General features: G+C 68.6%; 58 protein-coding genes and 2 pseudogenes (1 of these 60 cut by a window edge). 31 read left to right on the plus strand and 29 right to left on the minus strand.

Annotated elements, in window-relative coordinates; translation table 11 throughout:
• Positions 1-252: pseudogene (locus DL990_RS09855) on the plus strand (HNH endonuclease); the annotation flags it as partial.
• A gap of 311 nt (positions 253-563) precedes the next feature.
• On the opposite strand, the gene DL990_RS09860 reads toward DL990_RS09855, so the two are convergent.
• Positions 564-932 carry a nuclear transport factor 2 family protein gene (locus DL990_RS09860; RefSeq protein ID WP_125798500.1) on the minus strand — a complete coding sequence of 123 codons (369 nt, stop codon included), beginning with the start codon at positions 930-932 and terminating at the stop codon, positions 564-566.
• A gap of 95 nt (positions 933-1,027) precedes the next feature.
• On the opposite strand from DL990_RS09860, the gene DL990_RS09865 reads away from it, so the two are divergent.
• Entirely contained in the window at positions 1,028-1,921 is an 894-nt protein-coding gene (locus DL990_RS09865) for an RNA polymerase subunit sigma-70 (RefSeq protein ID WP_125798501.1), read from the plus strand.
• 117 nt (positions 1,922-2,038) lie between these two features.
• Here the strand turns inward: DL990_RS09865 and DL990_RS41720 are convergent.
• The 6 genes and pseudogenes from DL990_RS41720 to DL990_RS09895 form a co-directional block, all read right to left on the minus strand.
• Positions 2,039-2,239 (minus strand): annotated as a pseudogene (locus DL990_RS41720) (histidine triad (HIT) protein); the annotation flags it as partial.
• 21 nt (positions 2,240-2,260) lie between these two features.
• Positions 2,261-3,232, minus strand: a complete 972-nt coding sequence (locus DL990_RS09875) for an acyl-CoA dehydrogenase family protein (protein ID WP_125798502.1) — start codon at positions 3,230-3,232, stop codon at positions 2,261-2,263.
• Positions 3,229-4,158 (minus strand): acyl-CoA dehydrogenase family protein, encoded by a 930-nt coding sequence (locus DL990_RS09880; RefSeq protein ID WP_125798503.1) that lies wholly within the window; start codon positions 4,156-4,158, stop codon positions 3,229-3,231. The genes DL990_RS09875 and DL990_RS09880 overlap by 4 nt, the downstream gene beginning before the upstream one ends.
• Entirely contained in the window at positions 4,155-5,288 is a 1,134-nt protein-coding gene (locus DL990_RS09885; protein WP_125780103.1) for an acyl-CoA dehydrogenase family protein, read from the minus strand. Before DL990_RS09885 ends, DL990_RS09880 begins: the two co-directional genes overlap by 4 nt.
• Positions 5,288-6,127: an enoyl-CoA hydratase gene (locus tag DL990_RS09890; protein ID WP_125798504.1), complete on the minus strand. Its 840-nt coding sequence runs from the start codon at positions 6,125-6,127 to the stop codon at positions 5,288-5,290. The genes DL990_RS09885 and DL990_RS09890 overlap by 1 nt, the downstream gene beginning before the upstream one ends.
• Positions 6,124-7,614 (minus strand): FadD3 family acyl-CoA ligase, encoded by a 1,491-nt coding sequence (locus tag DL990_RS09895; protein WP_125798505.1) that lies wholly within the window; start codon positions 7,612-7,614, stop codon positions 6,124-6,126. Before DL990_RS09895 ends, DL990_RS09890 begins: the two co-directional genes overlap by 4 nt.
• Positions 7,615-7,686: 72 nt before the next feature.
• Here DL990_RS09895 and DL990_RS09900 point away from each other — a divergent pair, with 72 nt between their 5' ends.
• The 4 genes from DL990_RS09900 to DL990_RS09915 are packed head-to-tail and all read left to right on the plus strand — an operon-like array spanning position 7,687 to position 11,326.
• Positions 7,687-8,805: an acyl-CoA dehydrogenase family protein gene (locus tag DL990_RS09900; protein WP_125798506.1), complete on the plus strand. Its 1,119-nt coding sequence runs from the start codon at positions 7,687-7,689 to the stop codon at positions 8,803-8,805.
• Positions 8,802-9,569, plus strand: a complete 768-nt coding sequence (locus DL990_RS09905) for an SDR family oxidoreductase (RefSeq protein ID WP_125798507.1) — start codon at positions 8,802-8,804, stop codon at positions 9,567-9,569. The genes DL990_RS09900 and DL990_RS09905 overlap by 4 nt, the downstream gene beginning before the upstream one ends.
• Positions 9,570-9,576: 7 nt before the next feature.
• A complete protein-coding gene (locus DL990_RS09910; RefSeq protein ID WP_125780113.1) occupies positions 9,577-10,182 on the plus strand; it encodes a TetR/AcrR family transcriptional regulator in 606 nt (201 codons plus the stop codon).
• Complete coding sequence (locus DL990_RS09915; protein WP_125798508.1) at positions 10,175-11,326, plus strand: acetyl-CoA C-acetyltransferase; 1,152 nt, start codon at positions 10,175-10,177, stop codon at positions 11,324-11,326. The genes DL990_RS09910 and DL990_RS09915 overlap by 8 nt, the downstream gene beginning before the upstream one ends.
• Here the strand turns inward: DL990_RS09915 and DL990_RS09920 are convergent.
• Positions 11,310-12,473: an MFS transporter gene (locus DL990_RS09920; RefSeq protein WP_370451292.1), complete on the minus strand. Its 1,164-nt coding sequence runs from the start codon at positions 12,471-12,473 to the stop codon at positions 11,310-11,312. The two genes, DL990_RS09915 and DL990_RS09920, sit on opposite strands and share 17 nt — an antisense overlap.
• Before the next feature lie 47 nt (positions 12,474-12,520).
• On the opposite strand from DL990_RS09920, the gene DL990_RS09925 reads away from it, so the two are divergent.
• Positions 12,521-12,973 carry a helix-turn-helix domain-containing protein gene (locus tag DL990_RS09925; RefSeq protein WP_125798509.1) on the plus strand — a complete coding sequence of 151 codons (453 nt, stop codon included), beginning with the start codon at positions 12,521-12,523 and terminating at the stop codon, positions 12,971-12,973.
• Between the two features lie 490 nt (positions 12,974-13,463).
• Here the strand turns inward: DL990_RS09925 and DL990_RS09930 are convergent, their stop codons facing one another.
• Genes DL990_RS09930 through DL990_RS09950 form a run of 5 tightly spaced genes read right to left on the minus strand, consistent with a single transcriptional unit; the run spans position 13,464 to position 16,947 of the window.
• Positions 13,464-14,786 carry an NAD(P)/FAD-dependent oxidoreductase gene (locus DL990_RS09930; RefSeq protein WP_125798510.1) on the minus strand — a complete coding sequence of 441 codons (1,323 nt, stop codon included), beginning with the start codon at positions 14,784-14,786 and terminating at the stop codon, positions 13,464-13,466.
• The gene (locus DL990_RS09935; RefSeq protein WP_005164337.1) at positions 14,779-15,015 is read right to left on the minus strand and encodes a ferredoxin; all 237 of its coding nucleotides are present in this window, start codon (positions 15,013-15,015) and stop codon (positions 14,779-14,781) included. The genes DL990_RS09930 and DL990_RS09935 overlap by 8 nt, the downstream gene beginning before the upstream one ends.
• Before the next feature lie 19 nt (positions 15,016-15,034).
• Positions 15,035-15,640: a ferric reductase-like transmembrane domain-containing protein gene (locus DL990_RS09940; protein WP_125780122.1), complete on the minus strand. Its 606-nt coding sequence runs from the start codon at positions 15,638-15,640 to the stop codon at positions 15,035-15,037.
• Positions 15,633-16,403, minus strand: coding sequence for a DUF4142 domain-containing protein (locus tag DL990_RS09945; RefSeq protein WP_125798511.1), 771 nt, complete (start codon positions 16,401-16,403; stop codon positions 15,633-15,635). Before DL990_RS09945 ends, DL990_RS09940 begins: the two co-directional genes overlap by 8 nt.
• Positions 16,387-16,947: a hypothetical protein gene (locus DL990_RS09950; RefSeq protein ID WP_125780126.1), complete on the minus strand. Its 561-nt coding sequence runs from the start codon at positions 16,945-16,947 to the stop codon at positions 16,387-16,389. Before DL990_RS09950 ends, DL990_RS09945 begins: the two co-directional genes overlap by 17 nt.
• A 258-nt stretch (positions 16,948-17,205) precedes the next feature.
• On the opposite strand from DL990_RS09950, the gene DL990_RS09955 reads away from it, so the two are divergent.
• The 4 genes from DL990_RS09955 (at position 17,206) to DL990_RS09970 (ending at position 20,962) form a co-directional block, all read left to right on the plus strand.
• A complete protein-coding gene (locus DL990_RS09955; protein WP_034317190.1) occupies positions 17,206-17,757 on the plus strand; it encodes a sigma-70 family RNA polymerase sigma factor in 552 nt (183 codons plus the stop codon).
• Complete coding sequence (locus DL990_RS09960; RefSeq protein ID WP_125780128.1) at positions 17,754-18,509, plus strand: anti-sigma factor; 756 nt, start codon at positions 17,754-17,756, stop codon at positions 18,507-18,509. The genes DL990_RS09955 and DL990_RS09960 overlap by 4 nt, the downstream gene beginning before the upstream one ends.
• A gap of 505 nt (positions 18,510-19,014) precedes the next feature.
• A complete protein-coding gene (locus DL990_RS09965; RefSeq protein ID WP_125798512.1) occupies positions 19,015-20,196 on the plus strand; it encodes a DUF1996 domain-containing protein in 1,182 nt (393 codons plus the stop codon).
• Positions 20,197-20,404: 208 nt separating this feature from the next.
• Positions 20,405-20,962 (plus strand): sugar O-acetyltransferase, encoded by a 558-nt coding sequence (locus DL990_RS09970; RefSeq protein ID WP_125780132.1) that lies wholly within the window; start codon positions 20,405-20,407, stop codon positions 20,960-20,962.
• Positions 20,963-21,023: 61 nt separating this feature from the next.
• Here DL990_RS09970 and DL990_RS09975 read toward each other — a convergent pair whose 3' ends face one another.
• Positions 21,024-21,491 carry an Lrp/AsnC family transcriptional regulator gene (locus DL990_RS09975; protein WP_199745424.1) on the minus strand — a complete coding sequence of 156 codons (468 nt, stop codon included), beginning with the start codon at positions 21,489-21,491 and terminating at the stop codon, positions 21,024-21,026.
• A 103-nt stretch (positions 21,492-21,594) separates the two neighbouring features.
• On the opposite strand from DL990_RS09975, the gene DL990_RS09980 reads away from it, so the two are divergent.
• Positions 21,595-22,071, plus strand: a complete 477-nt coding sequence (locus tag DL990_RS09980; RefSeq protein ID WP_125798513.1) for a DUF2000 domain-containing protein — start codon at positions 21,595-21,597, stop codon at positions 22,069-22,071.
• 22 nt (positions 22,072-22,093) lie between these two features.
• Here DL990_RS09980 and DL990_RS09985 read toward each other — a convergent pair whose 3' ends face one another.
• From DL990_RS09985 to DL990_RS10005, 5 genes are read right to left on the minus strand one after another with little or no spacing between them, the layout of a single operon-like run.
• Positions 22,094-22,885: an alpha/beta fold hydrolase gene (locus DL990_RS09985; protein WP_125798514.1), complete on the minus strand. Its 792-nt coding sequence runs from the start codon at positions 22,883-22,885 to the stop codon at positions 22,094-22,096.
• Between the two features lie 31 nt (positions 22,886-22,916).
• Complete coding sequence (locus DL990_RS09990) at positions 22,917-23,963, minus strand: nitronate monooxygenase family protein (RefSeq protein WP_125798515.1); 1,047 nt, start codon at positions 23,961-23,963, stop codon at positions 22,917-22,919.
• Positions 23,960-24,685, minus strand: coding sequence for a CoA-transferase subunit beta (locus tag DL990_RS09995; protein ID WP_125798516.1), 726 nt, complete (start codon positions 24,683-24,685; stop codon positions 23,960-23,962). The genes DL990_RS09990 and DL990_RS09995 overlap by 4 nt, the downstream gene beginning before the upstream one ends.
• Positions 24,682-25,542 carry a CoA transferase subunit A gene (locus DL990_RS10000; RefSeq protein WP_125798517.1) on the minus strand — a complete coding sequence of 287 codons (861 nt, stop codon included), beginning with the start codon at positions 25,540-25,542 and terminating at the stop codon, positions 24,682-24,684. The genes DL990_RS09995 and DL990_RS10000 overlap by 4 nt, the downstream gene beginning before the upstream one ends.
• Positions 25,542-26,291, minus strand: a complete 750-nt coding sequence (locus DL990_RS10005; protein ID WP_125780144.1) for an enoyl-CoA hydratase family protein — start codon at positions 26,289-26,291, stop codon at positions 25,542-25,544. Before DL990_RS10005 ends, DL990_RS10000 begins: the two co-directional genes overlap by 1 nt.
• A 91-nt stretch (positions 26,292-26,382) precedes the next feature.
• Between DL990_RS10005 and DL990_RS10010 the strand changes: the two genes are divergently transcribed.
• A complete protein-coding gene (locus tag DL990_RS10010; protein WP_125798518.1) occupies positions 26,383-27,180 on the plus strand; it encodes an SDR family oxidoreductase in 798 nt (265 codons plus the stop codon).
• Entirely contained in the window at positions 27,177-28,082 is a 906-nt protein-coding gene (locus DL990_RS10015; RefSeq protein ID WP_125798519.1) for an SDR family oxidoreductase, read from the plus strand. Before DL990_RS10010 ends, DL990_RS10015 begins: the two co-directional genes overlap by 4 nt.
• 91 nt (positions 28,083-28,173) lie before the next feature.
• Here DL990_RS10015 and DL990_RS10020 read toward each other — a convergent pair whose 3' ends face one another.
• Positions 28,174-29,043, minus strand: a complete 870-nt coding sequence (locus tag DL990_RS10020) for an N-acetyltransferase (RefSeq protein ID WP_125798520.1) — start codon at positions 29,041-29,043, stop codon at positions 28,174-28,176.
• Between the two features lie 66 nt (positions 29,044-29,109).
• Between DL990_RS10020 and DL990_RS10025 the strand changes: the two genes are divergently transcribed.
• On the plus strand, positions 29,110-29,955 hold the full coding sequence (locus DL990_RS10025; protein ID WP_125780152.1) for a hypothetical protein: 846 nt from the start codon (positions 29,110-29,112) through the stop codon (positions 29,953-29,955).
• A 40-nt stretch (positions 29,956-29,995) separates the two neighbouring features.
• Positions 29,996-30,481 carry a pyridoxamine 5'-phosphate oxidase family protein gene (locus tag DL990_RS10030; RefSeq protein WP_125798521.1) on the plus strand — a complete coding sequence of 162 codons (486 nt, stop codon included), beginning with the start codon at positions 29,996-29,998 and terminating at the stop codon, positions 30,479-30,481.
• A gap of 63 nt (positions 30,482-30,544) precedes the next feature.
• Here DL990_RS10030 and DL990_RS10035 read toward each other — a convergent pair whose 3' ends face one another.
• A complete protein-coding gene (locus tag DL990_RS10035) occupies positions 30,545-31,708 on the minus strand; it encodes a steroid 3-ketoacyl-CoA thiolase (protein ID WP_125798522.1) in 1,164 nt (387 codons plus the stop codon).
• Between the two features lie 243 nt (positions 31,709-31,951).
• Here DL990_RS10035 and DL990_RS10040 point away from each other — a divergent pair, with 243 nt between their 5' ends.
• The 3 genes from DL990_RS10040 to DL990_RS10050 are packed head-to-tail and all read left to right on the plus strand — an operon-like array spanning position 31,952 to position 35,065.
• On the plus strand, positions 31,952-33,178 hold the full coding sequence (locus tag DL990_RS10040) for a cytochrome P450 (protein ID WP_125780158.1): 1,227 nt from the start codon (positions 31,952-31,954) through the stop codon (positions 33,176-33,178).
• Between the two features lie 27 nt (positions 33,179-33,205).
• Positions 33,206-33,994, plus strand: coding sequence for a transglutaminase family protein (locus tag DL990_RS10045; protein WP_125798523.1), 789 nt, complete (start codon positions 33,206-33,208; stop codon positions 33,992-33,994).
• A gap of 48 nt (positions 33,995-34,042) precedes the next feature.
• Positions 34,043-35,065, plus strand: a complete 1,023-nt coding sequence (locus DL990_RS10050) for a YhjD/YihY/BrkB family envelope integrity protein (RefSeq protein WP_125780162.1) — start codon at positions 34,043-34,045, stop codon at positions 35,063-35,065.
• Positions 35,066-35,139: 74 nt separating this feature from the next.
• On the opposite strand, the gene DL990_RS10055 is transcribed toward DL990_RS10050, so the two are convergent.
• The 3 genes from DL990_RS10055 to DL990_RS10065 are packed head-to-tail and all read right to left on the minus strand — an operon-like array spanning position 35,140 to position 38,344.
• A complete protein-coding gene (locus tag DL990_RS10055) occupies positions 35,140-36,300 on the minus strand; it encodes a thiolase domain-containing protein (protein ID WP_125798524.1) in 1,161 nt (386 codons plus the stop codon).
• Entirely contained in the window at positions 36,297-37,352 is a 1,056-nt protein-coding gene (locus DL990_RS10060; RefSeq protein WP_125780166.1) for a thiolase domain-containing protein, read from the minus strand. Before DL990_RS10060 ends, DL990_RS10055 begins: the two co-directional genes overlap by 4 nt.
• A gap of 8 nt (positions 37,353-37,360) precedes the next feature.
• Positions 37,361-38,344, minus strand: coding sequence for a Zn-ribbon domain-containing OB-fold protein (locus DL990_RS10065; RefSeq protein WP_125798525.1), 984 nt, complete (start codon positions 38,342-38,344; stop codon positions 37,361-37,363).
• Between the two features lie 97 nt (positions 38,345-38,441).
• Between DL990_RS10065 and DL990_RS10070 the strand changes: the two genes are divergently transcribed.
• A complete protein-coding gene (locus tag DL990_RS10070) occupies positions 38,442-40,001 on the plus strand; it encodes an acyl-CoA synthetase (protein ID WP_125798526.1) in 1,560 nt (519 codons plus the stop codon).
• Between the two features lie 59 nt (positions 40,002-40,060).
• Here DL990_RS10070 and DL990_RS10075 read toward each other — a convergent pair whose 3' ends face one another.
• Positions 40,061-40,849 (minus strand): crotonase/enoyl-CoA hydratase family protein, encoded by a 789-nt coding sequence (locus DL990_RS10075; RefSeq protein WP_125780413.1) that lies wholly within the window; start codon positions 40,847-40,849, stop codon positions 40,061-40,063.
• Positions 40,850-40,907: 58 nt separating this feature from the next.
• Between DL990_RS10075 and DL990_RS10080 the strand changes: the two genes are divergently transcribed.
• Positions 40,908-42,524, plus strand: a complete 1,617-nt coding sequence (locus DL990_RS10080) for an acyl-CoA synthetase (protein ID WP_199746295.1) — start codon at positions 40,908-40,910, stop codon at positions 42,522-42,524.
• An 11-nt stretch (positions 42,525-42,535) separates the two neighbouring features.
• Positions 42,536-43,642 (plus strand): nitronate monooxygenase family protein, encoded by a 1,107-nt coding sequence (locus tag DL990_RS10085; RefSeq protein ID WP_125780173.1) that lies wholly within the window; start codon positions 42,536-42,538, stop codon positions 43,640-43,642.
• Positions 43,643-44,027: 385 nt separating this feature from the next.
• Here DL990_RS10085 and DL990_RS10090 read toward each other — a convergent pair whose 3' ends face one another.
• Both DL990_RS10090 and DL990_RS10095 read right to left on the minus strand, forming a co-directional pair.
• On the minus strand, positions 44,028-44,834 hold the full coding sequence (locus tag DL990_RS10090; RefSeq protein WP_125780175.1) for a trypsin-like serine protease: 807 nt from the start codon (positions 44,832-44,834) through the stop codon (positions 44,028-44,030).
• Positions 44,835-44,958: 124 nt separating this feature from the next.
• A complete protein-coding gene (locus DL990_RS10095; RefSeq protein WP_125798527.1) occupies positions 44,959-46,212 on the minus strand; it encodes an APC family permease in 1,254 nt (417 codons plus the stop codon).
• Positions 46,213-46,284: 72 nt separating this feature from the next.
• On the opposite strand from DL990_RS10095, the gene DL990_RS10100 reads away from it, so the two are divergent.
• The 9 genes from DL990_RS10100 to DL990_RS10140 all read left to right on the plus strand — a co-directional run bounded on the left by DL990_RS10100 (position 46,285) and on the right by DL990_RS10140 (position 53,846).
• Positions 46,285-47,061: a GntR family transcriptional regulator gene (locus DL990_RS10100; RefSeq protein WP_125780178.1), complete on the plus strand. Its 777-nt coding sequence runs from the start codon at positions 46,285-46,287 to the stop codon at positions 47,059-47,061.
• Positions 47,062-47,246: 185 nt separating this feature from the next.
• On the plus strand, positions 47,247-48,359 hold the full coding sequence (locus tag DL990_RS10105) for a TIGR03364 family FAD-dependent oxidoreductase (protein WP_125798528.1): 1,113 nt from the start codon (positions 47,247-47,249) through the stop codon (positions 48,357-48,359).
• Complete coding sequence (locus tag DL990_RS10110) at positions 48,353-49,039, plus strand: phosphonatase-like hydrolase (RefSeq protein WP_125798529.1); 687 nt, start codon at positions 48,353-48,355, stop codon at positions 49,037-49,039. Before DL990_RS10105 ends, DL990_RS10110 begins: the two co-directional genes overlap by 7 nt.
• 4 nt (positions 49,040-49,043) lie before the next feature.
• Positions 49,044-50,063, plus strand: a complete 1,020-nt coding sequence (locus DL990_RS10115; protein ID WP_125798530.1) for a 2-aminoethylphosphonate ABC transporter substrate-binding protein — start codon at positions 49,044-49,046, stop codon at positions 50,061-50,063.
• On the plus strand, positions 50,060-51,121 hold the full coding sequence (locus DL990_RS10120) for an ABC transporter ATP-binding protein (protein ID WP_125798531.1): 1,062 nt from the start codon (positions 50,060-50,062) through the stop codon (positions 51,119-51,121). Before DL990_RS10115 ends, DL990_RS10120 begins: the two co-directional genes overlap by 4 nt.
• The gene (locus DL990_RS10125) at positions 51,118-51,972 is read left to right on the plus strand and encodes a 2-aminoethylphosphonate ABC transporter permease subunit (protein ID WP_125798532.1); all 855 of its coding nucleotides are present in this window, start codon (positions 51,118-51,120) and stop codon (positions 51,970-51,972) included. The genes DL990_RS10120 and DL990_RS10125 overlap by 4 nt, the downstream gene beginning before the upstream one ends.
• Positions 51,950-52,747: an ABC transporter permease gene (locus DL990_RS10130; protein ID WP_125780190.1), complete on the plus strand. Its 798-nt coding sequence runs from the start codon at positions 51,950-51,952 to the stop codon at positions 52,745-52,747. Before DL990_RS10125 ends, DL990_RS10130 begins: the two co-directional genes overlap by 23 nt.
• Positions 52,748-52,798: 51 nt before the next feature.
• Complete coding sequence (locus DL990_RS10135) at positions 52,799-53,275, plus strand: hypothetical protein (RefSeq protein ID WP_125780192.1); 477 nt, start codon at positions 52,799-52,801, stop codon at positions 53,273-53,275.
• Between the two features lie 163 nt (positions 53,276-53,438).
• Positions 53,439-53,846: a hypothetical protein gene (locus tag DL990_RS10140; protein WP_125780194.1), complete on the plus strand. Its 408-nt coding sequence runs from the start codon at positions 53,439-53,441 to the stop codon at positions 53,844-53,846.
• Between the two features lie 64 nt (positions 53,847-53,910).
• On the opposite strand, the gene DL990_RS10145 is transcribed toward DL990_RS10140, so the two are convergent.
• Both DL990_RS10145 and DL990_RS10150 read right to left on the minus strand, forming a co-directional pair.
• Complete coding sequence (locus DL990_RS10145) at positions 53,911-55,569, minus strand: fumarate hydratase (RefSeq protein WP_125798533.1); 1,659 nt, start codon at positions 55,567-55,569, stop codon at positions 53,911-53,913.
• 393 nt (positions 55,570-55,962) lie between these two features.
• Positions 55,963-55,975 carry the 3' portion of a sigma-70 family RNA polymerase sigma factor gene (locus DL990_RS10150; protein WP_125780198.1) on the minus strand. 1,025 nt of this gene lie beyond the right edge of the window, so only the last 13 of its 1,038 coding nucleotides appear in the window; its start codon lies off the right edge, out of view; its stop codon occupies positions 55,963-55,965.

A 55,975-nucleotide genomic window follows, 5' to 3' on the forward strand; every position in this document is an offset into this window, starting at 1 on the left:
CACCGCTCCGCCGAATTCTCCGAAATCGACCACATCACCACCTGGGCCCGCAACGGCGGCACCGACCACCACAACTGCCACGCCACCTGCAAAATCCACAACCTCCTCAAAGAAGAACCCGGCTGGAGCGCCGAACCCACCGGCAACGGCGGCATGACCATCACCACCCCCACCGGCCGCACCTACACCACCACCCCCGAACCACTCCACCACCCACGACCCGAACCAGAAAACGACACCCCACCCTTCTGATCGGCACAGGTGTGCTCACAGGCCCCGGGATGAGCGATGAGTTGGCCGGGGGCCGGTTCCCGCATGCCCTGGGTCGCGCACACCAGTGTGGTCGTGCGGCACAGGTGGCTCACAGCTACTGGGATGCGCGACGAGCTGACCGGGGGCTGGTACCCGCATGCCCTGGGACACACACGCCAGTGCGGTAGCGAAGAGTGACTCGGGTTCTCGTGAGGGGGCGTGTGGGTCACCCGCGTAGCCCTTCACTACCCGTCGGCGCGCTCACCGGCCAAGCGCGCTCACCGGCCAAGCGCGCTTACCGACTCGGCCACTCACGACCCCGCGGCAGCCTCCCGTGCCGCATCGAAGGGAGCCCGGTCGAAGATGATCCGCAGCTCCACGATCTTCCCCTCCCGCACGGTCAGCAACTCGGCGCCGGGCGCGCTCGTCACCGGCAGGGTCTCCGTGTCGTACATCAGCAACGCGGTCGTTTCGTCCCCGAACGCCGAAAGCAGGGTCGAGCCGGTCAGGATCTCGGTGAACGGGCCCATGAACCCGCGGAACGCCGCCGCGCCGGAAAGGCGACCGGCGGGTGTGTGGCAGACGATGTCGTCGGCGACATGTGTCATCGCCTTCTCGAAGTCCTTGCCCGTCCACGCGCGGTGGTAGGAGAGCGCGACATCCAAGGCGGGACTGGTCATGATGGTTCCTTTCGTCGATCTTCACCTCGTCAGACACCACCTCCGCCCGGAACGGAACGGTGCGCCGCGAAAAAGGTCGTGACAGGATTGCGGCCGTGCGGGCAACGGAGGACTTTCGCGAGCTCACCGACACCTATCGGCATGAGCTGCACCTGCACTGTTACCGGATCCTCGGCTCCCTCACCGACGCCGAGGACGCCGTCCAGGAGACGCTCCTTGCCGCTTGGAAGGGTCTCGACGGCTTCGAGGGCCGCTCGTCGCTTCGCACCTGGCTGTACCGCATCGCCACCAACCGCTGCCTCAACCTCCTGCGGACCGCGGGCCGCCGTCGGCCACCCGAACCGGTGCCGCCGTTCGACCCGCCGGAGCCGAGCCGACGCGGTGAGGTGACCTGGTTGCAGCCGTATCCGGACGAACTCGCCGCCGGCGAGCCCGGCCCCGAAGCGCGCTACAGCACCAGGGAAGCGGTCGAACTCGCCTTCATCACCGGACTCCAGCTCCTCCCGCCGCGCCAGGCCGCCACACTCGTCCTGCGGGACGTCCTCTGCTTCTCCGCCGCTGAGGTCGCGAGCATGCTCGGCACCACCGAGACGGCGGTCAAGGGCATCCTCCAGCGCGCCCGCGCCTCGCTCGACAAGCATCGCGACGGCGCGGGCCACCGCCCTTCACCTCGGGAACGCGAGCTGACCAAGCGGTTCGCCGACGCCTTCACCGCGGGCGACCTCGACGGCGTCCTCAGCCTGCTCACCGACGACGCGTGGCTCGCCATGCCGCCGGCGCCGCACGAGTACCACGGTCTCGAAGCGATCGCCCGTTTCCTTCGCGTCACCATGGCCATTCCGGTGCGGGGGTTCACCATGACGCCGACGCGGGCGAACAACCAGCCCGCCTTCCTCTGTCGCCACGGCGAGACACCGGCAGGGCTGATGGTCCTCACCCTCGACGGTGACCGCATCCGGGCCATCACCCGGTTCCTGGCTCAGAAATAGCCCGCCAACCGGCCACCGCAAAGGACCATCGAGCCAGCCGACCTCCGCCGGCGTTCCCTGATGCCGCGCGAAAACGTGCTGATGGAAATGCGCGACACTTCGTCCGGCGATGGCGGAGAACACGTGTTCCGGAGCCAGCTCCGCCCGCAGGCCGCGAGCCGCGCACCAGGCCGCCCGCGACACCGCCGAGACCTCGTCTGCGGTCAGCTCATCGAGTGCCGCCACGTGCCGCCGGGTCTCGACGAACAGGTACCCGGGGAAGTCGCCGGGCCGGTGTGACACGACGACCAGATCGTCCGTCGAGACGACCGGTCCCACCAGTGGGCCCTCACCACCGGCTCACGATAACGGCGGTCGCACCCGTCCGAGGTGTTCGCCGGGAGCACCGAAAAGGTGCGCCGCGCCGTGTGCCCGCTTGAAATAACGGTGCGCCGGATGCTCCCAGGTGATCGCGATCCCGCCGTGCAGCTGGATCATCTCACCAGCCACGGTCGCCAGCGCTTCCGAGCAGTGCACCTTCGCCACCGCGGCCAGCCTGCTCGACTCCGGAGCCGCGTAGGCCGCCGAACGCGCCGTCTCGACCAGGACGTAGAGATCCGCCATCCGATGCTTCAGCGCCTGGAAGCCGCCGATCGGCCTGCTGAACTGGTGCCGCTGCTTGCTGTATTCCACCGTCAGCTCGAAAGCGCGTGCCGCGGCTCCGGCCTGTTCGGCGGCCAGGACGGCGCACGCGACGTCGCGCAGCGTGCCGAGGTCGACCGGGCCGATCAGCCGGGCGGGGGCGCGGTCGAAGGTCACCCTGGCCAGTCGCCGGGTTTCGTCCATCGCCGGAGTCCGGACACGACGGGCGTCGGAAACCTCGTACAGCGAGCCGTCGGCCACCACGAGGAGGATCTCGGCTTCGTCGCCGTGGAGGACGTAGTGCGCTTCCCCCTCCACCGCGGAGTCGACGACGCGGCAGGCCGGCTCGCTCCATGAGCCTTCGGCGCCGGTCCAGGCCACCGCGCCGACGACACCTTCGGCGAGGCGGGGGAGCAGCCGCTCGCAAGCTTCGTCGTCGCCGGTGGCCAGGACCGCGTGCACGGCGAGGATGGCCGAACCGAGGAACGGGACGTCGGCGAGGACCCTGCCCAGTTCTTCGGCGACCACCTGCAGTTCCGCCGTCCCGGCGCCGAGCCCGCCGAACCGTTCGGGGACGGCCAGCGCCGCCACGCCGATCTGTTCGCACAGTTCCGGCCAGGGATCCGCTTCCCGGTCCAGCAGTTTCCGCACGCTGTCCCGCAACGCGTCCTGCTCGGCGGTGAAGATCATGACAGCACCCGCTCCCGGTGGAACCGCGGCGTACCCCACACGCCGACCAGCGCGCGGACCCTGGTCAGCCGCAGGCCGAGCGCGTGTTCCGCGGTGTAGCCGATCGCGCCGTGCACCTGCAGCCCGGTCCGGGCGGCGAGATGCGCGGCGTCGCCGCACGCCACCTTGGCCGCGGAGATGTCACGCCGGTCCAGGGTGACGGCCGCACCGAACAGCAGCGGTTCGGCCAGCGCGAGCCCGGTCGCGACGTCGGCGAGCAGATGTTTGACCGCCTGGTAGCCGCCGATCTCACGGCCGTACTGCTTGCGTTGCGCGGCGTACGCGACGGAGGTGTCGAGCAGCCACCGCCCCGCGCCGAGCAGCTGCGCGGAGGTGGCGAGGACGCCCAGTTCGAACGCGCGCTCCGCGTCGAGTGCGGTACCCAGATCGTCGCCCGTCACCGGGGGGAACAGTCGTCGTGAACTATCCACAGAGGACAGAAGTGCGCCGGGGGTGAACGCGCGCAGCCTGCCGTTCTCGACGGCGAGGCGCGCGTCCGCGACGTCGGAATCCAAGGCATACGGCACATGCGGAGCGAAAGCCACCGACGCCAGCGTCTCACCGGACGCGACGGACGTCAGCAGTTCGTCGTCCAGCAAGGACGGCAGGACGGCCACGGTGTCGGTCCACGGCCCGGGAACACAGTGGTAGCCGAGTCGTTCGAAGCCCACGGCCAGATCCATCGGGGTGGCACCGAGCCCGTCGTACTTCTCGGGGACGGCCAGCGCGGTCACGCCGAGTTCCGCCAGCCGCCGCCAGATCTTGAGTCCGGGGCCGTGATCGCCCGCCGCCCAGGACCGGCCGGCCGAGTCGGTGTCCACACCGGACAGAAGATCGTGCAGGCTGCGGGAGAACTGCTCCTGCTCACCGGCGAGCGTGAACCTCATCGAGCCCCCTTCGGCAGGCCGAGCAGCCGTTCGGCGACGATGGACCGCTGGATCTGGTCGGTCCCGCCGTAGATCGGGCCCGCCAGCGAGAACAGCCAGCCGTCGCTCCACGGGCCCCGCAGCTCGGCGTCCGGGCCGAGGATGTCGAGCGCGGTTTCGTGCAGGGCGACGTCGAGATGCGACCAGAACAGCTTGTTGACACTCGACTCCGGGCCGAGCTCGGCACCGTCGGAAAGGCGGGTGACCGTGCCGAGGGTGTACAGCTGGTAGGCCCGCGCGCCGATCCACGCGTCGGCGACGCGATCCGCGGTGTGCGCGGGACGTCCGGCGTCGTGCCAGAGCGAGACCAGCCTGTCGGCCGCGGCGAGGAACCGGCCGGGGCTGCGCAAGGACAGGCCGCGTTCGTTGTTCGCCGTCGTCATCGCGACCCGCCAGCCCTCGCCCGGCGTGCCGATCACGTCCTCGTCGGGGACGAAGACGTCGTCGAAGAAGATCTCGGCGAACCCCGGTTCACCGTCCAGCTGGGGGATCGGCCGGACGGTGACGCCCTCGGCCCGCAGATCCACCATGAGATAGGTGAGCCCCTTGTGCCGCACCGAATCCGGATCGCTGCGGAAGAGCCCGAACGCCCGGTCGGCGAACGTGGCCCGCGAGCTCCACGTCTTCTGCCCGCTGACCCGCCAGCCGCCGTCACAGCGGGTGGCGGTGCTCCGGAGGGCGGCGATGTCGCTGCCCGCCTCGGGTTCCGACCAGGCCTGCGCCCAGACCTCCTCCGAGCGTGCCATCTTCGGCAGGACGCGGCGTTGCTGTTCTTCCGTGCCATGGGAGAACAGCGTGGGCGCGAGCATGAAGATGCCGTTCTGGTTGACCCGCAGCGGCGCGCCGGCCGCGTAGTACTCCTCTTCGAACAGCACCCACTCGAGGAGGCTCGCGTCCCGACCGCCGAATTCGCGCGGCCACGAGACGACCGACCACCGGGCATCGGTCAGTTCGGCTTCCCACGCGCGGTGCTGTGCGAATCCCTCGGCGGTGTCGAACGATTTCAGTGGCTCGGCGGGAACGTTCGCGGCGAGCCAGGCGCGGGCCTCGTCACGGAAGGCGAGCGTGCGCTCGTCGAGATCGAGATCCATCACGAGGACCTGTTCGCGTCTCGCATCGAGCGCGCGTCCTGCCCGCCCAAGGAGTCGCCGCCGGACAGCTCGGCGTTGTGCGCGTGCGCGAAGTGATGCAGCCCGAACACGGAGTCCATTCCGGACCGGAGACCCATCAGGTCCTCGGCCTGGTTCACGGCCTTCTTGGCGAGCGCGAGCCCCATCCTCGGCATCACCGCGATCTTCTCCGCCAGCGCCATCGTCTCGGTTTCGAGGTCGGCGCGCGGGACGACGCGGTTCAGCATGCCCCATTCCTTGGCCTGCTGCGCCGTGAAACGCTCACCGGTGAACAGCACCTCCTTGGCCGCGCGCGGGCCGAGGACCCACGGGTGCGCGAAGTACTCGACACCGGGAATCCCCATGCGTACCACGGGATCGGCGAAGAACGCGTCGTCGGAAGCGACGATCATGTCGCATACCCAGGCCAGCATGAGCGCGCCCGCGATGCACGCGCCCTGCACACTCGCGATCGTCGGCTTCGGGATCTCGCGCCACCGTCGGCACATGCCGAGATAGACCTCGGATTCGCGGGCGAACCGCTGGTCGCCGCCTTCCGCGCCGACGTGGTCCCACCACAGGACCGCCTTGCGCTCGAAGGAAACGTCCACGTCGCGTTCCGGCGTCCCGATGTCGTGCCCGGCGGAGAAATGCTTGCCCGCCCCGGCCAGCACGATCACCTTGACCTCGGGATCGTCTACGGCGCGGGCGAACGCGGCGTCGAGCGCGTAGGTCATCGCCGAGTTCTGCGCGTTCCGGTACTCCGGCCGGTTCATCGTGACGACGGCCACCGGCCCGCGTCGCTCGTACTCGACGGTCATCCGTTCTCCTCCCGCAACACGCGTTTCAGCACCTTCCCTGACAGGTTTCGCGGAAGTTCCGCCACGAAGTCGACAAATCGAGGGATCTTGTAGTTGGCCAATTCGCCCTCGCAGTGCGTCAGGACATCCTCTGTGGACAGTCCTGCTCCCGGGCTCAGCCGGACGAAGGCCTTGCCGACCTCGCCGAGCCGTTCGTCCGGCACGCCGACGACGGCGGCTTCCGCGACGCCGTCCAGGCGGCTCAGCACCTGCTCGATCTCGGCCGGGTAGACGTTGAACCCGCCGCAGACGTACATGTCCTTGATCCGGTCGACGATCCGCAGGTAGCCGCGTTCGTCGAGCACGCCGACATCGCCGGTGTGAAGCCAGCCGTCGGCGTCGACGGCCTTCGCGGTGGCGTCCGGATCGTCGAGATACCCGAGCATCACGTTCGGCCCGCGCAGCAGGACTTCGTCGTGCTCACCGAGTTTCACCTCGAAGCCCGCTGTCGCGCGGCCCGAGAAGTTCGCCACGAGATCGGCGTCGTCCTCGGGACGGGACATCGTGGCCACCACGGCTTCCGTCAGGCCGTACGCGGTGAGCACGGTGTCGAAGTTCAGGTCCTTCCGCATCCGCTCGACGAGTGTGACCGGCACGGTGGCGGCACCGGTGACGGCGAGCCGGAGGCTGGACAGATCGTGGTTCGCGCGTTCGGGCGCGTCCAGCAGGACCTGGTAGATCGTCGGCGCGCCGGGGAGCACCGTGACGCGCTCGGTTTCGACGAGGCGCAGGGTTTCCCGGACGTCGAAGGTGCGCTGCGGCAGGATCGCCGCGCCGCGCAGCACCGCGGCGAGGATCCCCGCCTTGTAACCGAAGCTGTGGAAGAACGGGTTGATCACGAGGTAGCGGTCTTCCTCCGTCAGACCGCCGCAATCGCCCCAGGCTTCGGCGACGCTCAGCGCCTGCCGGTGACTGCTCATCGCGCCCTTGCTGCGGCCGGTGGTCCCGGAGGTGAACAGGATGTCGCTGACGTCGTCCGGTTTCGCGGGACTGACGAGATCGCTGTCGAGACCGGCGAGGGCGTCCCATTCCGTGACGCCGTCGACGGGGTCTTCGACGCCCTCGACAGGGATGCGCAAGACGGTGCCGGGGCGGGAAGGGCCGAGATCCGCCAGCCGATCCGTGCCGAGGAAGGTGCCGGTGATCGCCAGCGCGGACACCCTCGCGCGCTGGAGAACGTCGATGGTCTCGCGGGCGGTGAAGCGGGTGTTGACCGGAATGAGTGTCGCCCCGGCGTACAGCGCGCCGAGCCCGGCGACGACCCAGTGCCACGTGTTGGGGGAGCAGATCGCGACCCGTTCGTGGCCTTCGAAGAACCGCGCCGCCTGACGCACCCGGCGGGCGAGTTCGGCATAGGTGAGGCGGACTTCGCCGTCGACCAACGCTTCGCGCCCGGCGAAGCGCTCCGCGGCCCTGTCGAGCGCCGCCGGAATGGTTCCTTCGACCATTGAAGTCTCCCTAGCAAGTGCTTGGTAGGGTAGCCTACGCAGCAGGCTCTGGTTTGGCTAGAGGAGGCAGGCGTGGCTCAGGACGGTTTCCGTGACCGTGTGCGCACCTGGCTGGCGGACAACCTGCCGCCGGAACTGCGCGGTTTGGGCGGTCCGGGGCGGGAGCACGAGGCCTTCGACGAACGAGTGGAATGGGAGCGGCGGCTCGCGGCGGCGGGCTGGACCTGCGTCGGCTGGCCGGTCGAGCACGGCGGCCAGGGCGCGACACTGGAACAGCAGGTCGTCTTCCACGAGGAGTACGCGCGAGCGGGCGCGCCGGCCAGGGTGAGCCACCTGGCCCAGGAACTCCTCGGTCCCACCTTGATCGCTTTCGGCACACCCGAGCAGCAAAAGAGGTTTCTGCCGCCGATCGTGGCCGTCGAGGAACTGTGGTGCCAGGGCTATTCCGAACCCGGCGCCGGTTCCGATCTCGCGGCCGTGTCGACCACCGCGACCCTCGAGGGCGACGAGTGGGTGCTGAACGGCCAGAAGGTGTGGACGTCTCTCGCGCACGTGGCCGACTGGTGTTTCGTGCTCGCCCGCACCGAACCCGGTTCGAAACGCCACAAAGGACTGTCCTATTTGCTCGTTCCGATGCGGCAGCCCGGGGTCGAGGTCCGCCCGATCCAGCAGCTCACCGGGACCTCCGAGTTCAACGAAGTCTTCTTCGACGGTGCCCGCACGGCGAAAGACCTCGTCGTCGGCGAACCCGGCGACGGCTGGCGGGTGGCCATGGGCACCCTCGCGTTCGAGCGCGGTGTCGCGACGCTCGGGCAGCAGGTCGGCTTCCGCCGGGAACTCGAAGAAATCACCAGGATCGCCCCGGACGACCCGGTGATCGCCGAACGGATCGACCGCGCCTGGGTCGGCCTGGAGGTCATGCGGGCGCAGGCGATCCGCACTCTCGGCGACTCGTCACCGGGGGTGGCCGAAGTGTCCAAACTGGTCTGGGCGAACTGGCACCGCGACCTTGGGGAGCTGGCGATGCTCGTCCGCGGCGCGCGGGGCATGCTCGCGGAAGACGGGCTCGACGCCTGGCAACGGCTCTTCCTCTTCACCCGCGCCGACACGATCTACGGCGGCTCCAACGAAATCCAGCGCAACGTCATCGCCGAGCGAGTGCTCGGCCTGCCACGGGAGGTGCGACCGTGATTCCGGTACCCAAGTACCCCGAGGGGGCGAACCTCCTGCGGGACAAGGTGGTCGTGGTGACGGCGGCGGCCGGCACCGGGATCGGTTCCGCGGTGGCGAAACGCGCGCTGGAGGAAGGTGCCCGCGTCGTGATCAGCGACTGGCACGAGCGGCGCCTCGGCGAGAAGGCGGCCGAACTCGGCGACGTCCACGCGATTCCCTGCGACGTCACGCGAGAAGAGCAGGTCCAGGCGCTCATCGATGGAGCCGCCGCGCACTACGGCCGGGTCGACGTACTCATCAACAACGCGGGTCTCGGCGGCACGAAGTCCCTTGTGGACATGGCGGACGAGGAATGGGCCCGCGTCATCGATGTGACCCTCAACGGCACCTTCCGCGCGACGAGGGCCGCGGTGAAGCGGTTCATCGCGCAGGGCGACGGCGGCGTGATCGTCAACAACGCGTCCGTGATCGGGTGGCGGGCGCAGGCCGGGCAGGCCCACTACGCCGCCGCGAAGGCGGGCGTCATGGCGCTCACCCGATGTGCGGCCGTCGACGTCGCCGAACACGGCATCCGGGTCAACGCCGTCGCGCCGAGCCTGGCCATGCATCCGTTCCTGGCCAAGGTGACCAGCGAGGAACTGCTCACCGAGCTCACCGCGCGCGAGGTCTCGGGGAGGGCGGCGGAACCGTGGGAGGTGGCGAATGTGATGGTGTTCCTCGCCAGTGAGTACTCGTCGTACCTCACCGGCGAGGTCGTGTCCGTGAGTTCCCAGCATGCGTGAGGTTCCGATGAAAGCCAGTCCAGGGTCCCGCCGGGCCGAACTGCTCGCACTGGCGGCGAAGCTGTTCGCCGAGCGCGGCTACGTCTCCACCACCGTGCGGGACATCGCGGACGCGGCCGGGATCCTGTCGGGCAGCCTCTACCACCATTTCGACTCGAAGGAGTCGATGGCCGACGAGATCCTGACCGGATTCCTCGACGAACTCTTCGGTGCCTACGCCGAGATCGTCGCGGAAGGGAAAGGGCCGCGGGAAACACTCGAAGCCGTCGTCGTGGCGTCGTTCGAATCCATTCACCGGCGGCCCGCCGAGGTGGCGATCTACCAGTCCGAGGCGAAGCATCTGATGCAATTGCCTCGCTTCGACTACCTCACCGACCGCAACACCGAATTCCGCAAGCTGTGGAACGGGATCCTCACCGACGGCATCGCGGCAGGCGTGTTCCGCGAGGACCTCGACGTCGAACTCACCTACCGGTTCATCCGCGACACCGTCTGGGTGGCGGTGCGCTGGTACAACCCCGGCGGCACGCTGAGCGCGGACGACGTCGCGCAGCAGTACCTCGGGATCCTTCTGGACGGCATCGCGACCAAGACAAGGAGACGCCGTGGCTGAGGCATATGTGCTGGACGCGGTCCGGACACCGGTCGGCAAGCGCGGGGGAGCCCTCAGCGGTGTCCATTCCGCAGACCTCGGCGCCCACGTCATCCAGGCCGTCGTCGAACGAGCGGGTGTCGAGGCCGATCTGGTCGACGACGTCATCCTCGGCTGTTGCGACACGCTCGGGCCGCAGTCCGGGAACATCGCGCGGACGGCGTGGCTCGCGGCGGGCTTCGGGCATCACGTGCCGGGCGTGACGATCGACCGGCAGTGCGGTTCGAGCCAGCAGGCCGTGCACTTCGCCGCGCAGGCGGTGCTGTCCGGGACGATGGATCTCGTGCTCGCCGGCGGCGTGCAGAACATGAGCGCCATCCCGATCGGCGCGGCGATGCTGGCGGGGCGCGAGTACGGCTTCGAAGACCCGTTCTCCGGCTCGAAGGGCTGGCAGGAGCGGTACGGCAGCGTCGAGGTTTCGCAGTTCCGCAGCGCCGACATGATCGCCGAACACTGGGACCTGACCCGTGAAGCGATGGAGGAGTACGCCTTCCGCAGTCATCGGCGGGCGATCGCGGCCATCGACGAAGGCCGGTTCGCCGCCGAGATCACGCCGTTCGCCGGTGCCGCCCTGGACGAGGGGCCCAGGCGCGACACCACGTTGGAACGGATGGCCGGGCTGAAACCGCTGAGCGAGGGATCCCGCATCACCGCGGCCGTGGCCAGCCAGATCTCGGACGGTGCCAGCGCGACGCTCATCGCTTCGGAGAAGTTCGTCGAGGAACACGGCCTCACCCCGCGCGCCAGGATCCACCATCTGTCCGTGCGGGCGGCCGATCCGGTGTGGATGCTGACCGGGCCCATCCCGGCGACCGCGCACGCGCTGCGGAAAACCGGGCTGAGCATCGACGACATCGACCTGTTCGAGGTCAACGAGGCGTTCGCGAGTGTCGTCCTGGCGTGGATCGAGGAGACGGGCGCCGATCCGGATCGCGTCAACGTCAACGGCGGCGGCATCGCGCTCGGTCATCCCATCGGGGCGACCGGCACGAAACTGTTCGCGACCCTGCTGCACGAACTCGAACGGCGAGGCGGGCGCTATGGGCTACAGACGATGTGTGAAGGCGGCGGGACGGCGAACGTGACGATCATCGAACGCCTTTGACGCTCCACACGCCGAGTGCCAAGGCGCTGAAACCCGCGCCCAGCAGGCAAACTCCGGTCCAGCCCGCGACGGCGTAGACGGCCGTCGAACTGATGGCCCCGACGCCGCTGCCGACCGAGTAGAAGATCATGTACCCGCCGATCAGCCTGCTCCCGGCGTCCGGGCGCAACGGGTAGATCAGGGTCTGGCTCGAGACGTGCACCGCTTGGACGGCGAGGTCGAGCAGGATCGCGCCCGCGACCAAAGCCCACAGCGACGCGCGGGTGAAACCCAGCGGCACCCACGACAGCAGGAGCAGCCCGAGCGCGAACCCGGTCGTCCACTGCGCCCGGCCGCGGTCCGCGAGCCGACCCGCGGGTGCCGCCGCCAGCGCGCCCGCCGCCCCGGCGAGCCCGAAAGCGCCGATGGCGGTGTGCGACAGGCCGTCGTCGCTGAGCGGCAACGCGACCGAACTCCACAAGGTGCCGAACGCGGCGAAGATCAGCAGCGCGAGTGCGCCGCGCGTCCGGAAGACGGGTTCTTCGGCGAAAAGCGACAACGTGGACCGCAGTAGCCGCCCGTAGTTCATGGCGTTTCCCGGAGCCGTGGCGGGAAGTACCCGGTACAGAACGATCGCGATCACCACGGTCACGCCCGCGGACACGACGTACACCGCGCGCCAGCCGGCGAGGTCGGCCAGCGTGCCGGACACCGTGCGCGCGAGCAGGATCCCGAGGACGACGCCGGTCGTCACGAGTCCGACCACGCGTCCGCGTTCGGCTGGCCCGGCCAGCGACGCCGCGAACGCGACCAGGAGCTGCGTGACCACCGCGAGCACACCGATCGCCGCCATCCCGGCGAGCAGCACCACACCGTTCGCGGCGGTCGCGGCGACCAGTTCGGCGATCGCCAGCAGCGTCAGCAGCCCGACGACGAGCCGCCGCCGGTCGAGCAGGTCGCCGAGCGGGACCAGCAGGAACAGGCCCAGCCCGTAGCCGTCCTGGGTGAGCGTGACGATCCCGCCGACGGTCGACGCGGCGATACCGAGATCCGCGCCCATGGTGACGAGCAACGGCTGGGCGAAGTAGATCGTGGCGACGGCCGTCCCGGCGGCCACGGCGAACAACAGGACGACCCCGCGGTGCACGAACTCTCCAAGTGGTTTCAACTTGCTACCACTCGGACGCTAGAGCATCACGGTTGTAAGATGCAACCATGGTGAAGCGGACGACGTTCGACGAAGCTTCGTGCCCGGTGGCGCGCTCGGTCGACACGATCGGCGACTGGTGGTCACTCCTGATCGTGCGCGACGCCTTCGACGGCGTCCGCCGCTTCGGTGAGTTCCAGCGCAGCCTGGGTGTCGCGAAGAACATCCTGTCCGCGCGGCTGCGGGCGCTCGTCGGGCACGGGGTACTCGACGTGGTCCCGGCCTCCGACGGGAGCACCTACCGCGAATACGTCCTGACGCCGAAGGGACGCGACCTGTTCCCGGTGATCGTCGCGCTGCGGCAATGGGGAGAGGCGCACTTCTTCGCCGAAGGGGAACCGCGGTCGGAACTGGTGGACCGCGACGGCGGACGCCCGCTGCGGGGACTCGAGGTCCGGGCGTCAAACGGACGTGTCGTCGGGCCGGAGGACACCGTGGTCGTGAAGGCGCCGGCCTCGTGAGTAGCCGGATCCCGCATGCTTGAAGACGAAACTCGCGTGATCAGAGACGTAACTCGCGTGTGCAGACGCGTAACTCCCGTGATCGGACACCGCCCACGCGAGTTACGCCTCCAGACACGCGAGTTACGCCTCCAAGCACGCGAGTTGCGCCTCCGATCACGCGGGAAAAGCGGTGTTGCGAAAGTGGCTTTCGCAACGCGTTCCGCCGTGGGCGGCTCGACGCGAGGGAGCGTCCCTGGAGCGATGCGGGCGGGAGCCCGTGTCCACCGCATGGATCGGGGCCCTCCCAGGTGAGTCATGCCTGGAAGGGCCCCGACCGGATAAGGGGAGCCCGGAGGGCGGGGTTCCGACGGAGCCCGAATCACCGTCGGTCCCGGTTCCTCCCGGCGTCCCCAAAGGGGGTGGCGGTGGGCGCGGAGGCCCGGCGACCCACCGCCACCTGAGGGACCGCGGCCGCCGCGCGCGGCCCCGGTCCGATCGCGATCCCGGGTCACCCGGCGGGAACGCGAGCCCAGGGCATCCTTTCCGGCGTGGGAACGGCTTCGGTCGGGGTTTCGGACAGGAAGTCCCGCTCGAACGGGGCCAGGATGTCCTCCCCGATCGGCGTCGCCGCGAACGAAGGAACGGCGGGGGCGGGGGACACCGGCTGGGGCACCGGCAGCCGCCGGTCGAGTTCGGCGGTCCAGTGGATCATCGCCTTCGGCCGGTCCCAGCCCACCGCGCCGATGAGCCTTCCGTCGCGGACGAAACCGGTGACCCCGTCGGAGAGTTCGATCGTGTCCTTGCCCAGCGACGGCATCCCGACGGTCTGCAACCGCGCGTCGTACAGGGAAGACCAGGCGCGGGGGAGCGGCGTGTACGGCCGGGCGTTGCCGCGGCCCAGCATCAGGCTTTCCGCCGCCGCGCGGCCGGATTCGACGCCGTTCATCCAGTGCTCGACCCGCCGGGGCGTCTCGTCGATGCGCAGGTTCGGCCATTTCGCGACGTCTCCGGCGACCACGACGTCCTCCGCCCCGACGGCGAACAGGGTCGATTCGCACAGGACGCCGTCGTCGATGGTCAGTTCCGAACCACGCAGCCAGTCCACGGCGGGCACGCTGCCGATCGAGAGCACCACGCAGCTGGCCACCAGGAACTGGTTGTTGGTCAGGTGCAGCCCGACCGTCTCCTTGGTGCTGATCCAGTTCCGCACCTCGGTGTTCATCGCCAGCTTGGCGCGATGGTGCTGATGTTCCTTGGTGAGCGCCGACGCGATCCGCTCCCCGAAGCGGTGCAAAGGCGCCTTCGCGTGACCGATGAGCGTGACGTCCCGGCCCATGTACCGCATCGACGCGGCGAACTCGTTCCCGATCAGGCCGCTGCCGATCACCACGACGGATTTGTTGCTGTTCCCCAACGCCCGTCGTACGGCGAGTGAGTCCTCCACCGTGCGCAGCACCCGCACCCGGGGGTCGTGGCGCGGCGAGCCGGGCAGATGCCGGGGGTAGACGCCGGTCGCGACGATCAGGCCGTCGTACCAGAGGGATTCCCCGCCCGGCAGGTGCACCGTGCGTTCCTTCGTGTCGAGCCAGGTCGCGCGGGTGCCGAGCCGCCAGTGGACATCCAGGTCGAGGTACGGCTCCAGGCTCGCGGCCACCGGTTTCACCCCGCCGGTGATGAGTTCCTTCGACACCATCGGCCGGTGGTACGGCTTGCGCGGCTCGTCGCCGACCAGCACGATCTCGCCGTCGAAACCGAGTTCCCGCAACCGTTCCGCGGAGCGGAGACCGGCGACGCCGGCACCGACGATGACGATCCGATCTCCGTCACTCATCGTCGTACGCCCCTTCTCCCTTGACTCTGATGGCTTGTTTCGGGCAGAGCCGGGCGGCGGAGATGGCCTGGTCCAACCCGTCCCGGTCGACCATCCGGCGGATGCGGAGCTTGCCGTCCGGTCCGATCTTGAAGGTGGCGGGTGCTTCCATCTCACAGAAGCCGAAGATCTCGCACCGCTCGTTGTCGACGCTGACGCGAGTGCCGCGCCGTACGCTTCCGAAGATCATTTTTCGTTTCTCCAAGTCGTCAGACCAGTTCTTCGACCAGGCCCAGCCGTTCCAGGTACCGGGTGGGCGTGAACCGCAGCGCGGTCAGCACCACCACGGGGACCAGCAGCGTGATCCCGCCGAACCACAGGAGGCCGAGGTGCCCGTTGGCCATGGCACCGAAGAAGGCGTGCAGCGCGGTGATCGCGACCGCCGGATAGGCGAGCCGGTGGATCCACAGGAAGCGCCGGTAGGAGCTGAACCGGCTGATCCCGCCGGTCAGCGCGACGGCGATCATGACCTCGAGCCCGAGGACGCCGAGTTCGTGCCGCGCCAGCGTGCCCGGCAGGAGCGGGATGGTGATCTGCGCGAGCGTGAAGCCGTCGGGCAGGAACAGGAACGACATCGCGTGCACGACGCCGAACGACAGCGTCAGGATGCCGAGCACCATATGGGAGTTGCGCAGCGCCTTCCGTCCGGTCAGCGACTTGATCCAGCCGGTCGCGGTGAACACGCCCCAGCACAGGGTGAGGCACATGAAGCCGTACGAGATCCGGGCGGAGGTCTGCGCCATGCCCTTGATGCCGGAGTCGGTGTCCGTTCTCTGGGTCAGGACGATCACCACCTCGGACCACTGGTCATACATTGATCTCTCCTGGGGCACTGGGAACCGGTTCCGGTTCGGCGGCGGCCGCGCGTTTGCGGGTCCGGGTGTTCTTGCTGCGCAGCGTCCGGAGGGCGTAGAACAGCCCGCCGCCGAGCACCACGGCGAGCAGCAGGCCGAGGGCGAAGTCGCCGAAGCCGACGTCCATCGCGCTGTTGGCCGAATTCGACTGCGGCACCGGGGCCTCCGGCAGCAGCGACTGGTCGACGACACCGGTGCTCTCCAGCAGGGTCATATGCCGCAGCACCGCCTGGTTGGCCGTGGTGGCGTAGTCACGGACGACGTCGTTGCGGGTTCCGGCCCTGACCTGGGCGATGACGGGGAACAGCACCCCGTGCGCGTACCGGAGCCGGTTCGCGAAGATCCGGTCGAACTCGCTGTCGTCGCGGGCGGCCTTCATCTCGCCGAGCCACGCGGACTGCTGATCCGACGGTTCGCGCGGGAGGGCGATGCCGAAACGGTCGGCGATGGCGTGCGTCGCGGTGTCGAGCCTGCCGTGGTCGATCATCAGCGTGCGGCCGACCTCGCGGGTCCGCTTGCTCTTCCCGCGTTCCTGCGCCCACATCCCAGCGGGCATTTCCCACAGGCCGGCCAGTTTGACGTTGACGATCAGGTTCTTGTCCGCCGCGGAGAGTTCTTGGGCGTGCGCGTCGCCGATGGGGCCGAGCAAGGTCGCCGCGGCCGTCGTCACCAGGACGAGCACCACGCGCAAGAACCCGCGAGGGGCGTCAGATGCCGAGGTCATCGGCCTGCCAGGTGTCCGCGGTGAGCAGCACTTTCGTCCCGTCCGGCTTGGCGGGGAACCACGCGTCGTCGACACCCTGCCCGCCGGTGTTGCCGGGCATCGCGTCGTCGGCGTTGCGATAGAGCGGCCAGCCCGCGAGCGTGACCTGCTTGCTGCCGTCGTCCCTGGTCACGGTGCCGACGAGGGCCCGATCGATCCCGGTCACCACGAGGTCGCCGTCCGCTTTGGCGGGAATCCAGGTCCGAGAACAGGTTTCGGTGCAATTCGATCGGGGCGGGTCGACCGAGTCCTTGTCGTAGCGGTAGAGCGTGAAGCCGTTGGTGTCGGTGACGATCGGTCCGAGGTCGAACAGGATCGCCGCGGCGACACCGGGCGCCGCTTCGGCAGCGGGGTCGGGCATTCCCGGGATTTCCGCCGCTCCGGCGGCCGGGGCCGTACCCGGAGAGCCGTTCGGTCCCGCGGTACCGGTGGTGCAGGCCGCGGTCAGCGTGATCGCGGCCAAGGTGAGGGTCAGAGGTATGACCGAGCGTGACACGGGGTTCACGGAAATCCTCCTGTCGGGGCAGAGGAGAACGCCATCACCGCGGGGAGATGGTGTGCAGGCAGGTTCAGGTCCACTGTGGACGGTCATGATCCACAGTGGATTCGGCGGTGCGGGGGACAGCGCCGGGTCGGGGGTCTTCGGTAGGGGATACGGTCACGAGTCGGAAACGGTTCAAAAAACTTTCCCGTCCTCGGAGAACGGGGCCCGAACGGTTTTGGCACTGGACTTATCGCCCTCGCGCACACAAAGATGTGCCGCGTGGGACGCCACTCTCGGATACTGCAGCCAATAGTCGATCATGAACCCGCGTCGAACGGGCATGACGACCTCATCAGGGCGTTGTACCAGGAGTTCGGATCGAGCCTGATGGCGTTCGTGCTGAAGCTGACCGGCCACGATCGCCAGTGGGCCGAGGACGTGGTCCAGGAGACGCTCATCAAGGCGTGGCGCAACGCCGGCAAACTCGACCGGCAGCCGGAAATGCTGCGTGCCTGGCTCTTCACCGTGGCCAGGCGCATCGTCATCGACGGCTGGCGGAGCCGGAGCGCCCGCCCTCAAGAGGTGGAGGAACTGGAGTCGGATTCGATCGGAGTGCCGGACGAATCGGAGAAGACGCTCGCGGCCATGATCGTTTACGAGGCCCTGCGCAATCTTTCCCCGGAGCAACGTGAAGCCGTCCAGCAGACCTACTTGCGTGACCGCACCGTGAACGAGGTCGCGGCGACGCTGGGGGTTCCGCCGGGTACGGTGAAATCGCGGATCCATCACGCTGTGCGCGCGTTGCGCAGGGCGCTGCAGGAGCGGGGGTGAGCGAGGTGTCCGGAGCCGTCCACACGGACATCGCCGCCTACGTGCTCGGCGTCCTCGGCGAGGAGGATCACGCGAGGTTCGAGGCACATCTGCTGGAGTGTCCCGAGTGTCAGGTCGAATTGGTGGAGATGTACCACCTGCCCGACATCCTGGACATGGTCAAGAAGAGCTGGCCGGATCCGCCCGTGAAGGGTCCGGGGCCGCGCGTGCTGCGGATGCTGCTCGCGGACGCCGCCAAGGCCGGCCGGCGGCGCAAGGTCATCCGGCTCGCGACGGCCGCCGCCGTACTCGTGCTCGTCGTCGGCGGCCCGCTCACCGTTTTGTCGCTCACCGACCGTGAACCGGTCATCACGCAGGCCGCTCCCACCGTTGTCACATCGGTGGTGCCTGCTCCCTCCGCCTCCCGGGAACGGGACGCGGGCCCGGACGGCGGTGCCGCCCCGTTCGGCTGGTCCGAAGCGGGCAACGCGGTCGCCGCGGAGGTCACGGTGCAGGAGAAGGAGTGGGGCAGCGCCGTCGAACTCGAACTGCGCGGCCTCATCGGCCCGATGGTCTGCCAGCTTTTCGCCTACTCCCACGGCGGAGAGGCGTACGTCGTCAACAACTGGAGCGTGCCGTCCAAGGGATACGGCGTCCCCGGTTCCCCGGATCCCCTCGTCATCACCGGTTCGACGGCGTTGCAGAAGGCCGACATCGAACGCTTCGAGGTGCACAAGCAGGACGGCACCGTGCTGGCCATCGTGCGCCGCTAGCCTTATTGAGAGGTAAGGCAAAGGTGGTGGGAGCCGGGTTGCCTAGGAGCCTTGCGCGCTCTTGACCGTCCACAAGGGACGCCAGTTGGGCAACGGTGTCCATTTTGTACCCTCCTGTGAAACCGTGCTTATGGTCATCAATCGGACATTTCGTCACGTGAAGTTGTCCCTTGTGGACACTCAAGGCGCGGTCGGCTCCTGTGGTCGGTCCAGGGCCACGTCACGAAGGCCTCCTGTCCATCTTGAACCAGCGAAGAAGCCCTTCGTCGGAGGCTTGATCACGCCGCCTTTGCCTGCCTCTTAATATAACGGAAAGATAACGGCGAGATCGCTTTTTGAACCGCCTCCCGGCTGGAGCCGTATCTCCCAGTAGCCGGATGTCCCTCGGCGGGCGAACGGAAGGTTCGCCGCGAATTCGCCGAATCCGCGTATTCGACAAACGCGTGGCTCATGCCTGGGCGCGATTAATTCGCGTGCCCGGAAACGTAATGAGGTGAGCAAGTCAATGGCACGAAATCAAGGGCGCCATCGCATCGCCCGCAGGACCAAGATCGCGACCGCGTTGGTCGGCCTGTCGATCGCGGTCGGTGGGCTGGTGGTGTCCACCACGACCGGCGACTCCGACAGCGCCGCCGCGGACGAGGTGGACAAGTCGCAGTTCGTGGACATCACCCAGGTCCGGCCGAACGTCGACAAGCCGGAGCCGGGCCGGAACGCCTCCACGGGTTCGTTCACCGTCGACTGCGGCAAGAACGAGAACGGGCATTTCAATCCCGACAACTTCATCGCGCAGCCGGGTGTCCGCAATGGCGCCCAGCATCTGCACGATTACGTCGGAAACCTTTCCACGAACGCGGATTCGGACAACGACAGCCTGCTGGGCGCCGGCACCACCTGCGAGAACGGTGACGAGTCGACGTACTTCTGGCCGGTGGTGCGGATCGACACCGCGGAGGAAGCCGAAGGGCAACAGAACCAGAACGGCCGGGACCAGAACCGCGACGGAGACCGGAACCGGCAGCGGAACCAGGACGACGACCAGCAGAACCAGAACCGGAACAACGACCAGAACCAGCAGGACCAGCAGAATCAGCAGGACCAGCAGAACGAGGCTCAACTGGAAGAGCCGAACGCGGACAACGAACTCGCCGGCAACGACGGGGAGATCCAGCGTCCCGCGGTCGTCGACATCACCTTCAAGGGCAATGCCCAGGAGAAGGTGCAGGAGATGCCGAAGTTCCTTCGCATCCTTTACGGTGACGCGAAAGTCACCACCAATGGTCCCGCCAACGCGCGGGAGAGCTGGACCTGCACCGGTTTCGAGAACAGGGTGATCAAGCAGTACCCGATCTGCCCCGAGGGCAGCGACGTCAAGCGGGTGCACACCTTCCCGAGCTGTCTCGACGGCAACAACATCGACAGTGAGAATCACCGAGACCACATCAAGTACCCGGACGAGAACGGCGAATGCGCGAACGGCCTCACCGCCGTCCCGGAGCTCACGATCTCACTGACCTACGAGATCCCCCGGCAGATCCAGGTCAACGGCCAGTACAAAGTGGACTCGTTCCCCGAAGAGGACCACAACCCGTTCTCCGATCACGACGATTTCGCGAACGTGATGTCGGACCAGATCATGGACCGGCTCGTCGACTGCGTCAACGAAGGCCGCAAGTGCCGCGAATGACGCACTGAAACGGAAGCAGGAACCTGCGAAGAGAAAGGAAGATACTCCGGCCCGGCGGGTCCCCCCTTACACCTCACCCACCCGCCGGGCCGGCCCTCCCTGGAAACGGATCGACACAACTGAAGAACGCTCCGCAAGCGTTCATCCGCCCTGTCGGCGGCTTCCCGAGGGAGGCTCGCCGGCGGGGCACTTTCGGTAGGTTGGCGGTATGGGTGAGCAAAAGGACCGCATGCTGCGCGGCGAGCTGTACCGGGACAACGACCCTGAACTGGTGTCGGACCGCAGGCGTGCGCAGTCGCTCGTCGACCGGTTCAACGGCACGGGCGCGGAAGAGGCCGGTGAGCGGGACACGATTCTGCGTGAGTTGCTTGGCAAACTCGGCGAAGGCTCCTGGATCATGCCGCGGTTCCAGTGCGACTACGGCTATCTCATCGAGATCGGCGCCAACAGTTTCCTCAACTACGACGCCATCCTGCTCGACTGCGCGCCGATCAAGATCGGCTCGGACTGCTCGATCGGCCCGCGCTGCCAGCTGCTGACCGCGTTGCATCCGATGGAGGATCACGAGCTGCGGCGAGCTCGCTGGGAATCGGCCGCGCCGATCACCATCGGGGACAACGTCTGGTTCGGCGGCGGCGTCATCGTCTGCGCCGGGGTCACCATCGGCGACGACACCGTGGTGGGCGCGGGAAGTGTGGTCACCCGCGACCTGCCGTCGAAGGTGTTCGCGGCGGGCAATCCGGCCCGGGTCATCCGCGAGCTCTGAATATCTGCTGGTGGACCCGCGTCCGCGATCGCGTCGCAGCTCCGCCGACAGGCTTCGAGGTCTACCGATCCACCGGCGTGATCCGGGTGCGCCGGCTGTGCTCGAACACCATGGAGGTGCGCACGTCGGCCACCTCGGGGCGTTCGGTCAGCTTGTCGATCACGAAGGCATAGAGGCTGTCGTTGTCCGGGACCGCGACGTGCAGGATGAAGTCCTCGGTCCCGGTGGTCACGTAGAGCCCGACGAGGTCGGGCAGGGCGTTGACCCAGTTCCGGAAGCCTTCGATGTTCCGTCGCGAGGGCGGGCGCACCCGCACCGCGATGAGCGCCTGCACTCCGCGGCCGATCGATGGCAGGTCCACGTCCAGCAGCGCGCCGCGGATCACGCCGCGTTCCCGTAGCCCGCGGGTGCGGTCCAGCGCGGTGGTCGGCGAAACGCCCACCGCGGCGGCCACTTCGCGGTTGGTCTTCCGTGCGTCCGACTGCAATTGCGCCAGGATCGCCTTATCAAGTTCGTCCAATCGCGCCATCTCGACCCTTCTGCCGTATTAAATACGAACACGATGGACTGTACTCGTATGTCCTCCTAGCTTAGCCTTGTTCATCCGTTGATGTGAGCAGGAGACCAGCTGAATGTCCGAGTACGGTACGGCCATCGGATTCACCCCCGACGAGATCGACTTCACCGCGTCCACCCGAGCGGCGAGGTTGAAGTGGGTCATCGTGGTCAACAGCGAGCTGCCGCCCGGCCGTGCGGTCAACGCGGCGGTCTGCACGGCCGTCGCCACGGCGAAGTCCGTGACCGGTCTCCTGGGAGACGAAGCGGTCGACGCGAACGGCGAGCACTACACCGGCTTGCCCTGGGTCGGCTGCTCGATTCTGTCGGCCGACGCGGAGAAGCTGCGCGCCATCCGCGCCAAGGCCGCGACCTCGCCGGGCTGCCACGTCGCCGACATGCCCGCCGTCGCCCAGCAGATCCGGGTCTACGACGACTTCCTCGCGACGATGAAGGAAATCCCGACCGAGGAGATGGACTTCTGCGCGATCGGCATCGTCGGCCCGCGCAACCGGATCGACAAACTGGTCGGGAAGTTGCCGCTGATGCCGTGAGCGGGGTGGCCGAACGCCCGCTTCAGGCCTCGAGGAGGTCCCGCAGCGCTTCGGTGAACTGGGCGGGGTTCCGTTGTGGCGCCAGATGCGCCCCGGGCATCTCGGTGAACGGCAGGCCCAGTTCGAGCGCGAGGACCTTCGCGGGCTGGTAGTGGTAATGCCCCCGGCTGCCGACACCGGCGACAGGGACGATCTCGGTCCTCGCCTTCCGCAGCGCCCGCAGGTCGGGAAGGTAGTCGAGGATCTCGGCCAGTTCGCGGCCGAAGAGCCGTTTCCAGTCCTCCTCGTTCGGCAGCCGGATCGCGCGCAGTTCGGGCAGCGCGGCACCGGCGATCCCGTCGGTGAACCGTTTGAACGCCCCCATCAGGTCGCCCGCCTGGGCGAGCCGGACCTGCGCGTTGGCCTCGTCGAGCCAGCCCAGCGCGTCGGGCAGCAGCTGGATGGCGGGGGGTTCGTGGGCGACCAGGACGGTCGCCGCGTCCGGGTAGCGGGCCACGAGGTCGAGACCGATCATGGCGCCCGCGCTGGTGCCGAACACGCTCGCGGGGCCGTCGCCGACGTGCTGGAGCACCGCGTGGGCGTCGTCGGCCTGCTTCGGCACGCTGACCGGGCCGGTGCTGGTGTCCGTGCTGCGGAAGTGACCGCGCCGGTCGTAGGTGACGACGGTGTAGTCGTCCGCGAGCAGCTTCGTCATCGCCCGGAAGGTGTCCGCCGAGCCCAGCCCGCCCGCGATCAGGAGCAGAAGCGGCCCCTCGCCGGTGCTGCGGACGTACAGCTCACCGTCCTCGACCGGACAACGACTCTCCGAGATCATGGCCGAAGTCAAGCACAGCGTGCCCGGACCCTCACTCCGAGGCCAGCCGCCGCAGGATGCCGGTGGCGTCGGCCACGATGGTCTCGATGAGGTCGCCGACCGTGGGCAGGTCGTCGAGCAGGCCGACGACCTGCCCGGACGCCAGCACCCCGGCGCTCCGGTCGCCCTCGACGAGCCCGGCGCGCAACAGCATCGGCGTGTTGGCGGCCATCAGGACCTGCGACCAGGTCCGGTCGCCGCCCCGTTTCATCCGCACTCCCTCGGTGGCCAGCGAGCGCCACGACAGCCCGGTCAGTTTCCGGAACTTCGAGGCGTTGCGGGCGGCCCTCGCGAACCCGCGCACCGGACCGGCGGACTCGAGCGCGTCGACCAGTTCCGTGCGGAGGACGCGATGCGGCATCCCGTCCACCTTGCGGGTGACGACGGTGCCGTTGAGATCACGGGCGAGATAGGCCTGCTTGATCTCGTCGGGAACGGTGCTCTCCCTCGTCAGGAGGAACCGGGTGCCCATGGCGACGCCGGCCGCCCCGTAGGCGAGCGCGGCGGCCAGCCCCCGGCCGTCGAAGAAGCCGCCCGCCGCGACCACCGGGATGTCGACCGCGTCCAGCACCGAAGGCAGCAGCAGGGTCGTCGCGACCCCGCCGGTGTGCCCGCCGCCCTCGCCGCCCTGCACGATGACGGCGTCGGCACCCCAGCCCGCGACCTTCTCCGCGTGCCTGGCCGCGCCGACCGAAGGGACGACGAGGACGCCGTTGTCCTTGAGCCGCGCGATCATGTCCTTCTTCGGCGCGAGCGCGAAGGACGCGACGCGGACCTCCTCGGTGATGAGCAGTTCGACCCGGCGCGCGGCATCTTCGGCGTCCGCGCGGAGATTGACGCCGAACGGCTGGGACGTGCGGCTCTTGACCTCCTTGACGGCTGCCGCCAGCTCGTCGTAGGTCATCGTCGCGGACGCGAGGATGCCGAGGCCGCCCGCTTCCGCCGTCGCGGACACCAGTCGCGGCCCGGCGACCCAGCCCATCCCGGTCTGCACGATCGGATGCCGGATCCCGGCCAGCTCGGTCAGCGCGGTCTTCACGACGGCACTTCCTTGTCCCGCAAGGACTTCGGATCCAGGCTGGTGCGGATCAGCAGCAGCTCGGACTCGGTCGGCAGCCGGGACTCGGTGACCCCGTCGGTGATCAGCGGGAACGACGTCGCCTCGACGACCTCGTCCACGGAAACGCCCGGATGCACGGAAAGCAGCCTCGGCGCGTGGTCTTCGCCACCGAAGTCCAGGACGCCGAGGTTGGTGACGACGCGGTGGACGTCGTGATACCGCAACCCGGCCTCGCGTGCCCTGGCATAGCCGACGCCGGACACGACGTCGACCTGATCGACGAAGACCCGCTTGCCGTGCCGCGGAACCCAATAGCTCGTGCGGTGGTTGGCCGTGTTGCCCGGCCCGCCGCGTACACCGAGAAGTTGTTTCTTGGGCCGGGAATGGTCGCCGATCGCCGAGATGTTCTGGTTGCCCTCGCCGTCGATCTGGTTGGCGCCCATGACCACATGTCGTTTCCCGCGCGGTACCACGGTGTCGAGGACCTTGCGGAACGGCTGCCAGCCTTCGACGACGGCGTCAGGGGTCATCAAGTACGCTTCGCCGTCGGACAGCAGGATGTCCGGTTCGAAAGTCAGCCTCGCCAGCCTGGCGCCCAGCGACGGGATGAACCCCATGGGGCTCACCACGATTTCGCCGTCACCGCGGAACAATTCGGCACAGGCCACGACAGCCACTTCGGCACGACTGATGTCACTCATGCGGACTCCCCGAATTCGGCGACGGCCTTCTGGTAGTGCGCCTCATCGCCGGACAGGAACCTGTCGACGAATCGCGGCCACGCGTCGAGATCCTTGGCCGCTTCGGCGTAGTGACGCTGGAAACGTTCGTCGCGTCCGTAGTCCGGGACGGCGGTGGTGAAATGCGCGCCGTTCGGTGTTTCGGACACCCCGGTGACGAGCATCCGGCTCAGCAGCAGGCTCTGCACCGGCCCCGCTTCGGCGAGTTCGGCCGTCTCCACGATCTTTTCCGTGGACACGTAACACTTTTCGGCGGCCAGAGCGAACAGTTCGTCGAAGTACGGATCCGGCCCCAGATACTGCGCGTTGCCCCGGGCGTCGGCGCGGTTGAGGTGGACGAAGGCCGCGTCGAGCTCCAGCGCGGGCACGGCCAGCAGCTCTTCGGCGTCGTCGTACGGCGAGCGGACGGTGCGCAAAGACGGGTTCAGGTCCCTGACGCCGGAGCCGAGTCCCGCCCGCGTCGGCAGGAACGGAAGCCGTTGCGCGGCAGCGGAAAGGCCGGTCCCGAACACCCCCTCGTCGTATTCGGTGACGGAGATCGACCCGGACTCCCGCGCCCGGGAGAACCACGGGTCGTAGGGGATCGAGTCCAGGGTGACGAAGCCGAACACGAGATGCTTGATCTTGCCGGCCGAGGCCAGCAGCCCGACGTCCGGACCGCCGTAGGAGACCACGGTGAGATCCTTGACCGGCGAGCGCAGGATCGCGCGCACCAGCGCCATCGGCTTGCGCCGCGAACCCCAGCCGCCGATGCCGATCGTCATGCCGTCCCGCAGTTCGGCGGCCATCTCGTCCGGCGTCATGCGCTTGTCGGCCATCACTTCCCCTTACCATCCAAGAACTCCTGGCGCGCGCCGTCGGAGACGCCCGCCAGATTGAGTTCGAAGGTGAATCCCTGCTCGAAGCGGTAGCTGCGGTGCACGGGCTGGACGTCGATGCCGTTGATGGCCTGTTTCGCGGCGCGGATCACGCGGGTGTCCTTCGCCGCGATCTGCCGCGCGACACCGAGCGCGGTCTCGTCGAGCTCCTCGCGCGAGACGACGGCGTAGACGGAACCGTGGTGGTGCAACTGGGCCGCGGTGATCGTCGACGCCGTGTAGTACAAGGCGCGCATCAGATGCTGGGGGACCAGCCGCGAGAGATGGGTCGCCGCGCCGAGCGCGCCGCGATCGACCTCCGGGAGGCCGAAGGTCGCGTCCTCGCTGGCGATCACCACGTCCGCGTTGCCGACCAGGCCTACCCCGCCGCCGAGGCAGAAGCCCTGCACCGCGGCGATCACCGGGACCGCGCAGTCGTACACGGCGGAGAACGCCGCCGCGCACCCCTCGTTCGCGCCGATCAGCGCGCCGTACCCCGGATCGCGCTGGATCTCCTTGATGTCGACCCCGGCGTTGAACCCGCGGCCTTCCGCGCGCAGCACCACCACATGGGTCGCGGGATCGCGTCCGGCGTCGGTGACGGCGGACGCGAGGGCGAACCAGCCCTTCACGCTCAGCGCGTTCACCGGGGGCGCGTCGACCGTGACCACGGCGATGCCGGGCTCCGGTGAGTGGGTGGAAACGGTCATCGTGCACCCTTCTCAGCTACCAAACCTAGCACTTGCTTGGTACGTTAGCAGGACGTCCGGCCCGGGTACAGCGACGTGAAGGAGGCCTCGCATGGCACTCGAACTCCGGCTCGACGGCGCCGTGGTGCTGGTGACCGGTGGGGTGCGCGGCGTCGGCGCCGGTGTCACCAGGACTTTCCTGCGTGCCGGCGCCGAAGTCGTCACCTGTGCCCGCACCGAACCCGAGCGGCCGGTCTGCGCCGGGGACAAGGCATCGACGTTCATCTCCTGCGACGTCCGTGACCCGAAAGAGGTCGACGCGCTCGTCGAAGAGGTCGTCCGGCGGCACGGCAGGCTCGACGTCGTGGTCAACAACGCGGGCGGCGCGCCGTACGCCGAGGTGGCGAACGCGTCGCCGCGGTTCCACGAAAAGATCGTCTCGCTGAACCTGCTGGCGCCGTTGACCGTCGCCCGCGCGGCGAACGCGATCATGCAGCAGCAGGAAAGCGGCGGCGTCATCGTGAACATCAGCAGTGTCAGCGCGACGAGACCGTCGCCGGGGACAGCGTCCTACGGTGCGGCGAAGGCGGGCCTGGACAACCTGACCGCGTCGCTCGCCGTCGAGTGGGCGCCGAAGGTGCGGGTCAACGCGCTCGACGTCGGCATGGTGCGGACGGAGCACTCGCATCTGCACTACGGCGACGAGGCGGGCATCGCGGCCGTGGGCGCGACAGTCCCGTTAGGACGGTTGGCCGAACCGGACGAGATCGGTTCCTGCGCGGTGTTCCTGGCGTCCTCGCTGGCGTCCTATGTCAGCGGCGCCTGCCTGACCGTGCACGGCGGGGGAGAGGTGCCTGCCTTTCTCGCCGCTTCCAATTCCAAGGTCGAAGAACGAAAGGAGCCGGTGTGAGCGGGATCGCCGACGGCCGGATCGTGGTGGTGACCGGGGCCGGTCGTGGAATCGGCAGGGCGCACGCGCTCGCCTTCGCCGCCGAGGGCGCGCGGGTGGTGGTGAACGACCTCGGCGCCGGGATCGACGGCAGCGGCGGGTCGGCGGGGCCCGCGCAGGACGTCGTCGACGAGATCGAGGCGCTCGGCGCCAAGGCGGTCGCGAACACCGACGACATCGCGTCCTGGGACGGCGCCGCCGCACTGGTGCGGACGGCCGTCGAAACGTTCGGCGGCTTGGACGTCCTGGTCAACAACGCGGGATTCCTGCGCGACCGGATGCTCGTCAACCTCGGCGAGGACGAATGGGACGCGGTCATCCGTGTCCACCTGAAGGGCCATTTCTCGCCGACGCGACACGCCGCCGAGTACTGGCGCGCCGAGGCGAAAGCGGGCCGGACGCGGGCCGCGCGGGTGATAAACACCAGCTCCGGCGCCGGCCTGCTCGGCAGCGTCGGGCAGGGGAACTACGCGGCCGCGAAGTCCGGAATCCTGGGTCTCACGCTGGTCGCGGCCACCGAATTCGCGCGCTACGGCGTCACCGTGAACGCGATCGCCCCGGCCGCCCGCACCCGCATGACCGAAGTGGCCTTCGCCGACGACATGGCCGCGCCGGAGGACGGTTTCGACGCCATGGCACCGGAAAACGTGTCACCGCTGGTGGTGTGGCTCGGCAGTGAGGAGTCGTCCGGGGTCACCGGCCGGGTGTTCGAGGTCGACGGCGGACGCGTCTCGATCGCGCAAGGCTGGCGGCACGGCACGGTGCGGGACAAGGGTTCCCGGTGGGCACCGGCCGAACTCGGGCCGGTGGTGGCGGAGCTGTTGGCGGACGCTCCGGTCCCTGAACCCGTTTACGGGGCTTAGTTCTTATATCGTGAAGTGTCCCTTTGAGACGGCCATCGTCTCAAAGGGACACTTCACGACATCCCCGCGACCGCGGACCCGTCCTCACCGCTCAGGAGGCGTCCCGCGCGAGATCCCGGACCGCGGGAAGCTGCTGAAACCCACCGGACTCGTAGGTCGCGATGGCGGCGACATTCGAACTAGGCGTGTTCACGCCCGCGCTCGACGACCCCAGTTCCTGGAGCGCGGCCGCCGCCGCGAAGGTGATCGCCCTGCCATGACCGTGCCCGCGATGGTCCCGGTGCACGCCCATCGGCTCGAGGATCCCGGGCTTCCCCGGGCCTGCCGACCATACGGCCACCGCCGCGACGGCGTTGTCCTCGTCGTCGTACCCGACCAGGCACCGGCCATCGGCATACGGCGCCCCGGCGGCCATCGTGTGCCACTTCTCGGGGGTGAACGTCGACCCGTCGAACGCCGCCCGTGTCAGGTCGGCCCATACGTGCGCTCGGTCCGGTCCGATCGTCTCGATCCTCAGGTCCGGGGCCTTCACCGGTTCGGTGAGGTCGCGGCGCAACGGTGTCCACGGTTCGTCGGTGCGCCAGCCGTGCTCGGGCAGGACGTCCTGGATGAACGCGTCCTTCGGCGCCTCGATGGACACGTTCCCCGGCGGAAGCACACCGCGTTCGGGCGCGATCACGTCTTCGGCCACCCGCCGTGCCAGTTCCTCGTCCCGGCGAACGTCCGGCGCGGTCGTGAGCCGCAGGAGGTCGGCTCCGTCCAGGAGTCCGACGGCGAGAATCCGGCCGTCGCGGCGCCAGAGCCGGACCGCCGCGGCTGTCGCCTCCGCCCCCGAGCGCCAGAACCAGCCGAGGTCACCGGGATGCAGCTGCCAAGCCACCCCTTCGGATTGCCAGTCCCGCAGCGCCTCCACGGCTTCGTTCAATCCGTCGAGTCCCGGTCGTTCCAAGTCGATCGCCATGCCGGTGATCACACCCCACCGAACGGCGGGCTCGCATCCGGTTTTCGGTGCGGCCAAGATGAGAAGGTGAAGTCACTTCAGCGCCGTCTCTGGGAAGCGGTCGAGCCGCTGCACGCCGTCGTCTACTTCGCCCCGGAAACGGCGGCCGCGGCCAAGGCGGTGGGTCTGCCCGGCTGGTGGATGGGCTATTTCGCCGGCCGGGTCGCGCCGCTCGGGCCGCTGCCGGAACCACCCGCGACCGCGATGCTCTTCGGGTTCTCCCCGCGGAGGGTCGCGCGATCCCTGCCGGACGCGTGGAAATACGCCGAACCGGCCGCCGTGCTCCAGAGCCGGATGGACGCCGTCGAGGCAGCCCTGAACCGGATCCTGCCCGCCGACGCGCCCTTCGAAGAACTGGCCGACCTGCTCGAACAGGCCGTCGCCGGCTGCGATTTCGCGGGCAGGCCGCTTGCCGCCGCCTGGTCTTCGGTCGCCAGGCCCGCCACGGCGGCCGGGCGAGTCTGGCTCGCGGCGACGGTGCTGCGCGAGCATCGCGGGGACGGTCACGTGCTCTCCGCGGTCGCCGCAGGATTGCGCGGACTCGACACCACGCTGACCCATATCGGCAGCGGGGCGGTGACCCGCGAGGTCATCCAGGTCAATCGTGGGTGGTCCGATGACGAATGGGACGAGAGCGTCGCGCGGTTGGCCGGACGAGGCTTCCTCGACGGCGATTTGAAGCTCACCGAGCAGGGAATCGCGCTGCGCCAACGGATCGAAGACGAGACCGACCGCCTCGCCGCCGGCCCCTCGGAAGCGCTCGGGGAGGTCGGAGCCGCCGAAGTCCTGCGGATCGCCATCCCGTTGAGCCGCCGGATCTTCGACACCGGCGCGATCCCGCTGCCGAATCCGATGGGGGCGCCGCGGCCCTGACCGCTCGAAACTGTCGGACCCCGGTGGGACGCTGTTCCGCATGGCGACGTGGCAGCAGTTCAGTGAAGAGGCACCCACGCTGGCGGAGAAGATCAAAGAGCGGTTCACCGCGGCGAAGTCGCATGTGCTGGCGACGGTCCGGCGGGACGGCTCGCCAAGGGTCAGTGGCAGCGAGGTCGATTTCCGTGAACAGGACCTGCTGATCGGTTCGATGATCGGCGCGATGAAGGCGAAAGACCTACAGCACGACGGCAGGTTCGCGATCCACGCCGCCTCGGCGATCGACGAGGGCGGCGCGGACGCGAAGGTGTCGGGAAAGGCCGTCGAGATCACCGATCCGGCGGAGGTCGCCCGCCTGCAGGGCGACGACGGGGAGGCGCACGTCTTCCGGCTCGACCTCACCGAGGCGGTGCTGACCTGGGTCGAGGGCAACACCATCTATTTCGACTTCTGGAAGGAGGGTCAGGGGAGCAAACGGCTCGCGAGGCCGGACAACGGTCCGGTGGTCGAGGTCGGCTTGGGTTAGCGTGTGCCTCTCAAACCACGGTTGGCAGACTGGGCGAGGAAGCCCGCTTTGAGAGCCACGGCGCTAGATCCGTTCGATGATCGTGCCGGTGGAAAGCGCGCCGCCTGCGCACATCGTCACCAGTGCGGTGCTCGCGTCACGGCGTTCCAGTTCGTGCAGTGCCGTGGTCAGCAGGCGGGCGCCGGTGCTGCCGACGGGATGCCCGAGCGCGATCGCGCCACCGTTCACGTTGACCTTGTCCTCGTCGGGCCCGTGCACCCGTTGCCACGACAACACGACTGAAGCGAACGCCTCGTTGACTTCGAAGAGGTCGAGGTCGCCGATCGTCATCCCCGCCTTGTCCAGGACACGTTCGGTCGCCTGCACGGGACCGTCGAGGTGGTAGTACGGCTCCGCGCCGACCAAGGCCTGCGAGACGATCCGTGCTCGCGGCCGGAGGCCCAGCGTCTTCGCCCGGTCCGAGTCCATCAGGAGGAGCGCGGACGCGCCGTCGGAGATCTGCGACGACGTTCCGGCCGTGTGCATGCCGCCTTCGAGGACGGGCTTGAGCTTGGCGAGGCCTTCGACGGTCGTGTCACGCAGCCCTTGGTCACGGGACACCAGCCGTGTCTCGCCGGTCGGCGTGCCGTCCTCGCCGAGCACGGGTGCCTTCACCGCGACGACCTCGCGATCGAAGTGTCCCGCTGCCCAAGCGGCTGCCGCCTTGGTCTGCGACGCGGTCCCGAACAGGTCGACGTCGTGGCGGGTGATCCCGCGGCGTTCCGCGATCCGCTCGGCCGCGCCGTACTGGTTCGGCATATCGATCGACCACGTCCGGGGCCGTGGCGTGCCGATGCCCTCGCCGCGGTTCGCGCCGAGCGGGACCCGGCTCATCGCCTCGACACCGCAGGAGACGCCCGCGTCGATCGCCCCGGCCGCGATGAGCCCGGCGATCAGATGCGTCGCCTGCTGCGCCGAGCCGCATTGGGCGTCGATGGTGGTCGCGCCCGTGGTCTCGGGGAGCCCGGCGTGCAGCCACGCCGTGCGCGTGACATTGCCCGCCTGCTCGCCTGCCTGGGTCACCGCACCGCCGATCGCCTGCTCGACCAGCGCTGGATCCAGCCCCGCGCGTTCGAGCAGGGCGCGCTGCGCCGCGCCGAGGATCTCGGCGGCATGCAGCCCCGCCAGGTGACCCCGCCGCTTGCCGACAGGGGTGCGGACCGCCTCGACGATCACCGGACTACCCACGTTCGCCTCCTGGGAAACACCGTTCACTACCGAGAAAAGTAGAACACGTTCTTGATTTGAGCAAGTCGCCCCTGGGTTGGCCGGTTTTTGATCACTGGTCGCCGGTCCCGCTTCATGCTGCGCTCGAACGGTTCCCGCTGGCTGAGTAAACGGGTTTCACTGAAACTCTTCACTTGGTAAACGCCGTATGCTTCAATCGGGTCTAGAACGTGTTTCATTGGCGAACCGCGTAGGAGGTAGCCCGTGGCCGCTCCCCTGATCCCCGCCGGTTTCGATTTCACCGATCCGGATCTTTACGCCACCAGACTGCCTCTGGAGGAGTTCGCCGAACTCCGCCGTACGGCACCGGTCTGGTGGAACCCGCAGCCGCACAACACCGCGGGCTTCCGCGATGACGGCTACTGGGTGGTCAGCCGGCTCGAAGACGTCAAGGCGGTGTCGAGGGACAGCGAGCTGTTCTCCTCCCGGGAGAAGACCGCGATCATCCGGTTCGACGAGAACATGACCGACGACAGTCTCGAAGCCAACCGTCTGGTCCTGCTCAACATGGACGCCCCGCAGCACACGAAGCTGCGGCGGATCGTGTCGAAGGGCTTCACGCCGAGGTCGATCGCGAAGCTCGAGGACACCCTGCGCGATCGTGCGGAGAAGATCGTCGGCGAGGCCAAGAAAAAGGGCTCCGGCGACTTCGTAGTGGACGTCGCGTGCGAACTTCCGTTGCAGGCCATCGCCGAACTGATCGGCATCCCGCAGGAAGACCGGATGAAGGTCTTCGACTGGTCGAACCAGATGGTCTCCTACGACGACCCCGAGTACGAGGTCGAGCCGCTCGCCGCGTCGGCGGAGATCGTCGGCTACGCCTGGAACATGGCCGAAGAGCGGCGCAAGTGCCCGATGGACGACATCGTCACGAAGCTGATCCAAGCCGACGTCGACGGTGAGTCGCTGGCCTCCGACGAATTCGGGTTCTTCGTCATCCTGCTCGCCGTCGCGGGCAACGAGACCACGCGCAACGCGATCACCCACGGGATGAAGGCGTTCCTCGATCACCCCGATCAGTGGGAGCTGTACAAGAAGGAGCGGCCGAAGACCGCCCCGGACGAGATCGTCCGCTGGGCAACGCCGGTGGTCGCCTTCCAGCGCACCGCGACCAGGGACACCGAACTCGGCGGGCAGCACATCCGCAAGGGCGACCGGGTCGGGATGTTCTACAGCTCCGCGAACTTCGACCCGGACCATTTCGACGAGCCGGAGAAGTTCGACATCCTCCGCGAGGACAACCCCCACGTCGGCTTCGGCGGCACGGGATCGCACTACTGCATCGGCGCCAACCTCGCGCGGCTGGAAATCGATCTGATCTTCAACGCCATCGCCGATGTCATGCCGGACATCACCGAAGTCTCGCCGCCGGACCGGCTCCGGTCGAGCTGGCTCAACGGGATCAAGCACTACCAGGTCCGGTACGCCTGAGCCGATGCCGTGAGGCACCATGGGGCCATGGGTCCCCACGTTCAGGTCGACGTCGAAATGTCCTTCCGGGTCACGAAACCCGGCCCCGCCGCGTTCGTGGTCGCGCTCGCCGGCGGGGCCGCCCAGGAGGAGTTCGCCTATCCCGCGCCGCCGCGCCAGGTGGCGTTCGAGCACGGGACCCGGGCACAGGTCGTCGATCTGCCGTCCGGGGAACACGTCGTGCGATACCGGGCCCAACGCGAACTCGGCGCCGCCGACGCCGAGTCGCTCGGTCAAGACGATCTGATCCGCTACACCCGGCCCAGCCGGTACTGCCCCTCGGACCGGATGGGCGGGCTCGCGTTGTCCCGCTTCGGTGGCTTGCCCGACACACGCACCCAGGTGGAGGCGATCGTCCGGCACGTCGGCGAACACCTGTCCTATGTGGTCGGTTCCGGTTCGCCGACCGACGACGCAGTCGACACCTACCTCGCCGGGGCGGGGGTTTGCCGCGACTACGCGCACGTCTGCATCTCGCTGTGCCGCGTGATCGACATCCCCGCCCGGTTCGCCGCGGTCTACGCGCCCGGACTGTCCCCAATGGACTTCCACGCCGTGTTCGAGGCCGCGATCGACGGCCGCTGGTACGTCTTCGACGCGACCGGCCTCGCGCCGAGGCAGAGCCTGTGCCGGATCGCGACCGGACGCGATGCCGCCGACACCGCGTTCCTCTCCACCCTCGGCTGTGAGCTGGACTTTCTCGGCAACACCGTCCTGGCGACCGCGGGCCCGTCACTGCCGGAGGACGACGGCTCGGGACTGATCGCGCTCGCTTGATCGCGTGTTGACCACGAGCCGTGACCTCGCTGAGGTAGACATTGGCGTGTGAGGGAGAAGCAAGCACCGACGAAATGGAAGCGGCTGCGTGCCCGCTACCGCTGGCTGGACCACGTGGCGCGGGCGGTGAACCGCTACATCGAGTACGGCGGGTACCACTACGTCGCGTCGATCACCTATTTCAGCCTGTTCTCGCTGGTGCCCATCCTCATGGTCGCGGTGTCGGTGGCAGGCTTCGTGCTGGCGAGCCAGCCGCAGCTGATCGAGTCGATGCTGAGCGCGATCACCGGGACCCTGCCCGGCGGCCTCGGCGACAAGGCGGGCGAGCTGCTCACCGGGTTCGTGGAGCAGCGGACCAGCGTCGGGATCATCGGTCTGATCATCGGGCTGTACTCCGGCTGGAACTGGATGAACTCGCTCCGCGACGCGCTCACCGCGCTGTGGGGCCAGAACCGGTCGGATCTGCCGTTGCTGCGCACGATCGCCGCGGATCTGCTCGCGCTGCTCGGCCTCGCGAGCGCGCTGCTGGTCTCCTTCGCCATCACGATTTCCGGCTCCGCGCTCGGCCGGTATCTGCTGGGGCTGGCCGGGGTGGACGACACCGCCTGGGGGCACAACGTGCTGTCGGCGATCTCGATTCCCTTGGCGCTGCTGGCGAACTGGCTCGTGTTCCTCTGGGTGCTCACCCGGCTGCCGCGAAAGCCGGTCGGTGTCCGTAGCGCGATGCGCGGCGCGGTCGCGCTGGCACTGGGCTTCGAACTGCTGAAGCAGGCCGGTGGGATCTACCTGCGATTGATCGGGAACTCGCCGACCGGGGTCGCGTTCGGCTCCATCATCGGTCTGATCTTCTTCATCTCGCTGGTGGCCCGGATGCTGGTGTTCGTCACGGCTTGGACGGCGACCGCGCGCGACGCCCCACCGGATCCGGTCCGGCCGCCGCCGCCCGTGGTGGTCCGGCCCGTGATGGCGGCGCCCGATCGGCACGGCCTCAAACCGGTGCTGGTGGGTGCGGTGACCGGAGTGGTCGCGACACTGGCCGCGCAACGCCTCCGGCCACGCCGCCGTCCCTGACCCGTGCAATGAAGGACGCTTTCATAGCAAAATTTGCTATGAAAGCGTCCTTCATTGCACGGGTCAGGGGACCGTCAGCTCGGTTTGGCCGAGCCCACCACCCACATCGAGAAGAACTGCGAACCGCCGCCATACGCGTGCCCGAGCGCGATCCGCGCGCCGTCGACCTGGTAGTCCCCGGCCCGGCCCATCACCTGCTTGGCCGCTTCGGAGAACCGGAGCATCCCGGACGCGCCGATCGGGTTCGACGACAGGACACCGCCCGACGGGTTGATCGGCAAGCGGCCGCCGAGCGCGGTTTCGCCGGCCTCGGTGAGCTTCCAGCCTTGGCCCTCGCCGGTGAATCCCAGGTTTTCCAGCCACATCGGCTCGAACCACGAGAACGGCACGTAGATCTCGGCGGCGTCCACTTCGGACAGTGGGTCGGTGATGCCCGCGTCCCGCCACAGCGCGGCGGCGGCGTCCCGTCCGGCCTGGGGGTTCACCTGGTCGCGTCCGGCGAACGTGGTCGGTTCGGTGCGCATCGCGGTCGCGTGGATCCACGCGGCGCCACCGGGGACGGCGTCGCCCGATGCCTCGTCGCCGATCACCATCGCGCAAGCACCGTCCGAGGACGGGCACGTTTCGTCGTAGCGGATCGGGTCCCACAGCATCTGCGACGCCTGCACCGACTCGACCGTGATGTCGGACTGCCGCAGATGAGCGTAGGGATTCAGGGCGCCATTGCGGCGATCCTTGGCCGCGACGATCGCGCCGATGTGGTCGGGCGCGCCGGACCGGCGGATGTACGAGCGCACGTGCGGTGCGAAATAGCCGCCCGCCCCGGCGCCCACCGGCATCTGGAACGGCGGCAGAATCGACAGGCCCCACATCGCGTTCGACTCGGATTGCTTCTCGAAGGCCACGGTCAGCACCCGGTTGTGCACCCCGGCCTGCACCAGCGACGCCGCGACGAGCGCGGTCGAACCACCCACCGAACCCGCGGTGTGCACCCGCAGCAACGGCTTCCCGGTCGCGCCGAGCGCGTCGGCGAGGAACAGTTCGGGCATCATCACGCCCTCGAACAGATCCGGCGCCTTGCCGAGGACGACGGCGTCGATGTCGTCCCAGCCGGTCTGGGCGTCGAGCATCGCCCGGTCGATGGCCTCCCGGAGCAGTCCGGGCATGGACACGTCGGTGCGTTTGGCCTTGTGGTGGGTCTGGCCGGTTCCCAGTACGGCCGCGAGGTGCTTCACGAGAGGACCTCCAAGGTCGCGACCAGGTTCTGCTGGAGGACGGGGCCGCTGGTCGCGTGGGCGAGGGTCTTGCGCGCGCTGCCGTCGAGGATGCGGTTCGCCGCCTCACCGATCCGCGCCAGCCCCGCCGAGAACATCGGGTTTCCGGTCAGGACCCCGCCGGAGGGGTTGATCCGCACCTGGTCGCCGAGGCCCAGCGCCTCGCGCAGGATCAGTTCCTGGTGGGTGAACGGCGCGTGCAGTTCCGCGACCTCGACGCCGTCGAGATCGAGCGCGCGCCCGGCGGCCACTGTGGACGGTGACCTGGTGAGATCCCGGACACCGAGCGCGGGGGAGTCGACGCGATGCTCGATTCCGGTGATCACCGCGGGACTGTCGACGAGGTCCGCCGCCCGCTCGACCGAGGCGAGCACGAGGACGGCGGCGCCGTCGGTGACGGGGGCGATGTCGTGGGCCCGTAAGGGATCCGCGACGAACGGGGCGTCAAGGAGATCGGCGACTTCGACGGATCCGGAGAGCTGCGCGGCGGGATTCCCGGCGGCGTCGGCGCGGCTGCGCGCGGCGACTTCGGCGAGATCCTTTTCGGACCACAGCCCGGCTTCGAGCCCCAGCCTCGCCTGGATCCCGGCGACGCTCACCGAGTCCGGCCACAGTGGCGCGACGACGTACGGGTCCATTTGCAGGGCCAGCACCCGGCGCAGCTGCCCGGCGGACGACTTGCCGAAGCCGTAGACGAGTGCCGTGTCGACCTCGCCCATCCGGATCTTCAGCCACGCCTCGTACAACGCCCACGCGGCGTCCATCTCGACGTGCGACTCGTGGATCGGCGGGAAGGCGCCGATGGCGTCGACCGCGGCGATGAACGAGAACGCGCGGCCGGCGAGGTAGTCCGAGGAGCCGGAGCACCAGAACCCGATGTCCTCTTTGGACAGACCGGTGCGCTCGAAGACCTCGGCGAAGATCGGCACCAGCATTTCCACGCCGTTGGTGGTGCCCGGGGTGCTGCGGACGTTGGGGGCCTGCGCGAAGCCCACGACTGCTACATCTGGCACTGTGGTCCTCACAGATGGTGGGCGAAGGATTCGTACGGTGCGTCAGGCTCGCCGGTCGGTTCGAAATGGCCGATGTTCTCCAGCGACGTCCACCAGTCGTCCCGCGGTTTCCACGCGGCCCGGACCCGCATGCCCATCCGGACGTCGGCGGCGTCGCAGCCGAGGACGAGATGCAGGAACGCGATGTTCGCGCCGTCGAGCAGAATGTACGCGGCCACGTATGGCGGTTTGATCTTCTGTCCGAGGAACGGCACGTTCACGATGCAGAACGTGGTGACGATGCCGGTGTCGGGCAGCTCGACCTCGTCGGTGGTCGGGACGCCGTCGGTCGGGCAGGCACCGCGCGGCGGGATGTAGACCTTCTCGCAGGACGGGCAGCGCTGGCCGATCAGCTTCCCCTCGGCGAGCCCGCGCAGGTACCGGCTTTCCTCCGGTGACGCGGAATGCTCGTAACGCAGGTGGATCGGCGTGATCACCACGCTGACCGGCGCACCCTCTTCGCGTTTCGCGACAGGGGGAGGCGCCTCGGTGGATTCGGTGTCGGGTCCGTCGGCGGGGACGAAGTAGGCGATGTCCCGGATGTGGCCGACGGTCTCGTCCGCCCAGCGGATCCGCACTCGCTGTCCAGTGTGGACTTCTCCGGGGCTGCCCGCGTCGACCGCGTGCAGGATCGACGTGTCGGCGCCGTCGAGCCGGATCAGCGCCCAGGCGAACGGCCGCGACAACGGCTGGCCGTCGAGGGGTTCGGCGATCCAGGACCAGGAGACGATCTCGCCCTCGGAGGCCACCGGCACGAAGTCGGACAGCGCCTCGGCGGTCACGGGATCGTATTCCAGCGGCGGTACGTGCACGCGGCCGTCACTGCCGCGAACGCCTTCGACGCGGCGCTCGCGCAGGGCGTTGACGAACCGGCCGAGCACGGGGCCGACCGAGCGGGTGTAGTCGAAGCCCACGTTGAGCGGGGCCGACAGCGGGAGTTCGGGTGCGCTCACATTCTGAGTGAAACACGTTCTCGATTTTCCGGCAAGATCGGTCGTGTCGGGCTCGCTGACGGTTGCTCTTGAGTGGAACGCGTTCTAGATTTGCGGTATGTCGACTGCCACCGGGACACTTGGGGTCTGGAACATCGCCGCGCAGGAGCCGGAGCGGGTCGCACTCGTCGATCCGGACGGCCGCTCGATCGGCTACGGAGAGCTCGCCGCGAAAGCGAACGCGTACGCGCGGGGGCTTCAGGCGCTCGGGCTCGAGGCAGGCGACGTGGTCGTCGTCCTGCAGCCCAACGGCGACGAACTCGTCGCGGCCTATTTCGCCGCCATCCAGTCCGGTCTGTACATCGTGGTGGTCAACTGGCATCTGGTCGGGCCGGAGGTCGCCTACATCCTTTCCGACAGTGGCGCCAAGGCCTTCCTGGCGCACGAACGCTTCGCCGACGTCGCGATCGCCGCCGCCGACGAGGCCGGGATCCCGGAACGCGGGCGGTTCGCCGTCGGCGACGTCGAAGGCTTCCGCCGGATCGAGGAACTCGGCTCCGGCGAGGGCGACGGGCGTCCGGAGCGGCGCACCGCGGGCTCGCCGATGCTGTACACGTCCGGGACAACGGGACGGCCCAAGGGTGTCCGGCGGCCGCTGACCGGCGCCGACCCCGACACCGTTCCGGGCGCGTCTACGTGGTTCTTCGGGATCTTCGGCCTGGCGCCGCACGACGAGCACGTGCACCTGTGCGGGTCGCCGCTCTATCACACGGCGGTGCTCAACTTCGTCGCCATCTCGCTGCAGCTGGGGCATACCGCGGTGCTGATGGACCGTTGGGACGCCGAGGACATGCTGCGGCTGATCGAGCGGCACCGCGTCACGCACAGTCATATGGTCCCGACGCAGTTCCGCCGCCTGCTCGCGCTGCCGGACGACGTCCGCGCGGCCTACGACCTGAGTTCGCTGCGCGTGATGATCCACGGCGCCGCGCCTTGTCCGCTGGAGGTCAAACGCCGGATGCTCGGCTGGTGGGGGCCGGTCGTCACCGAGTACTACGCGGCCACCGAGGGCGGCGGGACGGCGATCTCGGGGGAGGAGTGGCTCAGGAAGCCGGGTTCGGTGGGGCTGCCGTGGCCGGGTTCGACGATCAAGATCCTCGACGACGAGGGCACGGAACTGCCCGCGGGCGAAACCGGCACCGTGTACATGAAGATGGGCGACTCGAAGTTCGAGTACCACAAGGACCGGGCCAAGACGGACAAAGCGCGCGTCGGGGACCTGTTCACGCTCGGCGACGTCGGGCATCTCGACGAGGACGGTTACCTCTTCCTCCACGACCGCAAGGCCGACCTGATCATCTCGGGCGGGGTCAACGTCTACCCGGCGGAGATCGAAGGCGAACTGGTGATGCACCCGAAGATCGCCGACGTCGCGGTGTTCGGTGTCCCGCACGAGGACTGGGGCGAGGCGATCAAGGCCGTCGTCGAGCCCGCGGACGGCGTCGAGCCCTCCGAGGAGCTGACCGCGGAGATCCTCGAGTACGCGGCGTCCCGGCTCGCGAAGTTCAAACTCCCGCGTTCCGTCGACTACTTGCCCGAACTCCCGCGCGACCCGAACGGGAAGCTCTACAAGCGCAAGCTCCGCGACCCCTACTGGGCCGGACACCGCGTGCCGTAACGCAATCAGTCACCTACTTGCGATGGCATCCTCTCGCAAGTAGGTGACTAATTGCGGGGTCAGCGGCCCCGGAAGACGGGTTTGCGCTTCTCGGCGAAGGCGCGGGGACCTTCCTTCGCGTCTTCGCTCGCGAAGACCTCGATGCCGTACTGAGCGTCGAGCTTGAAGGCCTCTTCCTCGTGCATGCCCTCGGTGTCGCGCAGGGTCTTGAGGATCGCGCGGACCGCGAGCGGGCCGTTCGCCGCGATCAGGCCGGCCAGCTCCATGGCCTTGTCGAGGGCCTTCCCGTCCGGGACGACGTGGCCGATCAGGCCGATCTCCAGCGCCTCGGCCGCCTTGATATGCCGTCCGGTCAGCAGCAGGTCCGCGGCGACGGTGTACGGGATCTGGCGGGGAAGCCGGACGGCCGAACCGCCCATCGGGAACAGGCTCCACCGCGCCTCGGAGACGCCGAACTTCGCGCTCTCGCCCGCGACGCGGATGTCGGTACCTTGCAGGATCTCCGTGCCGCCGGCGATCGCGGCACCTTCGACGGCGGCGATCAACGGCTTCGTCAGCCGACGGCCCTTGAGCAGGCCCTCGATCCGGCTGGGGTCGAACGTGCCCTTCTCGAACGAGTCGGACGGCGAGTTCTTCGACATCGACTTCAGATCCGCGCCCGCGCAGAACGCGCCACCCGCGCCGGTGAGTACGCAGCAGCGGATGTCGTCGTCCTCGTCGACCCGGTTCCACGCCTCGACCATGATCCCGAGCATCTCGCCGCTGAGCGCGTTGCGAGCCTCGGGACGGTTCATCGTGACCACGAGGGTGTGTTCGATCTTTTCCACCAGCGCGTGCGGTTCGCCCACCAGAACCTCCCAAAGAGCGGCCATTGCCCGGAACGATAACATGTTCTACTTTGAGGGAGTGGCACTCAACATCGCGGATCTACTCGAGCACGCCGTCGACGCCGTGCCGGAGCGCATCGCGGTCGTCTGCGGCGATCGGCGGGTCACCTTCGCCGAACTGGAAGAGCGCGCCAACCGGCTGGCGCACCATCTCGCCGCACACGGCGTGGGACCTGGATCCCACATCGGTGTCTATTCCCGGAACTCGATCGAGGCACTGGAATCGATGATCGCCGCGTACAAGCTGCGCGCGATCGCGGTCAACGTCAACTACCGTTATGTCCACGGCGAATTGCGGTACCTGTTCGACAACGCCGACCTCGTGGCGCTGGTCCACGAGCGCCAGTATTCGGACAAGGTGGCCGCCGTCCTGCCGGAGACGCCGAAACTGAAACACGTTGTCGTCGTCGACGACGGAAGCGACGGCGATTATTCGTCCTACGGCGGCGTGGACTACGAAGCCGCGCTCGCCGAAGGCTCACCAGAGCGGGACTTCGCCGAACGCAGCGCCGACGACATCTACATCCTCTACACCGGCGGCACCACCGGCTATCCCAAGGGCGTCCTGTGGCGTCACGAGGACATCTGGCGCGCGCTCGGCGGCGGCATCAACTTCGTCACCGGCGAATACGTCCCGGACGAATGGACACTCGCCGAACAGGGCAAGTCGGGCAGCCTGGTCCGGCTCCCGGCCGCGCCGCTGATCCACGGCGCCGCGCAGTGGGCCGCGTTCGGCGCGCTGTTCACCGGCAGCCCGGTGGTGTTCGTCCCGCGGTTCGACGCGCACGACGTCTGGAAAGCGGTGCAGGACAACAAGGTCCAGGTGCTCACCATCGTCGGCGACGCGATGGCGCGGCCGCTGATCGACGCCTACCGCGAAGGCGACTACGACGCGTCGTCGATCGTCGCGGTGTCGAGTCACGCAGCCCTGTTCTCCCAGTCGGTGAAGCAGGAATTCCTGTCGCTGCTCCCGCATGTGGTGATCACCGACGCGATCGGATCGTCCGAAAGCGGGTTCACCGGCATCGGCATGGTCAGCAAGGACAGCGATCATTCCGCCGGCCCGCGGGTCAACTTCGGCAAGGACGCGATCCTGGTGGACGACGACGGCGCGCTCGTCGAGCCGAAACCGGGCGCGATCGGGCTGATCGCCCGGCGCGGGCACGTTCCACTCGGGTACTACAAGGATCCCGCGAAGACCGAGAAGATCTTCGTCGAGATCGACGGCAAGCGGTACGTCGTCCCGGGTGATTACGCGCGCTACGAGGACGACCTTACGGTGACCCTGCTCGGCCGGGGGTCGCAGTGCGTGAACACCGGCGGCGAGAAGGTGTACCCGGAGGAAGTCGAGGGCGCGCTGAAGTCGCATCCGGACGTCTTCGACGCGCTCGTCATCGGCATCCCCGACGACCGGCTCGGCCAGCGGGTGGCCGCGGTGATCCAGCCGAGGGCGGGCAAGGAGCTCGACTTCGCCGCGATCGAGGCGCATGTGCGGACCGAGATCGCCGGGTACAAGGTGCCACGCAGTCTGTGGCTCGCCGAGGAGATCGGGCGCTCGCCCAGCGGCAAACCGGACTATCCGTGGGCGCAGCGCTACGCCGCCGAGCACGAGCCCGTCACCATCCAACCGGCGTAAAAAGGAGCTACATGCGGACGTCTCTGTGCGACCGGCTCGGGATCGAGCTGCCGATCGTCGGGTTCACCCCGTCCGAACACGTCGCCGCGGCGATCAGCCGGGCGGGTGGTCTCGGCGTGCTGGGCTGCGTGCGGTTCAACGACGCCGCCGAACTCGACTCCGTCCTGTCCTGGATGGACGAGAACACCGGCGGCAAACCGTACGGCGTCGACATCGTCATGCCCGCGAAGATCCCGGCCGAAGGGACGTCGATCGATCTCGCGAAACACATCCCTCAGGGGCATCGCGACTTCGTGGAGCGCACTCTGCGTGACCTCGCGGTGCCGCCGCTGCCGGACGACACCGACGAACGCGCGGGAGTGCTCGGCTGGCTGCATTCGGTCGCGCGGGCCCATGTCGAGGTCGCGCTGAAGCACCCCATCCGGCTGATCGCCAACGCGCTGGGGTCACCGCCGGTGGACGTCATCGAGCAGTGTCACGCGAAGGGCGTGCCGGTCGCGGCTCTGGCGGGCAAGGCCGAGCACGCCGTCCGGCACGTCGAGAACGGCGTGGACATCGTTGTGGCGCAAGGATACGAGGCGGGCGGGCACACCGGCGAGATCGCTTCGATGGTCCTGCTGCCCGAGGTGGCGGACGCCGTCGGCGATCGTGTTCCGGTGCTCGCCGCCGGCGGGATCGGTTCGGGCAGGCAGGTCGCGGCTGCGCTCGCGCTGGGCGCGTCCGGGGTGTGGATGGGTTCCTTCTGGCTCGCCACCGAGGAATACCTCCAGACCATGGGGGATTCGGAGGCGATGCAACGCGCGCTGGTCGCGGCGGGTTCGTCCGACACCGTCCGGACGCGGATCTACACCGGCAAACCGGCGCGGCTGCTCAAAACGCGGTGGACCGAGGCGTGGGCCGCGCCCGACGCGCCCGAACCGCTGCCGATGCCGTTGCAGAACCTGCTGGTGTCCCACGCGCACAACCGGATCCACCACGCCGCCGATCCGAGTGTGGTCTCGATGCCGGTCGGGCAGATCGTCGGCCGGATGGACCGGGTGCGCCCGGTCGCCGAGGTGATCGCGGAGCTCGTGTCGGGCTACGAAGAGGCACTGTCGCGTTTGGACAAGACCCGCTGAAGTGTTCCCGAATGCTATTGAGGGGTAAGGCAAGCGTGTCGTGTGTCGGGGTGAGACGGTGGGCTGGGTGACGCGACACCGTACTCGCGTGTTCAGACCCGGATCACGCGAGTCACGTCCCCCAAGCACGCGAGTCACGCCTTGCCGAAGTACATGAAGGCCCCCTTCCTTGCGCCTAGCGCAAGGAAGGGGGCCTTCATGTACTTCACGACCGGGCCGCCGAGGTCACCGTCGTCTCACTGTCACCAGGGATCACATCCGACGGTAGCGAAAGCCTCCTTCACTACCATCAGAGTAGGTAAGGAGGCCTTCCCGAACGTCATGAACGGTCCGTTACTCGCAAAATTGCAAGTAACGGACCGTTCATGGCATGCCGTGCGAGAGATCAGAGACCGGCGGCCGCGTTCTTGATCGCGGTCGCGAAGGTGCTCACCTCGGTGTAGACGCCGGGAGCGTGCGCCCGCGCGCACCCCTCGCCCCAGCTGGTGATGCCGACCTGGATCCAGGCGCCGGCGCTGTCGCGACGGAACATCGGGCCGCCCGAGTCACCCTGGCAGGTGTCGACGCCGCCGGAGTTGACGTTGCCCGCGCAGATCTCGGCGCTGGCGATCAGGTCGGCGTAGCTGCCGCCCTGCGCCTTGCAGGTCGAGTCGGAGACGAACGGCACGTTGGCCTTGAGCAGGTAACGCTGCTGCGCCCCGCCCTCGGTCGCGGCACCCCAGCCCGCGACGGTGAACGTGCCGCTGTTGTTGGCCGCCGAGGTGTTGATCGGCAGCGTCGGGATGCCGCTGACCGGGCTCGCGAGCTTGATCAGGGCCCAGTCACCACCGGTGGAGGTGGGGTAGGTCGGCGACCGGTGCACGTAGGTCGACTTGACCTTCTTGGCCGCGGTGCTCTGCAGGTCCACGACACCGAGGGTGGCGGTGATGCCCGTGTTGGCCCCGGTCCGTGACACGCAGTGCGCGGCCGTCAGCACGATCTGCGGAGTGTAGAGCGCACCGCCGCAGCCCATGGAAAGCCTTACCATCCAAGGGAATTCGCCCTGAGCGGCGCGGGTCCCACCGACCACGTCGGTGGACGGCGGCTCCGCGGCGACGGCTTGCGGAGCCGTGGCGAGACCCGCCAGGGTTCCGGCCGCCGCGACGGCGATCAGGGATTTTTTGAGCAGGCTGAACCGACGCTTGATGTTCAAGGGTTCATTCCTTCCGGCTGTCCACAGTGGAGGCAGGGAGACTGACTGCGGCCAACTGACTACAGCAGGTGGACATACACCGGGACAACCAACTTTCTTCGGATCTTTCAGCCTTTGGTGGTGATTAACGGACGTTCGAGCCGAGTCGCCGACGAATGGCGTAGCCCAGAGCGCCCAACGCCAGTACTCCTGAACCGGTGAGCACCGAAACCGCCGGAAGACTGAACGCGAGCACGGCGCAACCGAGCAGACCCGCGATGGGGATGATCCGACGTGCTGGCCGCAGGGTCAGCGCGCTGGCGTTCGTCACGGCGTAGTAGGCGAGCACCGCGAACGAGGAGAAACCGATCGCGTCGCGGAGGTCGAGGGTGCTCGCGAGCAGGGCGACGACGACACCGACGGTCACCTCGGCCCGGTGCGGGACGCCGAAGCGAGGATGCACGGCGGTCAGGTAGCGGGGGAGATGCCCGTCGCGCGCCATGGCCAGCGTGGTCCGCGAGACACCCAGGACGAGCGCGAGGAGGGAGCCCAGCGCGGCGACCACGGCGCCCACCCGGACCGCGGGCGTGAGCCACGACCAGGACGACCTTTCGACGCCTTCCGCGATCGGGTCCGGGCTCCGGCCGAGCAGATCCGGGCCGAGGTGGTACAGCAGGACGAAGGCGAGAACGGCGTAGATGACCAAAGCCAGCCCGAGCGCGATCGGCACGGCGCGGGGGATGGTGCGCGCCGGATCGCGGACCTCTTCGCCCAGCGTGGCGATCCGCGCGTAGCCGGCGAACGCGAAGAACAGCAGGCCGGCGGCCTCGAACACGCCACCGATCCCGGGAGCGGGCAGCGGGCCCGGCGTCGTCGCCGTCACCGTGCCGCCGAAGAGCATCGCGGCCACCGCGAGCGCCAGGATCGTGCAAGTGACGGACACCATCAGCCTGGTCGCGAACGCCGAGCGCTGGACGCCGCGGTAGTTCAGCCCGGTCAGCGCGGCCACGACGGCCACCGCGAACACGCTCCGCCACGGCTGCCCGAGCCCTGGCGCGGCGTAGGTGACCACGGTCAGTGTCATCGCCGCGCAGCTGGCCGTCTTGCCGACCACGAATCCCCAGCCGGCGAGATACCCCCAGAACTCACCAAGGCGTTCGCGTCCGTAGACGTAGGTCCCGCCCGAAGCCGGGTACAGCGCGGCCAGCCGGGCCGACGACGTCGCGTTGCAATAGGCGATCACGGCGGCGATGGCGAGCCCGGCGGGAAGCCACGCTCCCGCGGCCTTGGCGGCCGGGGCGAAGGCGACGAACACCCCCGCTCCGACCATCGAGCCGAGTCCGATGAAGACGGCGTCGCGGAGGCCGATCCGCCGGATGAGGGTGCCCTTTTCGTCCACGAGTGTGAGCGTGGCATGAACACTTCGTTCGGGTCAGTACAGGGCAGGTGAATTCGGCCTAAGATCTGGACAGTGAGAACACGTTCACCGAGAGTCCATCCTTCTGCCGACGGCCCTGTTCGAGACGGAATTCCCGAACACGGCCGCGTTCCACGCTATTACGCGGTCAAAGTCGAACTGCTCGACGTGATCTCCGAATTGGGGCAAGGAGCGGCACTTCCCACGGAACGGGAACTGTCCGAACGCTTCGAGGTTTCCCGCGCCACGGTCCGCCAGGCCGTCGGTGAACTCGTCCTCGAAGGACGGCTGAGCAGGCGACAAGGCAGCGGCACGTACGTGGCGGGCCCGAAGCTCGTCCAGCCGCTCGCTTTGGTGAGTTACACCGAAGGACTCAGGAGGCAGGGCATTCAGCCCGGCCGGAATCTGATCTCTTTGGAACGTCGTGAGGCGGGTCCTTCGCTGGCTTCGGAACTGGAAATCGATCCCGACGACGACGTGATCCACATCGAGCGGGTGCTGCTCGCCGACGACGAGCGGGTCGGGCTGGAATCGACCTATCTCACCGCCGAGCGATTCCCGACGCTGATGGATGTGTTCGATCCCACACAGTCCCTCTACGCCTGTTTGCGGGAACGGCTCGGGGTGGTCTTCGACGGCGCCGAGGAGCGGGTCGAGACCGTGCTCGCCACTCCTCGCGAGGCGTTGTTGATCGGGACGAACCCGGCGCTGCCGATGCTGCTGATGCACCGGACGTCGTGGGGGACCGACGGCGTCCCGTTCGAGCGCGTCCGGTCGCTGTTCCGCGGTGACCGGTTGTCCTTCGAAACCCGCCTCGGCCGCGTGGAGTGAACCCCGCCTCCGCAAGTGGTCACCTGCTTGCGGTGGTTGCAACTTCAACGAACGGCAGGCAGCTGACTACTCGCGGTGTAATGTAACGCAAAGATAACAGGTCTGGTCCACATTTCGGGGGCACTTCACCTGGGGTTAGGGCTGGGGTCACGGAGCGTTGGTGCGCGCGGGCGAACGTCTGCGGTGTGCGAATCCTCATCATCGGCGGCGGAGTGCTCGGCACCCAGCACGCCTGGCAGGCCGTCGAACGCGGCCACGACGTCGTCCAGATCGAACGTGAACCCGAGGCCAGGGGCGCGTCCGTACGCAACTTCGGGCTGGTCTGGGTCGGTGGCCGTGCCAGTGGTCCCGAACTGGAGACGGCGGCGCGGGCGCGGGTGCTGTGGGAGCGCATCGGGGAACGCGTCGAAGGGATCGGCTTCCGGCCGAACGGCTCCCTCACCGTCGTCCGCACGGAGGCCGAACTCGCCGTCGCGCGGGCGGCGGCCGCGACCACCGAGGACCGCGGCTTCAAACTGCTCGACGCCGCCGAGACCCGCGGGCTCAACCCGGCCCTGCGCGGCGACTTCCTCGGCGCGCTCTGGTGCGATCGCGACGCCGCCGTCGAACCGCGCGTCGCCCAGCCCGCGCTGCGCGCCGAACTGGCGAAATCCGGCCGCTACACCTGGCTGCCCGGCCGCGAGATCCGCGACCTGACCGACCGCGGCGTCGTCGACGACACGGGCGAAACCCACGAAGGCGACGTCGTGGTGCTGTGCACCGGCGCCTGGACCGGCGGCCTGGTCAAGGAACTCGCCGGGCAGACCCCGGTTCGCCGGGTGCGGTTGCAGATGGCGCAGACCGAGCCGCTCGGGGAGACCCTCACCACCACGGTCGCCGACGCGGACAGCTTCCGCTACTACCCGGCGTACCGCGGTGCCGAACTCGACGGCCTCGACGCGGGCCAGCCGCAGGGCGAGATCGCCGCCGCCAACGCCATGCAGCTGCTCATGGTCCAGCGTCTCGACGGCTCGCTGACCATCGGCGACACCCACGAATACGACGAGCCGTTCTCCTTCGACACCACCGAAGACCCGTACGACCACCTGGCCGAGGCCGTCGGCGCGCTGCTCGGGCGGCCGCTCCCGCGGATCGCCCGCCGCTGGGCCGGTGTCTACGCCCAGACCACCGACACCTCCCGGATCGTGCACCGCGCCCGCGTCGCGGACAACGCGTGGCTCGTCACCGGTCCGGGTGGCCGGGGGATGACCTGTTCCCCCGCCATCGCCGAAGACACCGCAGAGGAGCTTTCATGGTGAACACCGAACTGGTCGTCCTGGACATGGCGGGCACCACCGTCGCCGACGACGGCCTGGTGATCCGCGCCTTCACCGCCGCGATCGCCGACGCCGGGGTGTCCGAAGAGGACAGTCGCTTCCCTGGAATGCTCGACTACGTCGTCGAAACGATGGGGCAGTCCAAGATCGTCGTCTTCCGCGCCCTGCTCGACGGAGACGAGGAACGCGCCCAGCGCGCGAACACCGCCTTCCAGGACGCCTACGAGAAACTCGTCGCCGACGGTCACTGCGAGCCGATCCCCGGCGCCGAGCAGACGATCCAGGAGCTGCGCGCCCAAGGCGTGAAGGTCGCGCTCACCACCGGCTTCGCGCCTGCCACGCAGAACGCCATCCTGGACGCGCTGGGCTGGCACGGTCTCGCCGACGCCGTGCTGGCGCCGGGGGAGGGAGTGCGCGGCCGCCCGTTCCCCGACCTCGTCCTGGCCGCCGCATTGCGGCTCGAAATCACCGACGTCCGCGGGATCGCCGTCGCCGGCGACACCGCTTCGGACGTCCAGACCGGGCTGCGGTCCGGCGCCTCGATCGTCGCCGGCGTGCTCACCGGATCCGCGAAGAAGCCGGAATTCGAATCCGCCGGCGCCACCCACGTCCTCGAATCCGTCCGCGATCTCCCCGCCCTGCTGTCCCCCAAGGAGCTTTGACGCCATGAAGAAACTCGCGGCCACCGCCCTCACCGGGCTGCTCGCCCTCACCCTGGCCGCCTGCGGCGGAACCGCCGGCGGCGCTTCCGGCGACCAGACCGTCACGCTGTACACAGTGGACGGTCTCGAAGACTGGTACGCCCAGCGTTTCGAGGAGTTCAAGGCCAAGACCGGGATCACCGTCCAGGCGGTGACCGCCGGATCGGGCGAGGTCGCCTCCCGGGTGGAGAAGGAGAAGGCCAACACCCAGGCCGACATCCTGGTCACACTCCCGCCGTTCATCCAGCGGGCCGCGTCGCAGGGCCTGCTCGCCGGCACGGCGCCGTCCGGGATCGACCAGGTCCCCGCCGGGCAGAAGGACGGCCAGGGCCGCTACTTCGCCGTCATGAACAACTACCTCAGCTTCATCCGCAACCCGCAGGCCTCGCCCAAGACCTGGGACGACCTCCTGTCGCCCGCGCTCAAGGGCAAGCTCCAGTACTCGACCCCCGGCGAGGCGGGCGACGGCACCGCGGTCCTGCTGCAGCTCCAGCACGTCCTCGGCGACCAGGGCGCGCTCGACTACCTCGCGAAGCTCGAAGCCAACAACGTCGGCCCGTCGTCCTCCACCGGCAAGTTGCAGCCGAAGGTGGCCAAGGCCGAGATCCTGGTAGCCAACGGCGACGTCCAGATGAACCTCGCCGCGATCGAGAAGAGCGGCGGTTTCGAGGTCTTCTTCCCGGCCGACGCGCAGGGCAAGCGCTCCACCTTCGCGCTCCCGTACTACGCGGGTCTCGTGAACAACGCGCCGCACGCCGAGAACGCCAAGAAGTTCCTGGACTTCCTGCTCTCGCCCGAGGTGCAGAGCAAGGCGGTCGACGCCTTCGGCGCCCCGTCGCGGACCGACGTCACGCCGTCCGGCCCGCGGGCGGACAAGGTGAAGGCCACGCTCGACGGCGTCGAGATCTGGCAGCCCGACTGGAACGCCGTCCTCGCGAAGCTCGACGCCGACCTCGCCGCGTACAAGAAGGCCGTGGGCCGATGACCCCGGCGGTCGAATTCCGCGGGGTGTCCGTCCGGTTCGGACAGACGACCGCCCTCTCGCCACTGGACCTCACGGTGGCGAGAGGGGAGACGCTGGCGATGCTCGGCCCGTCGGGCTCCGGCAAGTCGACGGCGTTGAAGGCGCTCGCGGGTTTCGTCGTACCGAGCACCGGCCGGGTCCTGCTCGACGGTGAGGACGTCACCGCCCTGCCGCCGCACCGGCGCGGCCTCGGCGTGGTCGTCCAGAGCTACGCGCTGTTCCCGCACATGCGCGTCGAGGCCAACGTCGCCTTCGGTCTCAAAGCACGGAAAACACCCCGCGCCGAGACGGCGAGCCGGGTGGCCGAGGCACTCGACCTGGTCGGGATGGGCAAGTACGCCCGTCGCTACCCGCGCGAGCTTTCCGGCGGACAGCAACAGCGCGTCGCGCTCGCGCGGGCACTGGCCATCCGGCCGCGGGTGCTGCTGCTGGACGAGCCACTGTCCGCTTTGGACGCCGCCCTGCGCGAGGACATGGTCGCGGAACTGCTGCGGCTGCGGGCCGAACTGCCCGACACCACGCTGATCTACGTCACCCACGATCAGGGCGAGGCGCTGGCGCTGGCCGACCGGATCGCCGTCATGCGCGACTCGAAGCTGGTCGAACTCGGGCCGAGCCGAGAGCTCTACCAGCGTCCCTCGACGGAGTTCACGGCGAGTTTCCTCGGCGCGTCCAACCTCATCCCGGTGGAGCTGATCCAGGCCGACGGCACCAGGGTCCGGCTCGGCGGCCGTGAACTCGCCGCCGACCCGTCCGGGACGATCCGGGCGGGGCAGCCCGTCGCGCTCGGCGTCCGGCCCCACCGGGTCGGGATCACCGAGGTCGACGCGCCCGGCGCGCTGCCCGCCGTGCTGCGCGGTGTCCAGTGGCGTGGCACGGGCTTCCGGCTCGACCTCGAACTCGCCCACAACGGGGACGAGGTCCGGGCCGAAGTGCCGGACATCGAGGGGCTGCCGGGCGTGGGGGAGAAGGTCGGAGTGTCCATTCCGGACGGTTGCCCGCTGGTGGGTGTCGGATGACCGGCCTCGCGCTGGCCGCGCCGGCGGCACCGGCGCGGCGACAGGAGAAACAGCCCGGACGTGGCTGGCTTCTGCTGCCACCGGTGCTCGTCCTGCTCGGCTTCTTCGGCTACCCGCTGGTGCTGGTCGTCCTCCAGTCACTGGAGTCGAAGACCGGCGAGTTCGGCCTGTCGGTGTGGCTGGACGTCCTGGGTTCGGCGGAATTCCGGGACGCCGCCTGGAAGACCATCGCGCTCGCACTCGGCGCCACGGCGGGCTGCGTGGTGCTGGGAACGTTCCTGGCACTGGTGATCGCGTTCGTGCCGTTCCCCGGCGCGCGGACGCTTTCGCGGCTGGTGGACACCGTGCTCGCGTTCCCGTCGTTCCTCATCGCGCTCGCGTTCACCTTCATCTACGGCAGCGCCGGAATCCTGGGCGCGGGCGGATTCCTGTACTCGCCGTTCGGGATCCTGCTGGCGGAGATCACCTTCTACACGCCGTTCGTGATGCGGCCGGCACTCGCCGCGTTCGGTCAAGTGTCGTCGGCGCAGATGGAGGTCGCGGCCAGCCTCGGCGCGAAACCCGGCAGGGTGCTGCGCCAGGTCATCCTGCCGGAAGCCTTGCCGTCACTGGCTTCCGGCGCCTGCCTGACCATGCTGCTGGCGATGAACGAGTTCGGCATCGTGCTGTTCCTCGGCGCCAAGGACGTCACGACGCTGCCGATGCTGGTCTACGGCAAGGGGATCGTCACGTTCGACTTCCCGCAGGCGTGCGTCATCGCGGTGGTCAACGTCGTGTTCTCCCTCGCCCTGTACGGAACTTACCGGCGACTGACGAAGGGAGGCCGTCGTGCTGCTGTGGACAAGGCGTAGCCGGATACTGCTGTGGGCGGTGTTCGCGGTGCTGTTCACCGCGATCGTGCTGGCTCCGCTGCTGATGATCGTGCTGGCGTCGGTCGCCGGGAACTGGACGGGACTGCTGCCGGGAACGCTCACCGGTTCGCATTTCGCGCAGGCGCTGTCCGGAGAGACGTTCGCGAGCCTTTCGGTGAGCATCCAGACCGGTGTCATCGCGTCGGTGGTCTCGGTGCTGCTGGGGACGTGGGCCGCGCTCGCGTCGCGGTCGGCGCCGCCCAACCTGCGGAAAGCCGTCGACACCCTGTTCCACCTGCCGATCGCGGTACCGTCGGTGGTGCTGGGGCTGGCGCTACTGGTCGCGTTCAGCCGTCCGCCGTTGGCCTTCAACGGCACGCGCTGGATCGTGCTGCTGGGGCACGTGATGATCCTGCTGCCGTTCTCCTACAGCACGGTCTCCGCCGCGATCGCGCGGATGGACCCGCTGCTGGCGCAGGCCGCGGCGAGCCTCGGCGCGGGGCCGGTCCGCGTGCTGCTGCGGGTGCGGCTGCCGGTCCTGCTGCCGTCGATCTCGGCTTCGGCGAGTCTCGCGCTGGCGATGTCGATGGGCGAACTGGGCGCGACGATGATGCTGTACCCACCGGACTGGCGGACGCTGCCCGCGAGCATTTTCGCGCTCACGGACCGGGGCCAGGTGTTCCTGGCGTCGGCGAGCACGGTGCTGCTGCTGGCCGTCACGCTCGCCGGGGTGGTGCTGCTCGGACTGGCCCGTGGCCGCGCGGCCCAGCGTTGAATGACACAGCGATGATGCAACCCTTCGTGGTCCGGTTTCCGTCCTGAAACCATGAAGAACGCAGCGAAGACGCTGGGCGCGGGGCTCGTGCTCGCCGCGACGGCGGCCTGCGGCGCGGGCGGCCCCGGAGCACCGGCGAACACGAGCACCCCACCGGTCGTCACCACACCCTCGGATCTGCCCACCTCGCTCCCGGCGAGCCCGCCGGTCGCGAAACCACCGATGTCACGCCCGACCGCCGGCCCGCCGCCCTCGGACAAGATGCTGCCGCCGACCCAGGTCGAGGCCAAGGTTCCCGCGCAGGTCAGCGCGGAGAACGGCGGCTTGAACGTGCACATCGAACTGAGCGGCTGCGACGAGGCGAAGGCGGACCTCGCCGATCAGAACAAGCAACGGGTCGTGGTCAAGGTGAAGATCGACCACGGCGCCCCGGGGCAGATGTGCCCGCAGGTCATCCGCTACGCCGTCCTGCCGGTGAAACTCGCCGAACCGATCGGGCCGCGGACCGTCGTCCTGGAAGCGGGTTGAGATCATGTGCAACCCCAAGGCGGCCTCGTTCCGTCCTAGCCACATGAGGTACTTAACGAATGTCATCGGCCTTGGCCTGATCGTCGTTGCGGTATCCGCTTGCGGGGCGCAGAACCAGGCAGCGGAACCCGCGGCCGGACCCGGCAGCGGCACCCTGAGTACCGTGCCGCCGTCACCGACCGCGCCTTCTTCGTCCCCGGCGCCCGCGCCGGGGAGTAAACCGGGAAGCCAGCCGGGTGTGCCCGGCGCGCCGCGCCAGGAGGTCCCGGAAGGCAGCACCAAGCTGCCGGACAAGCAGCTCGACGCGTCTGCGCTGCCCGCGGACTACCCGCGTGAGGTGTACACCAGCAACGGCGGGACCATCCTGAACGTCCGCGGCCAGGAAGGCGGCTGCGGGCACGCGACGGCGGAGGCCGCGCAGCAGGACGGGACCAGGGTCACTGTCAACCTGACCGAACTGAAGGGCCAGACCGGCCAGATGTGCACCATGGACATCCGGCATCCGGTGATCTCGGTGGCGCTTTCGGCGCCGCTGGGGGAGCGGACCGTGGTGCTGAAGCAGATGCGGTAACGCTCACGGGCGTGCCATGAAGGGTCCTTTCCTTGCGAAATTTGCAAGGAAAGGACCTTTCATCTCACCGGAAGCTGATCTGCAGCACCGGTTCCGACGTGGCCTCGAAGAAGTCGTTGCCCTTGTCGTCGATGACGATGAACGCGGGGAAGTCCTCGACCTCGATCTTCCAGACCGCTTCCATCCCCAGTTCGGCGTATTCGAGGACGTCGACCTTCTTGATGCAGTCCTGCGCGAGCCCCGCGGCCGGGCCGCCGATCGAGCCGAGGTAGAACCCGCCGTGCTCGTTGCACGCGGCGGTCACCTTCTTGGACCGGTTGCCCTTCGCGAGCATCACCAGCGAGCCGCCCGCGGCCTGGAACTGCTCGACGTAGGAGTCCATGCGGCCCGCGGTGGTCGGCCCGAAGGAACCCGACGCGTAGCCCTCGGGCGTCTTCGCCGGGCCCGCGTAGTACACCGGGTGGTCGCGAAGGTACTGAGGCATCTCTTCGCCCGCGTCGAGCCGCTCGGCGATCTTCGCGTGTGCGATGTCGCGGGCGACGACGAGCGGGCCGGTCAGCGACAGGCGCGTCTTCACCGGCAGCTGCGAGAGCTGGGCGCGGATCTCGGCCATCGGACGGTTGAGGTCGACGTTCACGACCTCGTCGGACAGGTCGTCCTCGGTGACGTCCGGCAGGAAGCGGGCCGGGTCGCGCTCCAGCTGCTCCAGGAACACGCCGTCCGCGGTGATCTTCGCCTTCGCCTGGCGGTCCGCCGAGCACGAGACGGCGACGCCGACCGGGCAGGACGCGCCGTGGCGCGGCAGGCGGATCACGCGGACGTCGTGGCAGAAGTACTTGCCACCGAACTGCGCGCCGATGCCGAACTGACGTGTCATCTCCAGCACCTGCTGTTCGAGGTCGACGTCGCGGAAACCGTGGCCCAGCTCGGAACCCTCGGTGGGCAGGTCGTCGAGATAGCGCGCGGAGGCCAGCTTCGCGACCTTCAGGTTGAACTCCGCCGACGTGCCGCCGACGACGATCGCGAGGTGGTACGGCGGGCAGGCCGCGGTGCCGAGGCTGCGCAGCTTCTCGTCGAGGAACTTCGCGAGCCGCTTCGGGTTCAGGACCGCTTTCGTTTCCTGATAGAGGAACGTCTTGTTCGCGCTGCCGCCGCCCTTGGCCATGAACAGGAATTCGTAGCTCGGGTCGCCTTGTCCATCTTTGTGATACAGCTCGATCTGCGCGGGCAAGTTGGTGCCCGTATTGCGCTCATCCCAGAAATTCACCGGCGCCATCTGCGAATAGCGCAGATTCAACTCCTGATAGGCCTCGAAAATGCCTCGCGACAGCGCGCGCTCGTCGTCGGCGCCGGTGAGCACGCCTTCGCCGCGTTTGCCGATCACGATCGCCGTGCCGGTGTCCTGGCACATCGGGAGGACGCCGCCGGCGGAGATCGCCGCGTTGCGCAGCAGGTCCATCGCGACGAACCGGTCGTTGCCGCTGGCCTCGGGGTCGTCGACGATCGCGCGCAGCTGCGCCAGATGCGACGAGCGCAACAGGTGCTGGATGTCGGTGATCGCGGTCTTGGCGAGTTCGGTCAGCGCTTCGGGCTCGACCTGGAGAAACTTCCGGCCCGCGGCCTCGACGACCTCGACACCTTCGGTGCCGAGCAGCCGGTACTCGGTGTGGGTGTCCTTCGCGAGCGGAAGGACTTCAGTGTACTGGAACGTGGTGGGCGCCACTACGCGGGCTCCTTTGCCGGCATCGGGAACCCGCCCACGGTACCCAAGCCCGGCCAAGGCGTCCGCGAGGCCATGGCGGACGTAACCGAGGCCACTGCCGGTGTGCGCCGACGCCGGTGGGTCGTGAGTGGCGATTCGGGTTAGAACACGAAACGCCACTCACGACCCACCGGACCGTCTGCAATTCGCATCCCGCAATTTGTCGCCGGGCCCCACAAAGTGGTTCGGGAGGCCGGGTCCACCCCGACGGACCCGACCTCCCGGGGAAAGCGATCCGGGCGCGAACACCCGACCGCGAAGACTTATTACCTGCTCGACGGTCTCGTGACGCAGGTCATAAGTCAACGCTGCCGAATGGGTGTTGCTTTTCCGCGCCGAAAAGGTGTTCTGGCGTTACGAAGCGTAG

Source organism: Amycolatopsis sp. WAC 01416 (assembly GCF_003947485.1).
Lineage (GTDB): Bacteria > Actinomycetota > Actinomycetes > Mycobacteriales > Pseudonocardiaceae > Amycolatopsis.

What these genes read in the sequence shown, in the direction of transcription:
- DL990_RS09945 (WP_125798511.1), bottom strand. Translation starts at nt 16,403, where the DNA reads ATGACCTCGGCATCTGACGCCCCTCGCGGGTTCTTGCGCGTGGTGCTC.
- DL990_RS09975 (WP_199745424.1), bottom strand. Translation starts at nt 21,491, where the DNA reads ATGGCGCGATTGGACGAACTTGATAAGGCGATCCTGGCGCAATTGCAG.
- DL990_RS10110 (WP_125798529.1), top strand. Translation starts at nt 48,353, where the DNA reads ATGGTGAACACCGAACTGGTCGTCCTGGACATGGCGGGCACCACCGTC.
- DL990_RS09910 (WP_125780113.1), top strand. Translation starts at nt 9,577, where the DNA reads ATGAAAGCCAGTCCAGGGTCCCGCCGGGCCGAACTGCTCGCACTGGCG.
- DL990_RS09970 (WP_125780132.1), top strand. Translation starts at nt 20,405, where the DNA reads ATGGGTGAGCAAAAGGACCGCATGCTGCGCGGCGAGCTGTACCGGGAC.
- DL990_RS09885 (WP_125780103.1), bottom strand. Translation starts at nt 5,288, where the DNA reads ATGGATCTCGATCTCGACGAGCGCACGCTCGCCTTCCGTGACGAGGCC.
- DL990_RS09940 (WP_125780122.1), bottom strand. Translation starts at nt 15,640, where the DNA reads ATGTATGACCAGTGGTCCGAGGTGGTGATCGTCCTGACCCAGAGAACG.
- DL990_RS09995 (WP_125798516.1), bottom strand. Translation starts at nt 24,685, where the DNA reads ATGAGTGACATCAGTCGTGCCGAAGTGGCTGTCGTGGCCTGTGCCGAA.
- DL990_RS10120 (WP_125798531.1), top strand. Translation starts at nt 50,060, where the DNA reads ATGACCCCGGCGGTCGAATTCCGCGGGGTGTCCGTCCGGTTCGGACAG.
- DL990_RS10125 (WP_125798532.1), top strand. Translation starts at nt 51,118, where the DNA reads ATGACCGGCCTCGCGCTGGCCGCGCCGGCGGCACCGGCGCGGCGACAG.
- DL990_RS09875 (WP_125798502.1), bottom strand. Translation starts at nt 3,232, where the DNA reads ATGATCTTCACCGCCGAGCAGGACGCGTTGCGGGACAGCGTGCGGAAA.
- DL990_RS09890 (WP_125798504.1), bottom strand. Translation starts at nt 6,127, where the DNA reads ATGACCGTCGAGTACGAGCGACGCGGGCCGGTGGCCGTCGTCACGATG.
- DL990_RS10070 (WP_125798526.1), top strand. Translation starts at nt 38,442, where the DNA reads ATGTCGACTGCCACCGGGACACTTGGGGTCTGGAACATCGCCGCGCAG.
- DL990_RS10020 (WP_125798520.1), bottom strand. Translation starts at nt 29,043, where the DNA reads ATGGCGATCGACTTGGAACGACCGGGACTCGACGGATTGAACGAAGCC.
- DL990_RS10010 (WP_125798518.1), top strand. Translation starts at nt 26,383, where the DNA reads ATGGCACTCGAACTCCGGCTCGACGGCGCCGTGGTGCTGGTGACCGGT.
- DL990_RS09860 (WP_125798500.1), bottom strand. Translation starts at nt 932, where the DNA reads ATGACCAGTCCCGCCTTGGATGTCGCGCTCTCCTACCACCGCGCGTGG.
- DL990_RS10030 (WP_125798521.1), top strand. Translation starts at nt 29,996, where the DNA reads ATGGCGACGTGGCAGCAGTTCAGTGAAGAGGCACCCACGCTGGCGGAG.
- DL990_RS09980 (WP_125798513.1), top strand. Translation starts at nt 21,595, where the DNA reads ATGTCCGAGTACGGTACGGCCATCGGATTCACCCCCGACGAGATCGAC.
- DL990_RS09880 (WP_125798503.1), bottom strand. Translation starts at nt 4,158, where the DNA reads ATGAGGTTCACGCTCGCCGGTGAGCAGGAGCAGTTCTCCCGCAGCCTG.
- DL990_RS09985 (WP_125798514.1), bottom strand. Translation starts at nt 22,885, where the DNA reads ATGATCTCGGAGAGTCGTTGTCCGGTCGAGGACGGTGAGCTGTACGTC.
- DL990_RS09965 (WP_125798512.1), top strand. Translation starts at nt 19,015, where the DNA reads ATGGCACGAAATCAAGGGCGCCATCGCATCGCCCGCAGGACCAAGATC.
- DL990_RS09930 (WP_125798510.1), bottom strand. Translation starts at nt 14,786, where the DNA reads ATGAGTGACGGAGATCGGATCGTCATCGTCGGTGCCGGCGTCGCCGGT.
- DL990_RS10085 (WP_125780173.1), top strand. Translation starts at nt 42,536, where the DNA reads ATGCGGACGTCTCTGTGCGACCGGCTCGGGATCGAGCTGCCGATCGTC.
- DL990_RS10000 (WP_125798517.1), bottom strand. Translation starts at nt 25,542, where the DNA reads ATGGCCGACAAGCGCATGACGCCGGACGAGATGGCCGCCGAACTGCGG.
- DL990_RS10115 (WP_125798530.1), top strand. Translation starts at nt 49,044, where the DNA reads ATGAAGAAACTCGCGGCCACCGCCCTCACCGGGCTGCTCGCCCTCACC.
- DL990_RS10135 (WP_125780192.1), top strand. Translation starts at nt 52,799, where the DNA reads ATGAAGAACGCAGCGAAGACGCTGGGCGCGGGGCTCGTGCTCGCCGCG.
- DL990_RS09925 (WP_125798509.1), top strand. Translation starts at nt 12,521, where the DNA reads ATGGTGAAGCGGACGACGTTCGACGAAGCTTCGTGCCCGGTGGCGCGC.
- DL990_RS10045 (WP_125798523.1), top strand. Translation starts at nt 33,206, where the DNA reads ATGGGTCCCCACGTTCAGGTCGACGTCGAAATGTCCTTCCGGGTCACG.
- DL990_RS09935 (WP_005164337.1), bottom strand. Translation starts at nt 15,015, where the DNA reads ATGATCTTCGGAAGCGTACGGCGCGGCACTCGCGTCAGCGTCGACAAC.
- DL990_RS10005 (WP_125780144.1), bottom strand. Translation starts at nt 26,291, where the DNA reads ATGACCGTTTCCACCCACTCACCGGAGCCCGGCATCGCCGTGGTCACG.
- DL990_RS09895 (WP_125798505.1), bottom strand. Translation starts at nt 7,614, where the DNA reads ATGGTCGAAGGAACCATTCCGGCGGCGCTCGACAGGGCCGCGGAGCGC.